The organism is Agaribacter marinus, from assembly GCF_030160655.1.
Lineage (GTDB): Bacteria > Pseudomonadota > Gammaproteobacteria > Enterobacterales > Alteromonadaceae > Glaciecola > Glaciecola marina.
In genome coordinates this window covers 57672-104112 of sequence record NZ_BSOT01000001.1, presented here as the reverse complement: position 1 = coordinate 104112, position 46441 = coordinate 57672, and the positions used below count along the sequence as shown (strand labels likewise).

At 41.3% G+C, this 46441-nt stretch carries 40 protein-coding genes and 2 pseudogenes (1 of these 42 running past the window's edge); 15 read left to right on the top strand and 27 right to left on the bottom strand.

Going from position 1 to position 46441, the window contains the following annotated elements:
• Positions 1 to 295, top strand: a 295-nt coding sequence (locus tag QQK00_RS00475; protein WP_284215507.1) for a hypothetical protein, incomplete at its 5' end; no start/stop codon positions are given.
• Between the two features lie 18 nt (positions 296 to 313).
• Here QQK00_RS00475 and QQK00_RS00470 read toward each other — a convergent pair.
• The 9 genes from QQK00_RS00470 to QQK00_RS00430 form a co-directional block, all read right to left on the bottom strand.
• On the bottom strand, positions 314 to 685 hold the full coding sequence (locus QQK00_RS00470) for a hypothetical protein (RefSeq protein WP_284215506.1): 372 nt from the start codon (positions 683 to 685) through the stop codon (positions 314 to 316).
• Positions 686 to 800: 115 nt separating this feature from the next.
• The gene (locus QQK00_RS00465) at positions 801 to 1190 is read right to left on the bottom strand and encodes a hypothetical protein (protein WP_284215505.1); all 390 of its coding nucleotides are present in this window, start codon (positions 1188 to 1190) and stop codon (positions 801 to 803) included.
• A gap of 126 nt (positions 1191 to 1316) precedes the next feature.
• On the bottom strand, positions 1317 to 2312 hold the full coding sequence (locus tag QQK00_RS00460; protein WP_284215504.1) for a tetratricopeptide repeat protein: 996 nt from the start codon (positions 2310 to 2312) through the stop codon (positions 1317 to 1319).
• A gap of 301 nt (positions 2313 to 2613) precedes the next feature.
• Positions 2614 to 3303, bottom strand: a complete 690-nt coding sequence (locus QQK00_RS00455; RefSeq protein ID WP_284215503.1) for a hypothetical protein — start codon at positions 3301 to 3303, stop codon at positions 2614 to 2616.
• A gap of 125 nt (positions 3304 to 3428) precedes the next feature.
• Positions 3429 to 3788, bottom strand: coding sequence for a hypothetical protein (locus QQK00_RS00450; protein ID WP_284215502.1), 360 nt, complete (start codon positions 3786 to 3788; stop codon positions 3429 to 3431).
• 482 nt (positions 3789 to 4270) lie between these two features.
• Positions 4271 to 4666 (bottom strand): toxin-antitoxin system YwqK family antitoxin, encoded by a 396-nt coding sequence (locus QQK00_RS00445; protein ID WP_284215501.1) that lies wholly within the window; start codon positions 4664 to 4666, stop codon positions 4271 to 4273.
• 127 nt (positions 4667 to 4793) lie between these two features.
• Positions 4794 to 5321 (bottom strand): hypothetical protein, encoded by a 528-nt coding sequence (locus tag QQK00_RS00440; RefSeq protein ID WP_284215500.1) that lies wholly within the window; start codon positions 5319 to 5321, stop codon positions 4794 to 4796.
• A 98-nt stretch (positions 5322 to 5419) separates the two neighbouring features.
• Positions 5420 to 5788 (bottom strand): VOC family protein, encoded by a 369-nt coding sequence (locus tag QQK00_RS00435; RefSeq protein ID WP_284215499.1) that lies wholly within the window; start codon positions 5786 to 5788, stop codon positions 5420 to 5422.
• Positions 5789 to 5897: 109 nt separating this feature from the next.
• A complete protein-coding gene (locus QQK00_RS00430) occupies positions 5898 to 6206 on the bottom strand; it encodes a hypothetical protein (protein ID WP_284215498.1) in 309 nt (102 codons plus the stop codon).
• 255 nt (positions 6207 to 6461) lie between these two features.
• Between QQK00_RS00430 and QQK00_RS00425 the strand changes: the two are divergent.
• Positions 6462 to 7177, top strand: a pseudogene (locus QQK00_RS00425) (tyrosine-type recombinase/integrase).
• Positions 7178 to 7211: 34 nt separating this feature from the next.
• On the opposite strand, the pseudogene QQK00_RS00420 reads toward QQK00_RS00425, so the two are convergent.
• From QQK00_RS00420 to QQK00_RS00405, 4 genes and pseudogenes are all read right to left on the bottom strand, one after another.
• Positions 7212 to 7463, bottom strand: a pseudogene (locus QQK00_RS00420) (transposase); the annotation flags it as partial.
• A 114-nt stretch (positions 7464 to 7577) separates the two neighbouring features.
• Positions 7578 to 8867, bottom strand: coding sequence for an NAD(P)/FAD-dependent oxidoreductase (locus QQK00_RS00415; RefSeq protein ID WP_284215497.1), 1290 nt, complete (start codon positions 8865 to 8867; stop codon positions 7578 to 7580).
• Positions 8868 to 9147: 280 nt separating this feature from the next.
• Positions 9148 to 10482 (bottom strand): sensor histidine kinase, encoded by a 1335-nt coding sequence (locus tag QQK00_RS00410; protein ID WP_284215496.1) that lies wholly within the window; start codon positions 10480 to 10482, stop codon positions 9148 to 9150.
• A gap of 87 nt (positions 10483 to 10569) precedes the next feature.
• Positions 10570 to 11976, bottom strand: coding sequence for a sigma-54-dependent transcriptional regulator (locus tag QQK00_RS00405; protein ID WP_284215495.1), 1407 nt, complete (start codon positions 11974 to 11976; stop codon positions 10570 to 10572).
• A gap of 316 nt (positions 11977 to 12292) precedes the next feature.
• Between QQK00_RS00405 and QQK00_RS00400 the strand changes: the two genes are divergently transcribed.
• The 5 genes from QQK00_RS00400 (at position 12293) to QQK00_RS00380 (ending at position 19436) form a co-directional block, all read left to right on the top strand.
• Positions 12293 to 13540 (top strand): efflux RND transporter periplasmic adaptor subunit, encoded by a 1248-nt coding sequence (locus QQK00_RS00400; RefSeq protein WP_284215494.1) that lies wholly within the window; start codon positions 12293 to 12295, stop codon positions 13538 to 13540.
• A 9-nt stretch (positions 13541 to 13549) separates the two neighbouring features.
• Entirely contained in the window at positions 13550 to 14245 is a 696-nt protein-coding gene (locus QQK00_RS00395) for an ABC transporter ATP-binding protein (protein ID WP_284215493.1), read from the top strand.
• The gene (locus QQK00_RS00390) at positions 14238 to 16676 is read left to right on the top strand and encodes an ABC transporter permease (RefSeq protein ID WP_284215492.1); all 2439 of its coding nucleotides are present in this window, start codon (positions 14238 to 14240) and stop codon (positions 16674 to 16676) included. Before QQK00_RS00395 ends, QQK00_RS00390 begins: the two co-directional genes overlap by 8 nt.
• Positions 16677 to 16910: 234 nt before the next feature.
• The gene (locus QQK00_RS00385) at positions 16911 to 17729 is read left to right on the top strand and encodes a spondin domain-containing protein (RefSeq protein WP_284215491.1); all 819 of its coding nucleotides are present in this window, start codon (positions 16911 to 16913) and stop codon (positions 17727 to 17729) included.
• 261 nt (positions 17730 to 17990) lie between these two features.
• Positions 17991 to 19436 (top strand): YfcC family protein, encoded by a 1446-nt coding sequence (locus QQK00_RS00380; protein WP_284215490.1) that lies wholly within the window; start codon positions 17991 to 17993, stop codon positions 19434 to 19436.
• 192 nt (positions 19437 to 19628) lie between these two features.
• Here the strand turns inward: QQK00_RS00380 and QQK00_RS00375 are convergent, their stop codons facing one another.
• A complete protein-coding gene (locus QQK00_RS00375) occupies positions 19629 to 20045 on the bottom strand; it encodes a hypothetical protein (RefSeq protein WP_284215489.1) in 417 nt (138 codons plus the stop codon).
• A 415-nt stretch (positions 20046 to 20460) separates the two neighbouring features.
• On the opposite strand from QQK00_RS00375, the gene QQK00_RS00370 reads away from it, so the two are divergent.
• Positions 20461 to 21012 (top strand): YkvA family protein, encoded by a 552-nt coding sequence (locus QQK00_RS00370; protein ID WP_284215488.1) that lies wholly within the window; start codon positions 20461 to 20463, stop codon positions 21010 to 21012.
• 226 nt (positions 21013 to 21238) lie between these two features.
• On the opposite strand, the gene QQK00_RS00365 is transcribed toward QQK00_RS00370, so the two are convergent.
• Both QQK00_RS00365 and QQK00_RS00360 read right to left on the bottom strand, forming a co-directional pair.
• Complete coding sequence (locus QQK00_RS00365) at positions 21239 to 22657, bottom strand: Fic family protein (RefSeq protein ID WP_284215487.1); 1419 nt, start codon at positions 22655 to 22657, stop codon at positions 21239 to 21241.
• Positions 22658 to 22825: 168 nt separating this feature from the next.
• On the bottom strand, positions 22826 to 25006 hold the full coding sequence (locus tag QQK00_RS00360; protein WP_431307710.1) for a prolyl oligopeptidase family serine peptidase: 2181 nt from the start codon (positions 25004 to 25006) through the stop codon (positions 22826 to 22828).
• Between the two features lie 263 nt (positions 25007 to 25269).
• Between QQK00_RS00360 and purT the strand changes: the two genes are divergently transcribed.
• Positions 25270 to 26457 carry a formate-dependent phosphoribosylglycinamide formyltransferase gene (gene purT / locus QQK00_RS00355; protein WP_284215486.1) on the top strand — a complete coding sequence of 396 codons (1188 nt, stop codon included), beginning with the start codon at positions 25270 to 25272 and terminating at the stop codon, positions 26455 to 26457.
• A 137-nt stretch (positions 26458 to 26594) separates the two neighbouring features.
• Here purT and xylA read toward each other — a convergent pair whose 3' ends face one another.
• Together xylA and xylB are read right to left on the bottom strand one after the other, a co-directional pair.
• Positions 26595 to 27914 carry a xylose isomerase gene (gene xylA, locus QQK00_RS00350; protein WP_284215485.1) on the bottom strand — a complete coding sequence of 440 codons (1320 nt, stop codon included), beginning with the start codon at positions 27912 to 27914 and terminating at the stop codon, positions 26595 to 26597.
• 59 nt (positions 27915 to 27973) lie between these two features.
• Positions 27974 to 29434 carry a xylulokinase gene (gene xylB / locus QQK00_RS00345; protein ID WP_284215484.1) on the bottom strand — a complete coding sequence of 487 codons (1461 nt, stop codon included), beginning with the start codon at positions 29432 to 29434 and terminating at the stop codon, positions 27974 to 27976.
• A 158-nt stretch (positions 29435 to 29592) separates the two neighbouring features.
• On the opposite strand from xylB, the gene QQK00_RS00340 reads away from it, so the two are divergent.
• Positions 29593 to 30771 carry a XylR family transcriptional regulator gene (locus QQK00_RS00340; protein WP_284215483.1) on the top strand — a complete coding sequence of 393 codons (1179 nt, stop codon included), beginning with the start codon at positions 29593 to 29595 and terminating at the stop codon, positions 30769 to 30771.
• On the opposite strand, the gene QQK00_RS00335 is transcribed toward QQK00_RS00340, so the two are convergent.
• The 6 genes from QQK00_RS00335 to QQK00_RS00310 all read right to left on the bottom strand — a co-directional run bounded on the left by QQK00_RS00335 (position 30772) and on the right by QQK00_RS00310 (position 38137).
• A complete protein-coding gene (locus QQK00_RS00335; protein WP_284215482.1) occupies positions 30772 to 32058 on the bottom strand; it encodes a sensor histidine kinase in 1287 nt (428 codons plus the stop codon).
• An 11-nt stretch (positions 32059 to 32069) separates the two neighbouring features.
• Positions 32070 to 33425 carry a sigma-54-dependent transcriptional regulator gene (locus QQK00_RS00330; protein WP_284215481.1) on the bottom strand — a complete coding sequence of 452 codons (1356 nt, stop codon included), beginning with the start codon at positions 33423 to 33425 and terminating at the stop codon, positions 32070 to 32072.
• Between the two features lie 80 nt (positions 33426 to 33505).
• Positions 33506 to 34723, bottom strand: a complete 1218-nt coding sequence (locus QQK00_RS00325; RefSeq protein WP_284215512.1) for an ABC transporter permease — start codon at positions 34721 to 34723, stop codon at positions 33506 to 33508.
• 24 nt (positions 34724 to 34747) lie between these two features.
• The gene (locus tag QQK00_RS00320) at positions 34748 to 36061 is read right to left on the bottom strand and encodes an ABC transporter permease (protein ID WP_284215480.1); all 1314 of its coding nucleotides are present in this window, start codon (positions 36059 to 36061) and stop codon (positions 34748 to 34750) included.
• A 1-nt stretch (position 36062) separates the two neighbouring features.
• Positions 36063 to 36809 carry an ABC transporter ATP-binding protein gene (locus QQK00_RS00315; protein WP_284215479.1) on the bottom strand — a complete coding sequence of 249 codons (747 nt, stop codon included), beginning with the start codon at positions 36807 to 36809 and terminating at the stop codon, positions 36063 to 36065.
• 68 nt (positions 36810 to 36877) lie between these two features.
• On the bottom strand, positions 36878 to 38137 hold the full coding sequence (locus QQK00_RS00310; RefSeq protein ID WP_284215478.1) for an efflux RND transporter periplasmic adaptor subunit: 1260 nt from the start codon (positions 38135 to 38137) through the stop codon (positions 36878 to 36880).
• A 420-nt stretch (positions 38138 to 38557) separates the two neighbouring features.
• Between QQK00_RS00310 and nrtS the strand changes: the two genes are divergently transcribed.
• A complete protein-coding gene (gene nrtS / locus QQK00_RS00305; RefSeq protein ID WP_284215477.1) occupies positions 38558 to 39649 on the top strand; it encodes a nitrate/nitrite transporter NrtS in 1092 nt (363 codons plus the stop codon).
• An 82-nt stretch (positions 39650 to 39731) separates the two neighbouring features.
• On the opposite strand, the gene QQK00_RS00300 is transcribed toward nrtS, so the two are convergent.
• From QQK00_RS00300 to QQK00_RS00290, 3 genes are all read right to left on the bottom strand, one after another.
• Entirely contained in the window at positions 39732 to 40661 is a 930-nt protein-coding gene (locus QQK00_RS00300) for a M14 family metallopeptidase (protein ID WP_284215476.1), read from the bottom strand.
• A gap of 254 nt (positions 40662 to 40915) precedes the next feature.
• Positions 40916 to 42058 (bottom strand): 2-hydroxyacid dehydrogenase, encoded by a 1143-nt coding sequence (locus tag QQK00_RS00295; RefSeq protein ID WP_284215475.1) that lies wholly within the window; start codon positions 42056 to 42058, stop codon positions 40916 to 40918.
• Between the two features lie 238 nt (positions 42059 to 42296).
• Positions 42297 to 43121, bottom strand: a complete 825-nt coding sequence (locus tag QQK00_RS00290; protein WP_284215474.1) for a mechanosensitive ion channel family protein — start codon at positions 43119 to 43121, stop codon at positions 42297 to 42299.
• 237 nt (positions 43122 to 43358) lie between these two features.
• On the opposite strand from QQK00_RS00290, the gene QQK00_RS00285 reads away from it, so the two are divergent.
• The 4 genes in view from QQK00_RS00285 to QQK00_RS00270 are tightly spaced (each overlapping or abutting the next) and all read left to right on the top strand, a layout consistent with a single transcriptional unit that may run on beyond the window.
• Positions 43359 to 43988 (top strand): paraquat-inducible protein A, encoded by a 630-nt coding sequence (locus QQK00_RS00285; protein ID WP_284215473.1) that lies wholly within the window; start codon positions 43359 to 43361, stop codon positions 43986 to 43988.
• Positions 43961 to 44641, top strand: a complete 681-nt coding sequence (locus QQK00_RS00280) for a paraquat-inducible protein A (RefSeq protein WP_284215472.1) — start codon at positions 43961 to 43963, stop codon at positions 44639 to 44641. The genes QQK00_RS00285 and QQK00_RS00280 overlap by 28 nt, the downstream gene beginning before the upstream one ends.
• Positions 44638 to 46326 carry an intermembrane transport protein PqiB gene (pqiB, locus tag QQK00_RS00275; RefSeq protein ID WP_284215471.1) on the top strand — a complete coding sequence of 563 codons (1689 nt, stop codon included), beginning with the start codon at positions 44638 to 44640 and terminating at the stop codon, positions 46324 to 46326. Before QQK00_RS00280 ends, pqiB begins: the two co-directional genes overlap by 4 nt.
• A protein-coding gene (locus QQK00_RS00270) for a PqiC family protein (protein WP_284215470.1) crosses the window boundary here: on the top strand, positions 46326 to 46441 show its beginning. Its footprint extends 475 nt past the window's final position; 116 of the gene's 591 nt are visible here — the first part of the coding sequence; the start codon lies at positions 46326 to 46328; its stop codon lies off the right edge, out of view. Before pqiB ends, QQK00_RS00270 begins: the two co-directional genes overlap by 1 nt.

The following is a 46441-nucleotide window of genomic DNA, read 5'->3' as shown; positions in this document are numbered from 1 at the left end:
TGAAGACAGGTGTCACGACGGAATAAGTAAGGTAGGCGCTGTTCATCGACAGATGAATAATCCCCGGATATCAGCAGGACAACCGACGAATTTACTTGCTTCACTCGATGCGTTAACTCAATTTACTTGGGACAAACTATTTAGGCTTACAGGATCAGGCAAGATTGTTGCGTTTTACTTGACGTGGGGAGTCATACCAACGCTTAACATAAGGGGCAACTATCTTGCTGCTTATACTTGGGCGAAGCCCCAAGCAGCGAGTAGTTGTCCCAGTGACCGAAGGGAACGTACTTAATGTTTTTGTTAGGTAACGTTACCAAAACTTCCACCATGATTTACCCTGATCATTCAAATCCTGTTCTTCTGGTAATAATTTATAAAAATCTTCTTTGCCACTTAGATTTTTCACTAAATCTAAACACACCGATAATTCAGTAGTTTTCCGCTTTGAACGGACATACTCATTGTCTTTCAGGATAGGAATGTCAATAGTTACTCTAGAATCGTCCTCTACAATAAATTGTAAAGTTTGACCGGCTCCATTTGTTAGTCCAATAAAGTTATTTGGCATATGCAAAACACAATCCATACTATGAATGAAATCATCTAGATCTACATCCCATGCTTCTTCACTTGGAATTGATTTACCTTCGCAATAATCGGTATAGAAAAATGTGTACGACATAGTTACCTAACGCTTCACATATGGGGCGCAGGCTTGCTGGCTATACTTGCGAAGAATGAGCCCAGCCAGCGAGTATGCGTCCCAATGAGCGGAGCGAATGAACATAATGTGTTTGTTATGTCTGCTCACTAAAAACAACCTCTTTGAAAACCTGCACTCCGCAATCAGCACCGTATTCCGCAATTATGTAACCTTTCGAGGTAACACTGTTTTTCATAGTAAAAAATACTGCCGGCATCTCCTCTTCTCTATAAATGCCGAGTTGCGATACAAATTCGGGATTGCTGTCATTTCCCAATTGTAAAAAGACACTAGATAAGCTGAGATCTTCAATTTTTTCAGGAAATAGAACCAACACATCACTTCGATCTTTAATTTTAGTTATTCTAAGATCGATAGAGGAAGCATAATTATCATTCCAAGAACTTTGCATTTCATCAGTGATTAAGCATGTTGTAGCAGATGCTTTAACGCTTAAAAAAAGCAAAAAATATATCAGCCTCATGGTTCCATTTTCCTGAAGACATAACGCTTGTGTATGCGGAAAATGTTGTGAAGTGTAGTATTGGGGTAAAGTGGCGTAGCCACCCCAAAACGAAACGTAGCAATATTTTTCCGTATGACACACTTGTTAACTTTGATTGGCAAATTCTCGAGCCTCACTTAACTCTCCTTCAGGGCCAGCCCAGCGCCAATGAATATCTTCAATTTTATCGTTTAGAATATTAAGATCATTTTTTAATCGCTCCTGATCTTTTACAACCCAAAACCAAGCACTAGTGTTGTACCGTGCAAAAATACTCACCGCAGTTTCTGTATGTTGTTCAGATCCTAATGAGCGCAAATAAGCCGTACCAGCCTTCGTTTGAATTTCCTCTGCCTTGATAAAAGCACTCGCCTCTACTGGCTTATCTTGAAACACATCAAGGTATTTCCAGTATTCTAGGTATGCCTTTATTAATATTGCAGGTAAGTCAGTACCCACGGGAGCGGTATCCGATGCTTGCTCTGCAAATAAAATCATTTCCTCGTTGTCGCCACCCCATTTTTCTGACAAAGCTATGACCATATGCATATGTGCTGCCCAGTTATAAGGGTCTCTTTCAACTGCCTCTTCAAAATAAGAGGCTCTAGCATCATGATCGTCTGAGTTCCAAGTGGAAACAATAATCATATAGGCCCAAGGAGTCGGGTCTGAAGGCATTGCCTCCGCACATTTCATTAACACCGTACGTGTTTTATCCAATCTCTCAAAGAATATTTCCCACTTCTTCTCACTGACTTGAGCTCCCCTACCATACCCTCTAGCATCCCAAGACCACTGAACCAACCTAGCACCATAACATAACAAAGCATCAGCTGAATTCGGTTCTTCATTTGACCAGCGCTCGAGTATCTCCAATGGAAATAAACGAGAAATACTGACTGAATAGAAGTACCTTTCTTCGAACGTTTTTGCCTCCGATAGTTGCTTCCTTAAAAGGTCGTAATCAGTGGTGTTTTTTAATATTTCATAAGCTTTTAGATTGCCATAGGAACACTGCCTTATTGAGCTTTCTTTTCTGGTTTTAGAAAAGTACCACCCGCCAATTATGATCACTAATATTACGATTAAAACAATATGCATAAATTCTGGCTTACTACATTGTGGATTGAGAAGTTAACGAGGCTGTAGAATTAATAGTTTTCTCAAAATTGGTCGGCTCCTATGTCGATGATACACTTCTATCAATGGTTAAACCTATCCAAAATTTACATAGCGTTAGATTTTTTGATTGAGTTTCACACAATTTTACAGCTTTTTTGCGAAATTGATAAATTCTACAGTCTCAACGCCCGCTTAAGCGGAAAAATATAGTTGGCTAAAATGTTGAACGGAGTGAAAACAGCCAACTGTATTTTTTCCGTTTGAAGCGCTTGTTATAGCTTTATGCACCAGTTGTTAGGTAATAAATTATAACTCCTGAAATGACAGCACCAATAATACCAAAAACCCAAGTTAAAATACCTGATTGAGCTTTATGATTAGTGATTTCATTGTTTTCCCCTGCTTGGATATTACCAACATTTGAGCCAGTAACATTTATATTATTAATTATTTTAGATTTTTCTTGTACCATATTTATTATATTCTCCTGTCTGTCTTTTGGGATAAGTGAGATGTAAGGTATAATTTCATTGTATGGCAAATAGTGTAAATATTGCTCTAACGCACCAATAATATTTTGTTGAAATATCGGAATTTGTTCTGTTTTTATTTGGTTGGCGACATTACCCGAATTGCCATCAGGAATTCTTTTGAGTGCAGCCTTACTTGCAAGTTGCTCAGTCACACATAAACTAGTTTCAGCGCATGCTAACAAACCTAAATTCATCAAAAGTTCACTTGCAGATATTTGTTGTGCAGTAAAATCAGGTAACGGTTCAAAGTAAAGCTTTTTACCAATTTTCACTGCACGTTGCCCCCATTCCATTTCAAAAGAAAGATGCTTCGCACCTTGAAAGCTATCATTAAAATGATTGGCTGTAGTTTCATTAGAAAAATAACCGCTAGGAATAAGCTGCCCTAAATCAGTTAGGACTTTCGCACGTAATTGTTTGAGTATCCATGCATCCATTTAATCACCAATACTAGAGAAAGCTATAACGCTAAGCTAAGCGGAAAATACAGTTTGGCTAAAATGCGCGAGGTACGAGCCGCAGCCAACTGTAATTTTTCCGTTTAAGCGCCTTGTTAGCATTTTTAGTACTCTTTACCTTCTAAGCAAGAGTTAGTTGATAAAGTAATTTCAAAGCGTTTGAACAAAGCAAGAAATGCCGTAATTTCCATATCTACGTTTACTTTACGAATTTCATATTCGCTAGAGTTTTGCCCTAGTGCTCTAAAACCTGTTTCATCGGTTATTAAAAATGTTACGCTCACTGGGTCTCGATGCTCTCCATGGTTTTCACCAGCAAACAAACTAATACCGACAAGAAATTCATATTCTTGTATATGATCATTATTCTTTAACCATTCAGTGGCATCAGAGTTATCTGCTCTATCGGCAGCACAAGATCCTTTCAAATCGTTATATTGAACAGATGCTTTAAATATTTCCATTTTACTCTCCATTGTTGATGAAAATGCTAACTTCTAAAATAAACGGCAACTGCACGTGCGCGACAATCGCGCAGCGGCGCACGTGTAGTTGTCCCTCGCGAGCGAAGCGAGGTTTGATTTTGTTGTTAGAATGCAAACCGCTGAACGGTCGCAACTTGTTGCCAACATCAAATTAAACACCCTTTTTGTCGCTGATTGCTGCCTAATCTAAAACAGCCTAGCCTTTTAAACCACTGTTTTTTGATGATGCCGCATTGTTTAAAAACTCAGCGAGCTCACCAGACTATAAAGCTCGGCATTACCTATAGAGCCTACTAATTATTTAAAAACAACACCGATATCACGGGTTTGAAAAAGAGGAAAACCGTGTAAATCGATAGTATTCTAACGCCCAAATATGGGGCCGTAGTGTAGGCGCGAAGCGCCGGAACGAAGGTCCCAACTGCGTAGCAGCGCCATGATTTGTTTGTTATAGTATTTTATCAATTTCTATTACTTCTTCTTAGGTGTAGGAGTTCATAACCTGGATCAGTTTCACGAAGTACATACTCTTTTATTAGATCACCAGTAGAATTCCAATCATTCTTTTTCACTACGATTCCATATTCATAACAGGCTTCGGACTTTTTCAAACCATTCTTGAACCATTCTATTTTCATTCCATGAAGCCCTCCATCTACATAGTACTCTTCAGTATATGGAGTGCCATCTGAGTACCAGGATTTAGAAGCTCCATGAAGAGATCCTTCTTTATAGGAAATCTCACTAATTAGTACATCATCATCTAGTTCGTAGCTAATGCCTGTAAATGGCTTACTCTCATATAGATAAACCATTTCATCAGTTACATCGATCTGATCTTCTGCAACTCTAATCATTGAACTAAACTCGATCTCCTAGAGGCTATAACTTTGAGCTAAACGGCGACTTTGTGCTGGCTATAATTGCGACGAAGGAGCCGAGCCAGCGGAAAGTTGTCCGAATTAAGCGCTCTTGTTAGCTGGTTTACTCAAATTTCTCACACATTGGACTGTTTGCCCATTGAGGAATGACGACTTTGTTAGGCATTAGAGAATCTATATCTGTCTCTTTGCCAGCAATAATCTCTTTAAAAGAATAGATACACTGATTTTTTTCAGTAATTAATCCAACAACCATTTCATAACGACCATTTTTTCTTGGGATAAACCTTTGTGATCCACCACCACATGACTCAATAACTGAGGTTAAACCTCCAGAACCAGAACCGACGGAACCTTTTGCGGAGCCAGATTGAAATGAAAATACTTCGTTTGGCTTTAGTTTTATTGTTATATCAGTTCCAGTATCCACTACTCCTGGACCTAACCAAGTTCGCCCAGTGCAACCATTGGGTTCAGCGAAGCTTATGGCTGTAACATACCATGTTCCCACATTTTTAATATTTAGGGTCGCTAATCCTTCACCTTCAGGATTAACATAATTGGCATATTTGACCACACATGAACACAGTGTAGATATGATTAAAAGCAATACAGCGAAACGTAATTTCATTTTATCCATTCCCATTTGAAGTATGCAGGCCAGCTAACGCCAACAGCAAGCGCGCGAGGTACGAGCGTCGCCTTGCCTGTTTTTGTTATGTGTTTTACTCACGTGTAACAGAATAAATTTAGCTTGTTACCATCTAGATCGCGAAAGTAACCACCGTAGAAACTTTTTCCTCTTGGTCCCGGATCTCCTTCATTAGTAGCTCCGAGTTCAAGTGCTTTTGCATGCAAAATATCAATAATTTCTGGACTTTCAGCCGATAATGCAACCATTACTCCATTGCCAACTGTAGCTTCGTTTTTATCATATGGTTTTGTAACCGTGAATAGTGTGCTGCGTTCTCCAAACTCCCAAGCCGCCAATTCATCCGTTTTATATGCTCTAGTTGCTCCGATACCACTCAGCAAACCATCGTAAAAAGCCGTAGCACGCTCTAAATCATTTGTTCCAATCGTTAAATAACCAATCATATCTATCCTTCTGTGAAATTTTTGACTAACACATAACGCTTAATATAACTGGAAAATACGGAGCGACAGCGAGTAGTTTTCCAGTTGATGTTTTTGTTATAGCGCATACCTACACGCTGAGAAAGGCTTGATGAATAATATCTAATTGTGGAGACCAACTCCCTTCTTCCTTTTGTCCGATCCAATATCTAGAGTTATCGCCATAGGGCTCATCAATTTGGAAGCAGATGCCCTTTAGTTCAAATTCACAAAAGACCTCTTCACGAAACCAAGAGAACAACTTCTTGGGCTGTCGAAGTATCACTACACCGGGCACGCCCGCAATGACCTTCGTTGCACCACGCCGACCGATTCTGAAATTATCAATCTCAAATGCGTGTAGCTTACCTTGCTCATTTTCAATTGGATACGTTTTCATCTCTTTGCGCTATAACAATTTATTGTATAGCGTCCTGTGGATAACTTTCCCGTACCAAGGTCGCGTATTTGTTTTTCAATTTTTCCAATATATTACGCAAACCTTTTACACGCAAGCGATTCAAGCCGCGCCGCATTTCAACGAGTGAGGATTACTTGGTGAATGCCGTAAACATGCTGTTAGGCGTCAGGGATAACTTTTACAGGAATTAATGCTACTTTGTCATCAAAATTTTTAGCTGAAATATCAGACTTTATGTATCGAAAGCGCTATTCGAAACGCACGATTCAAATCTATTTGTATTACATTAAAGCCTATATTCGCTTTCATCAGTACAAACACCCGAAAACGATGGGAGATAAGGAGGTAGAAGCGTTTTTAACGCATTTAGTATCTGTAAAAGATGTAGCAAGTAGTACGCAAGCCATTGCCCTAAATGCACTTGTATTCTTGTATAAACACATTCTCGATGCGCCGATTGATGCAGACCTGAGTTTTGTTCGCAGTAAAATTCCACCAAAGTTGCCTGTAGTCTTAACGCCGAGTGAAATTGTGGACTTTTTTAACGCAGCACCAGAACGAATGAAGTTACCCATGGCCTTGCTTTATGGCAGTGGTTTAAGGCTAATGGAGTGTACGCCGCATATGATCATAAGTGGCATTATTTATTTCCATCACATAACCTGTCCAAAGACCCCGAAAATGGCAAGACACGCAGGCATCATATCGATACCAGAACCCTACAAAGAGCAGTGAAAAATACGGCGTTTGAAGCCAAGATCAAAAAAGACGTAACCCCACACACTTTACGCCACTCGTTTGCTACCCATTTATTGCTAAACGGGGCAGACATTCGCACGGTACAAGACCAATTGGGGCATTCAGATTTGCGTACTACACAAATTTATACGCATATTTTACAGCGCGGGGGTAATGCAGTAATTAGTCCGCTCAAGAATATTTTTATCTGAAAAGCACTTACTCACTATCGACAAAATCGCTCATGTCGCTATAAAGCTTATCGGGCAAAGATGACGCTAACTCCTCGACAGGTTTGGTATCGTCAGTATTGGCTGTCGTGACTTTTGCAGCGACAATTTCACCTAAATGATTGACGATTAAGTGTAGTTTAAACCCATAAAACCAATCCATCGTCCCCTTTCCGCGCTGAGCGACACCACTGAACGTTTTGTGGCGAGGAATACGAATGTTATGACAAACCTTTAGTCTAGTAGAGTCAATAAACTCGATGCCTGTTCCTTATTTATTCCTAATTTTTCTTGGTCGAAAAATCGGAGCTTGGAACAGGCATTTAGTTCAATTCCTTAAACGGGATTCAAGTTACTTACTCAACCGAGCTCAAAACCCGCATTAGTGAAGTTTCATTCGTGGTCGAAGTCGTCTATTAATACGCCCAACCAACATCAACAGCAGCATTTTTATATAGCCATGTAAGGCGGCTTGGTGCAAGCGATATAAAGATACATAAAGGTTTCGAGCGACCCAACCTTCAACGAATACTTGCTTGTGTGCCATGCTCGATAAGAAACCAATAGACGTATAGTCCGCAAACGATACTAGTGAGCCTTTGTCTTTATATTTAAAGCTTTGCAAGGGTTTATCATTGATCAAATTGGCAATATTCACTGCGGCGGTATCTGCCATTTGATGTGCCGATTGCGCTCTGGGCGGCACAAACTGCCCATTGTCTTGTTTTAAACTCGCACAATCACCAATCGCAAAGATGTGGTCGTCTGTCACCGATTGTAAGCTTGGTTTAACGTCAAATTGATTTATTCGATTCGTTTGCAGGCCGCCAAGTGATGCAAAATTGTCAGATACTTTAACGCCTGCACACCACACATTTATATCAGATGAAATTTTGGCGCCATCTTTAATTGCAACACCATTGGCCAAGACTTCTTCCACTTGCGTATTGATATGCACATTAACGCCAAGCTTGGCAAGTACCTTCTCAGCGGAATCAGAAATACGTTCAGGTAAGGCCTGTAAAATGCGACCCGATGCCTCGATGAGATTCACTTCAATCGAATGACGACTTATTTTGGTAAAGCCATAGGTCTTTATTAAGTCCGTAAGTTTAAATAGTTCAGCCGACAATTCGACACCTGTCGCGCCTGCGCCGATAATGTTTATCCGCAAGGGTTTATTCTCTGATGATGCTTTAATCTTCAAAAACTCATTTAAGATCTTCTTATGAAAACTCTCAGCCTGACGGGTCGTGTCGATGGTTAGGCAATGCTCTTTTACGCCCGGTGTTGAAAAATCATTAGTGATTGAACCGATGCCCAAAACCAAAATATCGTAGGCAACCTCACGAGCAGGCACTAGTTCTTCGCCATTGTCGCTCTGGATAGGGTTCACTTTTATGGATTTACCTTCACGATCTAAGTCGCGAAGTTCACCAAGCTGAAATTCGAAGTGATGATTTGCTGCATGTGCGCGATAATCTACACCATCCATATCGACATCCAACGAACCAGTGGCAACCTCATGAAACAAAGGTTTCCATATGTGATAGGGGGATTTATCGATAAGCAACACATCAACTGATGCTGTATTCTTAAACTTATGCCCCAATGTTGTTGCTAATTCTAAGCCGCCTGCTCCGCCTCCGACAATAACTACTTGTTTACTCATGTTTAGACCTATTAGTAATTTAAATTCGGGATATCAAACATTGGCGATGTAGGCTCTACTGCACACGGTTATAAGCACGTCAATTTAATATCCGGAAGTCAAAAAACAAATGGTCACTACGACGATAGAGTTTACTATAAAACAGTGTATTCTTTGACGATTAACGGTGATTTTCCGATGGCGTAAACAATAAAAAGGGGAAGATGTAACATTACAATTACATCTATGGCAGTTTTACGATCATTGGCACAATCAAATCTGCCATACGGTATGAAGCGGCCTAAAACACTAAGCTAACTTTTGTCCCTTTGTTCATAGTAGATTCAAGTGCAACCTGTCCTCCATGCGCATGCATGATTTGTCTCACTAAGCTCATACCGATACCAGTACCTTCTCGCTTAGTCGTGTAAAACGGCGTAAATACTTGAGTGGCCACCTGAGTCGCCATACCACAACCGTTATCATCCACTTCAAGTAAAACGTTGCTCTTATGCAGTTTAGCGAGAATGCAGATCTTTCCCCCTTCATCACAAGCATCGATTGCATTATTGATGAGATTAATCAGTACCTGCTCGATAAGCTGTCGATCAGCATTGATTTTTAGATCTGATGGGTTCACGACTATTGTCAATTCGATTGACTTCTTTGCCAGCCTTAACTCATATAGTAGTTCGAAATCATCAAACAAGCGTTGCAATGATATCGCTTGTTTTTGAGGTAGAGGTACTTTACTCAATCGACGATAACCGTCCACAAAGTTCATAATGCCCTGGCTACGATTCGCTATCATCTCCGCGCCTTTTCGCACATCATTGAGCTCTTGCGCTAGTGCATCTTTCGAGCTTTCTAGTAAGGCCTCTTGAGACAAGATATCTTTACAACTATCTGCAAGCGACACTATTGGCGTAATCGAATTCATAATTTCATGGGTTAACACACCAATTAAATTTCGCCACGCCTCATATTCTGCTTGGTGAATTTCTCGACCAATATTCTCAATCGTGACCACTGTTTGTTCACTATCCAATAGAAGAATCTTGGTTGCAGAAAACTTAAGATTCAAAGCAATACCGTCTTGAGTAATTTTTACGGTGTTTTTTTTACTCGCGGTACTACTAAGAATATTATGTAAACCAGTGCCATCCACCACGATATCATTCACCCCACTCGGCGCTTTAATATCTAATAGTGCCGCCGCCGCATTATTAAAAATGTGAATACGGCCATCTGTATCAAATGTAATAATGGCAATAGGGGCTTGCCGAATAATTGTTGTCAATAAAGCGACTTCGGCTCGCTGACCGCTCATGTCTTGTTGAAATTTGTTTGCCAGCGTATTTAAAGCATCAGCGAGTTCGCGACCTAATGCGTTTTTGCTAAACCCTTGCGTAAAATCATTGTGTTTTGCTCCCAGAAAAAATACTTCCATCAAATGTAGTTGCCTTTCCCATAGATATACCAATGCAACGACTAAGAGCACTGCGATAGAGAGCAATACGACAAAAGTAAAAAAATACGCTGGCTTGTTGAATACATTAAAAATAGCAAATAGCACAACTGAAAACATACCCAAGAGCAGCAGTAAACTCGCTCTGTATCGCCAACGAAAATTCATATTGCGCCTTGTTCTCTTAAGTCCATGTCAACCTTCTTTAGATAATGTTTTACTTCCATGAAATTGTCTCGCCGTGCCTGATATTATTCATAAACCAAATTTTTTAATGCGTCGATACAAGGACGTTCTAGTAATGCCTAGCTCTTTAGCACTCTGGCTGATATTCCCTTCATGTTTTTCTAAAGCATATTTAACAGCTAAACCTTCAATGCGCTCTAGATTGCAATCATTAAAGGGGTTGGCCTGCCTATCGGTATACTCAATATTGTTCGTTTGAGGCAGGATAAAGTCTTGTGCGCTTAAAAAGCCGTGGTTACTTTGATGCTCAAAGCTGTCGTCACTCATAATCACCGCTCGCTCGACAGTATGAGCAAGTTCTCGAATGTTACCCGGCCAATCATAAGCTTCTAGCTTAGCAATTGCGCTAGCACTCACTCGCTTTTGATTTAATTGATACTTTTTACAATATCGTTGCGCAAAATACTCAACAAGCAGTGATATATCTTCTGCTCTTTCTCGCAAGGGCGGCACACTTAGCTCTATTGTATTGATACGGTAATATAAATCTGCGCGAAATTTACCGTCGTCCACCAATTTTTTTAACTTTGAATTCGTTGCACAGATCAACCGTACGTCAACCGGTATAATTTTGTCGGAACCAACGGGAGAGACACACTTTTGCTCTAGTACGCGAAGTAATTTCGCCTGAAGATGTATCGGCAAATTACCTATTTCATCTAAAAATAAGGTACCGCCAGATGCGGCCTGAAAACGACCCGCTCTATCTGAATGCGCATCGGTAAAAGCGCCTTTTACATGACCAAATAATTCACTTTCGAATAAAGATTCAGGAATTGCACCTAAATCTACGCTCAGCATAATACTATCTGCCCTGTGAGATTGGTGATATATTTGCTGTGCAATGACATCTTTTCCAACCCCATTTTCACCTAAAATCAATATGTTAGCTTCAGTTTTTGCAACTTTTTCTACTTGCTTAAGAATGTGCTGTAAGGCCGATGATTGGCCGATAACGTCAGGCACAGCTTTCTCTTTCTGAAGCGCTTGCTGAGAGATGGTTAAGGTACTTACCTGTTTACGAGAATCACTGAGTAAAAGTGCAGAGTTTAGCGTGGCTAGCAATTTTTCATTTTTCCAGGGTTTCAACACAAAATCCGTTGCACCTTGTTTTATTGCTTCAACAGATAGACCGACATCACCGTAAGCAGTCATTAGCACCACTACCATGTCTGGCACAATGGATAAGATTCGTTGTAACCAGTGCAAGCCTTCAGCACCGGTATTTAGACCCAAGGCAAAGTTCATATCTAATAAAACGAGGTCAATTGACGACGTCGATAATATTTTTTCAATATTATTAGGATCTTCAAGTGTATGAATTTGCGCAAAGTGGCGCTTTAAAAACATGTCTGCTGTAAACAGAATATCTTGGTCATCATCGACAATTAAAATGCTAGCGTTGTTTTTACCCATTGTTTCTCTTCTGCTAATTCACGTATATCGCACTATTTAATTAGGCCATCAAAAGGTAGTTATCAGATAATTGCTCAAAACCCGCTCGCTCAAACACGTGCTAGCGGCAACTTACAAAACTCTTATATGTTCACAATGTAAACCATTCCGTCATGAAAGTGTACGATATCGAACACTTGCTGTATTTAAAGCGTACACACCCATCTATTTAAAAAACATGTAAGTCGTTGTTTTTAATAAAATACATTTGATGGCACATTATTCGCTGATAACCATACATTCTTGTTACGCAGTAGATTCAATAAACACACCAAGTATGGATAAAAAAATAAAAAAACCGTCACGTTTTTCAAAACAGAATATTCTCATTCTGTTCATAGTGATTGCGTGTGTTTATGCTGCAACTAGGTTTCTACCTGAGCAGGCAAATGCTCAAAGGGTAAAACAGTCGAGCCTCATCACGTCCACCGCTCGAAAAGCAAACTTTGAAGACTATATACCTTTACGGGTTAGAATTGAGCCGCTTAAAACGGTCTTTTTAGATGCCATCGAAGGGGGGCGAGTTGAGGCACTTTATGTAGAAGAAGGCGAGTATGTAAAAAAGGGGCAGCCACTACTTAAATTGAGCAACACCACTTTACAACTAGATTTAATCTCGCGTGAAGCACAAGTCAGTGAACAGCTCAATAATTTAAGAAATACTAATCTTGCAATGGATCAGTATCGCTTAAACATAAAAAGAGAACTGGTTGAAATTGACTACCAAATTCAACTAGCGACGCTAAAACTTAAACGTAGACAAAAAGTAAAAGACTTTCTAGATGTTGAAGGCTTAGAAAACTTACAAGCAGAGATAGGCTATTTACAAAAAAGAAAAGCCTTAACTATCGAGAGCCAGAAGCAAGAAGAGGCGTCTAGAGAGGCACAAGTCGCCCAATTAAAAACAAGTATTGGTCAATTAGAGCAAAATTTGCTTATAGCACGAGCTAACTTAGAAAACTTATTGGTAAAAGCGCCGCGAACTGGACAACTAACCTCTTTTGAACTTGAACTGGGAGAAAGCAGATCACGAGGAGAACGTTTGGGCCAAATTGACGACATTGAGAATTATAAAGCAACCGGCTTTATCAGCGAATTCTATCTGAATCGACTCTCTCTAGGGCAGTTAGCGAAAACCGTCGTAAACGGTCAGAAGTATACGCTTCGCCTCCACAAAATTTATCCCAAAATTACCAATCGTGAATTTGAAGTCGACTTAGTTTTCGTAGATACACACCCCGACAATATTCGCAGAGGGCAGACACTCACACCCAAATTAGAGCTAAGTGCGCAGTACGAAACTTTGCTCATCGACAATGGTTCATTCATGCAACAAAGTGGCGGAAATTGGATATTTGTGCTTAACGAAGACGGCACAACGGCCAGCCGTCGCAATATTGAAATAGGTCGACAAACCCCTAGCCAAATCGAGATTATTAAAGGCTTATATCCGGGTGATGTTGTGATTGTATCTAACTACAAAAATTATCTTAGTGCTGAAAACTTAATGCTTAACAACGAATAGAGGCAAACAATGATCCGTTTACAAAATATCAATAAAATTTATCGAACGAGCGATATTGAAACTAAAGCGTTAAATGATATCAATATTCACATTGCTAAAGGTGAATTCATCTCAATAATGGGGCCTTCGGGATGTGGTAAATCAACCCTGCTCAACACTTTAGGTATGCTGGACTCCCCTAGTTCTGGCGAGTACTTTTTTGATGATATTCCCATTCATGGCTTGTCAGAAAGGCAATTGGCTCAACAACGCAAAGGTAAAGTTGGGTTTATTTTTCAAAGCTTTAATCTAATTGACGAATTGTCTGTTGCAGACAACGTAGAATTACCATTGCTTTATCAGAAAATTGGCGTCAAAGAACGTAAAATGCGAGTGACTGAAGTATTGGAACAACTCAACATTGGTCACCGTGCTAGCCACATGCCCCAACAACTTTCTGGAGGCCAACAGCAACGCGTCGCTATTGCTAGGGCATTGAGTACCTCTCCAGATGTGATCATGGCAGATGAGCCTACCGGTAACTTAGATTCCAAAAATGGCGATGAAGTAATGACGATGCTCAGCGAACTCAATAAAATTGGTACTACCATCATGATGGTCACTCACTCGCCCTATCATGCTGAATATGCCGATAGAATCATTCAATTATTCGATGGCCAAGTCGTCTCTCAAAACAAAGCAAAGGTGGACGTTAGCCATGCTTAAAAGTTACTTTCAAATTGCGATTCGTAACCTATTGGTGAACAAGTTATTTAGCGCAATTAACATTTTTGGGCTTGCTATAGGGCTTGCCATTTGCTTTTTGATTTTGCTATTTGTGCGCCATGAACAAACCTACGACAAATATTACGAAGATGCCGAAAATATCTATCGCGTGACACGCCACTATGATGACGAAGACTTGCATATTGCGCTAATTGCGCCGCCTTTCAAAGAAGCAATTGAAGCTGAATTTAATAGCCAAATTGAATCTATTTCACTCATGGGCTGGGGTTTCGATTTAAACCTGAGTGTAGGAGAAAATACCATTGAAGTGACCGACATGCTGATGGCAGACAGTGATATTTTTGATACCTTTAACCTAAAGATCATTGCTGGCGCTCGTGAAGGCATTTTAGATAGGGCCGGTACTATGGTGCTGACGGCTTCTTTAGCCAAAACCTTATTTGGTGATGAGGATCCTATCGGTAAATACGCTTTTTATAATGACCAACAGCCATACGAAGTCACCGCGGTAATAGAGGATCAACCTGAAAATACGCATTTTCAATTCGGTGTATTGATTGGCTATGAGACAATGCGGAATTGGGTACCAGACGAGTTTAACAATTGGGATGTCAATTATTCCTATCTGTATCTTCGTCTGAAAGACGGTACAGATCCTAACTTACTTCAATCAAAGTTTCCCGCGTTAATGGATTCCTTTGGTGAAAATGTAACCGATGACCAATCTATCCAATTGCAACGAATCACTGACATTCACTTGCATTCTAACTTGTCATATGAAATCGCGACAAATGGTAGCTATTTGATTGTGTACAGCTTTTCTCTCATCGCAATAGTCATTTTACTCATTGCCTGTATAAACTTCATGAACTTAAGCACAGCAAGAGCGACACAACGTGCCAAAGAAGTCGGCGTAAGAAAAGCGTTGGGTGCCTCTAAAACACAGCTCGCGATGCAATTCTTAATTGAGTCTATACTCATTACTGGCATCGCCATGTTATTCGCGTGTGCATTAGTAGAAGTATCACTCCCCTACTTCACACAATTTATTGAACGCGATATGTCTGGGATTACACTCTACAATACGCAAACGCTCATTGGTGTTTTCATTACAACGATATTGGTCGGCGCCTTTGCGGGCAGTTACCCGGCATTTTATCTCGCACATTTTCAGCCGCATAAAGTACTCAAAGGTCTTGCAGTACAAGGGAAAAGCACAACGAACGTAAGAAAACTGTTGGTGGTTTTCCAGTTTGCGATTTCAATCACATTGATTGTTGCGACTATTGTTGTAATAAAACAAATCGATTTTGCTAGAAATGTTGACCCCGGATATGACAGGGCGAACAATATTACTATTCCACTGTTTAGCAGCAAAGAATATCCTGATAGGCATGTGCTTTATAATACATTTCGTGAACAGCTTTTAAGGCACCCGGCGATTTCGTCTGTTGGGGCATCGCAGCAACTTTTGACATCGCCATTACAAGACATCTGGTCATATGTAAGAGAAGATGAAAATATAGTGGCGGAAAATATGATTAGTATTCCGACGCTCAACGTACCGTATCATTTTCATCCTCACTACAACATTGAATTGGTGACGGGTCGTTACTTTTCCGAAGAATTAGGGGATACATTTGTACAAATTCCTACGCATGAAAACCTGATTGGTAGCGGATTTGCCATAGTAAGTCGAAGCGCGGCCAGTGATTTAGGTTATACGCCAGAAGAAGCCATCAATAAGTACATTAAAATTCCGTTTTCCCCAGGGTATACTAATTACAAAATTGTGGGCGTTGTTGAAGACATACACTTTGGCTCTGTAAGAGAAGACAGTCAATCTCAAATTTATCATTTAGTTAAATACGAAGAGCGCCAACTAAGTATCCGTTATGCACCATATCAACGAAAAGCAGCACTAGAGCACATTGATAAGGTATTTAATGAAATCTTTCCAAACAGAGTAAACAATCGAAGTTCTTTAGATGACAACTTTGACGCGATGTATAGACAAGAAGAGAAACAGGCAAAGGTATTTGTATTCTTTAGTGGTCTAGCGATTGTCGTCGCGTCAATGGGTTTGTTTGGCCTCGCGTCATTTACGACTGAACGTCGACGCAAAGAGATTGGCATTCGAAAAGTTATGGGCGCATCGATCGCCGACATCGTATTGCTGCTAACAAAAGAGTTTTCGATATTGGTGATCATTGCGAACCTGTTTGCATGGCCAATCGCTTATATTGCGATGCAGAATTGGCTTTCTCAATTTACCCAACGCATCGATTTACATATTGGAATATTCATTTTAGCTGGTGTGTTGCCCCTGCTACTCGCGTGGGGGATTATTGCAATTCAGGCGACTTACAGCGCCATGTCGACGCCAGTGAATAATTTACGTTCTGAGTAACAACGCGCTAAGAAGTCGCCTGTGATAAAAATGTTATAAATTCTTTAATTGTCTCGCAATTAATTGATATATATAATTTTTACTTGTGACTTCTTTGTAAAACAGCCCAATTTACCTTGGGCTGTGATTTCCTTGTCATTAAATTCCACTACTATGAATCTGTTTAGAGGTATGAGTGCAGCTAAACGCCAAATTTAATATTAAATTTTGACTCTTTTTTACAAGGAAAAGGAAATGAACGTAATCACTTCGCGATTTAAATCACGATCGCTACTAGGCGGTTTATTTATGGCGGCATTACTGAGCGTTAGTGCTTTCGGTAACGCAACAATGCTAAGAATCACCGTAGAAAACAACGCTGAAGCAAATGGTTTAAGTTTTACCCCATTGTATACAGCATTTCATAGTGCATCATTTGACGCATTTGACGCCGGCGGAACAGCGTCTGCAGGTCTTGAAGCATTAGCCGAGCTTGGCCAAGCAATGCCGATTGCGGGTGAAAGACTCGCTGTAGATCCAGATTCAATGGGTGGTGTAATCTTCCCAGATGCAGGCATGCGTCCATTGTTTGGTGGTGAAAGTGGCTCACGCGTGTTTGATATTGCAGATCCTGCAAGCAACATGTTCTTTACTTTCTTATCAATGATTTTGCCTTCAAACGATACTTTTTTTGGACGTGACGATGCAATCCAATTGTTCGACGCGGCTGGCAACTACCTTGGCGATCGCGTGATTGCAGTAACCGGTGCAGATTTATGGGATGCAGGTACAGAAGCGTTAGACGTTTCAGCGTCGCCATTTATTCCTGGTAATACAGCAACAGATAGCCCTGCTGACAGTGATACAAGCATTCGTGCTGCTGAATCACTTGCAGCGTTTGCAGGTGTTACACTGGCAAATGGTAGAGTATTAGATGGCAGTCTAATTGATTTCCTAACTGATCCAGCGTCTTTTGATGTGGCTACTATCACGATTGAGCGTGTATCTGCTCCAAGCGCAATCGCATTTATTGCACTTGCCATGGCGGGTTTCTTAGTAAGACGTAAAGCGTAATCACTATTTGCGGCATACTTTTTATAGTAAGCCGCAAATAAGTATCTAGCCCGTTGGCGGCGCCGCAGACTTTGCTGTACTGTGAGCGCCGTTTTAAGCGTACTCTTTTTTCTGCAACAGCTTTGCATACCATTCGTTGATTTTATTCTGCTTAGATTGCGTATTTCGGCAAATCTTTAAAGATACCTATATTTCCTATATAGACATAGATTTAGTAGACTGAGAAATAGTCACTAAAAATAAAAAATATCAGAATAAAAAATGACAGAAAAATTCAAAGTACCTCATACACTCATATTGCTACTATCGATGATGTTAGTCGCTTACATTGCTACTTGGCTCGTACCCCAAGGTTTTTTCGAAACAGTAACGCTTGAAAATGGGCGACAAGCAGTTGTCCCAAACACATACGCGTTAGCCGAATCACAAATTAGACTAACGCCAATGGATTTCTTTGTTGCCATACCTCGCGCCTTAGCAGCCGCACAGGATGTGATTTTCTTTGTGTTTATTGTAGGTGGCGTATTATCCATTGCCCGCGCGACAGGCACCGTTGATGCGCTTATTGGTAACTTACTTGACCGTTTTGGCAAGCGCCCCTACATGCTAATTTTTATGGTTATTTTTTGTTTTGCATTGGCCTCTGGTGCCATTGGTACAGCAGGAGAATACATACCCTTTGTGCTAATTTTAGTGGGACTTTGCAAAGCAATGCGGTTAGATGCCATGACCGCGGTTGGTATTGTGGTCGTGGGCTATGGTATTGGTTATGGCGTGTCTGCATTTAATCCGTTTACCGTCATGATTGCACAACAAATTGCTGATGTACCATTATATTCAGGCATTGAACTTCGTTTGGCGCTATTTGTTCCCTTTGTACTTATTGGTTTTCATCATGTATGGCGCTACGCTAAGATGGTGCAAGACGACCCATCTCGCTCATACACGGCAGGCTTACCTTGCCCACTAAATCATTCTGGAAGCATTGACTACCCAGCATTAAATACACGACACAAACTCATTTTGTTTGGTTTAGTCGCCGCAATTGCTATAGCGATTTGGGGAATATCTCAACACGGCTGGTATCTATATGAGTTAGGCGCAGTGTTTATTGTTTGGGGCATTGCTACCGCTATATTAGGAAAATTATCACCTGACCTCGCCGCCAATAAATTTGTCGAAGGCGTACAAGATTTGGCGACTACCGCCATTCTCATCGGTATTGCTCGCGGCATTGCCTTAATTATGGAAGACGGACAAATTTTACATAGTTTAGTCCATGGGATGTCAATGCCACTATCTCATTTAGGCGCCGAAGCCGCGTCAGTCGGCATGTTTGTGATGCAGTCATTTTTAAACCTGTTTATTCCTTCGGGTAGCGGACAAGCATACGTCACCATGCCGCTAATGGCGCCAGTGGGGGATATTATTGGTGTAAACAGACAAATAGCCGTGTTGGCTTATCAATTTGGTGATGGGTTTTCAAACATGATCATTCCAACTAATGCTGTGTTAATGGGCATTATTGGCATGGCAGGCGTACCTTATCACTTATGGTTTAAGTTCTGTTTTCCACTCATTTTAAAATTGTCATTAGCAGCAGCTATCGTTTTAGTCGCTGCCGTTGTGTTTGACTATGGGGCCGATGTGCAGCCTCTAAAAGCAAGCGCCATTGAGTTATCAACTGATACGACGGACATTGCTTAATTGAATGTATAGAGATCTTTGTTTGCGATATATAGCGATATGATGGTAGTAGCTCAAATAGTTACTACCATCACCACTCTGGGTGACGGGAGGAAAGGGTTTTTCTGTTGCAGAAAAGATGCGTTATGCCGATGTGCTGAAATTTGTAGCAGGTGAATTGGAGGATGCGAGTTAAATCAATTAACATCCTCATTATACTTGTTTTGTGCGGGTGTCTTTTATTCGCTTGTACAACGTACTCAACGGCATTGATTTGGCTAGATATGCGCCGCAAGCATAAGCGACATAGGCTACACCCAACCATATCCATCCATTATTGATCAGTAACACTTTTGGCCAAAATTGAAACCATACAAATGCATCGATTAGGTTTCGAATAGAGTTAATAAAAAAGTTTACCAATAAATCTATACCAACAGAACTGAAAAACTGATCCCAGTTGAGAATAAATAATTTTGTCGCAAACGCAGACAGTTCTTTTAGTTCTATATAGCCATATGTAACAAAAGCCATTAAACCATAAAATCCGCCGCCAAACGACATCCATTTATTAAGTACCAAGTGTCCTTGATGGTCATTGTTACGTTCTTTTTTATGTTTTTTTGCCATTTCTTTCGATGCGTTTTCTAAGCTCTTTAGATCATGAAAGTCACCCAAACGCGAGGAGCGGAGAGCTCGGCCAATTAAGAGGTAGGAAATTACAAGCAAAGGCATCCCGCAATAGAAGATTGCCTTTAGGGTTTCGCTAATCATTTCATAGTTCAACATTGATTATTTATTCGCTATGGTTGGACGCAGGTAAAATGTATAGCAATGAGCATGGTATGGCAACTACGCGCTAAGGTGCCAGAAGTATGTCTTGTTCTTGGTTTTCTATTAAAAATAGCTTTCGGTTTGACAAAACAAAACAACTAAAACACATTCCATGTAATAGGTTTTTTGAGGGCTTTACTCACTTTAAAATAGTGTATATGCTCTGAAACTTATAAAATAATTTAACAAAAAAATTACAAAGGGAATCACTATGTCCATTGAAATCAGTCTTAAACTGAGCGAAAGTGATTTAACTCACTTTCGCGAATTAATGCATACCGCCATTGAAAAAGCGAGTAAATTACCACCGGCTCAGGTAGTTGCCAAAGCCCAAGAACTTTGTAAAGAAATGGAAGACGCCTCAATCCCCGATTTCGTTAAAGTACGCTTAAATTCGCTTTCCACCTTAATTCAAGCGTTGGAAGACGACGAGTGGCAAATCCCTGACGACGAAAAAGCTGAAATTTTAACCTCCTTAGCTTACTTTAGTGAACCACATGATTTGGTACCTGACAACATTCCTGGTTTGGGATACCTAGATGATGCCATTATGATTGAATTGGTGATTCAAGATATGTCGCTTGATCTCGAGGCTTATACGTCGTTTTGCAGCTTCCGTCGTGCTGAGGAAAATCGTCGTGGTGCCGACGCTAATGTAAACCGAGAAAGCTGGTTAGAGGCCGGACGTACTGAATATCGCTCGCGTTTGCGTCGCAACAAATCTAAGTCTAGTGGCCGTCGCTTGTTTTCCCGAGTAATGTAATACGGAAGAGCTAACCAAAATATATGGTGAAAAATTAGAAGTTGAAATTTGCCAGGGTTTGCAGAGTCCCTCAAATTGAGAAATTTCGAGGTAGTCTATTCAACTCCCTTTTCGGGAGTTGAGGTTTTGCCCCATACAACGAACCACGCTTAATTTTCTGCCGACAAACCCAAGATTTGTATGGCTTCGCTCGTTTGGTTTAGGGTAATATTGAGGTCGAGTGAATCTACGTATTCTTCCACTCGATAAACATTTTTTCTGTAATGCCTAGTCCAATTATCGAGCCTTCATGCAGCTGTGAAAGCGCAACAAATGTCATGCTGACAAATTTGTCCTCTAATGGAATATTGTTCTCTCGACAGTATTGCTCAAGGTATTTAGTAGCGGCGCTCTCGTCAAGCTTTTGGCGAATGATATTACCCATCACTATTTTTCTATCGGCACGATACTGTATGCGGTAAGTATCTATTTCACCAAGAGATTCAGTAATGACTTCATACTGCTGACATGAACGCAAATACGCCCACTCAAATAACTCAAGTGCGGGCTCAATTTGGTTTGTCTCATAGAAATATAACAAAGACATTAAGTAATCGTCTTGTGGCACATCAATAAAACTCAAAGGGCATAAGTTTTGCTGAATAAATGGGATATTACACGCCAACCGAGCAGTGCGTTTGTTTACGTCCTCAAACGCTTGTAAGTACGAAAGCTGTACAAATAAAAAGAAACTCTTTTCAAACGGATTTTCAACTTTACTCGCTTTACGTAGGATAAGTGATAAATATTCTTCTAGCTGATGAGGGTTACTTATAGGCGTATATGCTGACTTACTAATGCCTACTTGCACTTCTCTTATCTTTCCACATGCATGAGAGTTAGCTAATAAGTCTTGTGACAAGAGTGAATGTATACTTCTTATTGTAAGAGGGATAAGTACAATTTCTGACGCGCTTTCAATTAGAAACTCTATAGCTTCCTTATGATTCATAATCATTACGGTTTCTTTGTGAATCTTACCTTCAGCAGATAAACCTTGCTCTATCAGCTTTTGTGTATCGAGTTTTGAATAGGTATTACCTTCCAATCGACTTGAGTTATAAGACAGATCAATTAACAACCGTTGACTAATTTTTTTAGCGTATGTACCTGCAGCTAACTGCTCGTTAAACCGTTTACCTGCCGCATACAATCGCGTTCTCATTGCTTCAGGTACGTATTGAGTTTGATTTGGAATATACTCATCTATGACCGTAAATTGATAACTCGACTTTTCTCGTGCATAAGAAGGTGTATCTAAATAACTTAATAAGGACATAACTGAGTTTGAAAATATAGGATGTTTGTCCTTATTTTCAAATTTTGTCCTAACACCTTTTTTAAAAAGGTCCTCACTCAACACCTTAGAGACATTTTTCAGTACATTTTTGTCTTTATCAACATAGTACTTAGTATTATTTCTCTCACCATCCGAATGAATATAGCCGTCATCTATTAGAGACTTTATACGCCTTTGCAAGGTTTTTTTGTTGATAGAAAAGGTAAGTGACTTTTCAATATCACCAAGGCTCATAGACTCATCTATTGCCGCTAGGAGGGCTAAAATCGATGATTTTTCGTGCTCAATAAGTACTTTTTTACTCATAATATAAAGACAAAACTAGTAAAACTGTCTTTACTCTATGCTCAATAAGGACAAAAAACAAGTTGATAAGGACAAAATTGGCGAGGTAATTACTAACAATTTGCAACCTGCAAATTGTTAGTAAAACATAATGAACTCTCTTTGAACCCTAACGGCTTCTTACGAGTGTTACTGCGGTAACGCTGTAATCCCCATGTTATAAAGCGTAAATCCATAAATGTCAGCGTACTGTTCGATTGTTTTGCTAATAGGCGTGCCTGCGCCATGCCCTGCATCAGTCTCAATGCGAATCAAGGTAGGATTTACGCCCGTCTGCATGGCCTGAAGTGTCGCTGCAAATTTAAAGGAGTGTGCTGGCACAACGCGGTCATCATGGTCGGCAGTTGTAATCAGCGTTGCAGGATACTCAACCCCTGGTTTAACAGCATGTACCGGCGAATAATTTTTCAAGTAGTTAAACATCTCTTCGCTTTGTTCAGACGTACCGTAATCATAGGCCCAACCCGCACCCGCTGTGAAGGTATGATAACGCAGCATATCCAATACCCCAACCGCCGGTAATGCAACTTTTGCTAATGTCGGTCGTTGTGTCATTACGGCCCCCACCAACAAGCCCCCATTAGAGCCGCCCTGTAAGGCAAGATATTCACTGCTGGTGTACTTGTTTTCAATCAAGTATTCGGCAGCAGCAATAAAGTCATCAAACACGTTTTGCTTTTGCAGTTGTGTACCAGCTTTATGCCATGCTTTTCCGTACTCTCCACCACCACGAATATTTGGCACTGCATACACGCCCCCTAATTGAAGCCAAGCAGCCGTAACGGAACTAAAACGAGGCGTTAAGCTAATATTAAAACCACCGTAACCATATAGTATGGTCGGATTCTTACCGTCAAGCACTGTCGCTTTGTGGTAGGTAATGATTATAGGGACTTTTGTACCATCTTTTGAGGTATAAAATACCTGCTCAGATATGTAATCATCTCCATTAAACGCAATCGTCGGTTTGTTAAACAAGCGACTTTCACCAGAGGCAATATCTAGCTTATAAATTGTTGACGGTGTGACGTAATTAGCAAATGTGTAATACGTTGTAGATTCACGCGTTTTACCATTAAAAGAACCTGCCGCACCGATACCTGGTAAAACGATTTCTCGTAACTTTTCACCGGTAAGTGAGTACTGATAAACTTTTGACACTGCGTCAATCATGTATTCTGCGAAAACAAAGCCACCAGCGCTACTTGGACTTAATACGTTATCTGTTTCAGGAATTAAATCTTTCCATGCACTAACATCAGGGTTGCTTGCGTCAGCGACGATAATTTTAGAGTTAGGTGCATCTTGGTTTGTGAAGAGGTATAAATTATCTCCCTCTGATGTCAGTAAAGAGACGTCAGATGCAATATCTTCTTTTACGGTAACCCAAGGCGCATCAGCAACACTTAAATCTTTTAGGTACGCTCGATTACCCGATGTAGAGTTGGCGGCTGAAATAAACAAGTAGCGATTGTCTTCACTCACTTGTGCCCACACATAGCGGTGTTTTTCGGCATCACTATGACCAAATATGTGTTGGTCATCAGCTTGCGCAGTGCCTATTTTATGGTAATACACTTTGTGCTGATCGGTCTTTTCACTTAACTCAGAACCTTCAGGCTTATCGTAACTAGAATAATAAAACCCTTCATTTTTATACCAAGATAGACCACTAAATTTAATATTCGTTAAGGTAGCATCAATAAACTCAAAGCTTTTGGTATCCATCACATAAACTTCTCGCCAATCACTGCCGCCGGTCGAGGTCATATAAGCTACAATACTGCCATCTTCAGAAAAAGACATATTGGCGAGTGAAACTGTGCCATCGTCACTAAATTTATTTGGATCAATAAAAATTTGCGGCTCACTATCATCTTTTTGGCGATACACAACACTCTGATTTTGTAAACCATCATTTTTATAAAAGTAAGTATACTCACCTTCTTTAAAGGGTGCTGACACGCGCTCGTAATTGATGACATTTTCAAGCTTTTTAGCGATTTTATCTCTGTAAGGAATATTCTCTAAAAACCCCTGTGTAATGGAATTTTGTTCCATGACCCATGTGCCTGTTTCTGCGCTGCGATCATCTTCCAACCAACGGTAAGGATCCGCGACCTCCGTGCCAAAATAGGTATCTACCACCTCGCCTTTTGCTGTTATCGGGTAATTTATTGTTGGTTTTTTCATACTCTCTTCTGTTGTTACGTCTTGCTCATCATTTTTGGGCTGACAAGCAGCCAATGCCGTTAGCATGATAAGTGGAATAGTTAAGGATGGTATTGACATACCCTTGTTGATTTTCATGATTCTCCCTGCCGTTATTTCTTATTTTTAGTAATGTTTCATTCGACCCAACAAGACTGTATTAAATATCAATGTTTTAATCCATCCCTATCGCCAATAAATCGACTTAATCAAACATTTTTGATTTATATCGGCTTCATGCTAAAAAGTTCTGAGGTGGTTTAAAAGTGTTTTGATTTCAAGCATTCAATGGTCTATTTTGTGCGGCATATTTTTTGCGTCAAACTACGTAAACAAAGCGCAAACGCCTACAAGGAAATTACATGTCAACATTGGGTACTCCATTTTCAGCAAGCCCCACTAAAGTCGTTTTATTGGGTTCTGGCGAACTAGGTAAAGAAGTCGCAATTGAATTGAAACGCTTGGGCTGCGAAGTCGTTGCGTTAGATAGGTATGAAAATGCACCCGCAATGCAAATTGCAGACAGAAGCTATACCTTATCTATGTTGGACGCCGAGGCCTTACAAAAAATTATTGAAGCCGAAAAGCCAGATTTCATCGTACCTGAAATTGAAGCGATCGCGACAGCAAAACTACTTGAATTGGAAGCACAAGGGTTTAACGTGGTACCTAGTGCAAAAGCTGCACACTTAACAATGAATCGCGAAGGTATTCGACGCTTAGTGGCTGAAGAGCTTAAGTTACCCACTTCAAACTATGTCTTTGCAGAGACCTATGAAGACTTTACTGCTGGTATTAATACCATTGGCTTTCCCTGTATTGTTAAACCCATCATGAGTTCGTCTGGTAAGGGCCAATCAATGGTTAAATCTATCGAAGATATAGACCATGCGTGGCAATATGCGCAAGAAGGAGGGCGAGCTGGGGCGGGAAAAGTAATTATTGAGTCTTTTGTCCCTTTTGACTACGAAATCACCTTGCTCACAATTAAACATATCAACGGCACAAGTTTTTGCGAACCCATTGGGCACAGGCAAGAAGACGGTGATTACCGCGAATCTTGGCAGCCTCAGGCGATGAGTAAACTGGCATTAGAACGCGCGAAAGAAGTAGCGAGTAAGGTCACAGAGGCGCTAGGCGGTAATGGTTTATTTGGTGTCGAATTATTCATACAAGGCGACAATGTGTATTTTAGTGAAGTATCTCCAAGGCCGCATGATACGGGCATGGTGACACTAATTTCACAAGACTTATCTGAGTTCGCTCTGCACGCTCGCGCATTTTTAGGACTCCCGATTCCCAATATACATTTTCATGGCGCATCCGCGTCAGTCGCTTTGCTCGTCGAAGGCAATGCGACACAAGTGAATTTTGCAAACTTAGGTGAAGCACTCGCGGCGTCCTATACAGACTTACGATTGTTTGGAAAACCCGAAGTATCTGGCCGTCGTAGAATGGGTGTTTGTTTGGCACGTGCTGAAGACACAAGGCTAGCAGTAAATGCAGCGCAGAAGGTTTGCGACACTGTCAAAGTGACCGTTCACGAATAGATGTTTGTTTCACACCATAAATAAAAACCCACACATACAAATTTAAACCTTATGTGTGGGTTATCGCATTAAATGCTGAGGCCTACGCTATATCAAAAACCGGCATTCAGACGCCATTTGCCAAAATGGTGCTTCTCTTAATCGAATAATACGCCATTCACCTGATTTTCTAGGTATTCCTGCTGACCAGACGAAATGCTAGGTGAAAAACCTTTTGAGGTTGCATGATTGGCAAGGCTTTCTAAGGTAAACTGCCCATCACTTATTTGCTTCCCTAAATCTGTATTCCACCCACTGTAACGCTGTTTAATCTTCTCGGCTAAAAAATCATTTTCAATAAGCTTAGCCGCTTTTTTCAAGGCTAGCGCTAACGAATCCATACCGCCGATATGGGCCAATAAAAGGTCATCCGGCGAAGTACTTTGTCGACGTAATTTGGTGTCAAAATTAAAGCCACCTGTCGTAAAGCCGCCCGATTTTAGGATTTCATACATCACCAATGTCAACTCACTCACATCCATTGGAAATTGGTCAGTATCCCAACCATTTTGCGCATCACCCCGGTTGGCATCTACACTACCAAAAATACCGAGTGAAATAGCCGTCGCGATTTCATGATGAAAAGAGTGACCTGCTAAGGTCGCATGATTGGCTTCAATATTTACTTTAAACTCATTCTCAAGGCCAAATTGCTTTAAAAAGCCATAAACAGTCGCTGAATCATAATCGTACTGATGCTTTGTTGGTTCTTGAGGTTTAGGTTCGATTAGTAAGGTACCGGTAAACCCAATTTTGTATTTATGCTCAACCACCATTTGCATAAAGCGCCCAAACTGCTCGCGCTCTTGGCGAAGATCAGTATTGAGTAAAGATTCGTACCCTTCTCTTCCCCCCCAAAGGACATAGTTTTCACCACCTAAACGTTTAGTTGCATTCATCGCATGTACTACCTGCGTGGCACCAAAACTAAAGACTTCAGGATCAGGGCTGGTAGCGGCACCAGCAGCATAACGTGGATGACTAAATAAATTAGCAGTACCCCACAATAACTTTACGCCCGAAGATGCTTGTTTAGCTTCCAATACATCAACCATTTCAGAGAAGTTATTGATGTACTCATCAATTGAATTACCCTGTGGTGCTACGTCAGTATCGTGAAAACAGTAGTAAGGAATACTACTTTTCTCAAAAAATTCGAATGCAACATCGGCTTTAGCTTTAGCCGCCTGCATATCATTTTCGCCCGCCAACCATGGGCGATTAAACGTCGGTTGGCCAAAAATATCGGCACCGTCCCAACAAAAATTATGCCAATAGCAAGCTGCAAATCGAAGATGTTCTGCCATAGACTTACCCAGAATTTTTTGTTCGGGATCATAATGTCGAAACGCTAATGGATTGTTTGTAGACGTTCCTTCGTATTTCACCTTATCTACGTTTGGAAAATATGCGGTCACTGGTGTGCTCCTTTCAGTGTGAAACTCGTGTGTTTCAGTTTATGAGTAGTGTTGATAATTTATGCCTTAAAAAACGGAAGTAATGCGGTTTTCACTGCGGTAAATCGGGCATATCGTAAGTTCAACAACGCTTGATGCTCGTTATTGGGTTGATGTGTTGAAAGTAATTCTGCGGATGTACATACCGTGTCGATGGCTAACGATTCACTTGCCGCTAACTGGGCTAAACGAGCCGCACCTAAACCCGCGGCAACTTCTGCTCCTGCGCGATATAAAATATTGCAATCCAAAATTGAGGCCAATAAATCGCGCCAAAACGGACTTCTTGCGCCGCCTCCCAATACATCCAGCTCTTTGACCTCGGCACCCGCTTTTTGCATGGCAGCCAAACCGTCTTTGAATGCAAAGCCTACGCCTTCTAAAATGGCGTACAACATATCTATTTGACTGGTATTCGCCGTAAGGCCAAAGAAGTTTCCTACCGCAAATGCATTATTAAGTGGCGTACGCTCGCCGGTTAAATAGGGCAAAAACAACGGCGCCCGACTAACGTCCACGTTCAACAGGCCTTCTTCATCGAAAATTTGACTGACTGGACTATTCACAACCGCATCTGCAAACCATTGCACACAACTTGCTGCACTTAGATGCACAGACATTAGATGCCATTTATCCGGCACTGCATGGCAAAAGCTATGCAGTGCTTCATCACTGTTTTGTTGAAACTCCCGGCTCACAGAAAATATGACGCCCGACGTACCAAGCGATAGCATTGATTGCCCCGCATTTACAAGACCCATACCAATGGCAGCAGACGCGTTATCACCCGCACCACCAGCTAAAGGTACGGCATCCATATCCCACCGTGCTGCTAGCGCGCCTTTTAGATAACCGCCAATATCACTGCCTTCAACAAGGGTTGGCATATGACACAAATCTAAACCCGACGCATTCAACAAGCCTTCATGCCAGCATCGCTTTTTAGTATCTAGCCACATAGTACCTGCAGCATCAGACATTTCAGAATAAAATTCGCCCGTCAATTTGTAGCGCAAATAATCTTTAGGCAACAAGACTTTATCTATTGCCTCAAAGATCTCAGGTTCATGTTCTTGCACCCACAATAGCTTGGGAGCAGTAAACCCTGGCATCATCAAATTACCTGTAATTTCGCGGCAACCATCCACCTTACTCTCAAGTGTTTTGCAAGCTTCCCAGCTTCTACCATCATTCCACAAAATGGCGGGACGCAATACCTCTCCCTCACTATCGATAAGCACTGCACCATGCATTTGACCACCAATACCAATGCCTTTTACGTTTTTTAATAATTTCTGACTAAGAAAATCATCAAACGCAAGCTGACAAGCAATCCACCAATCGTCTGGCGACTGCTCAGACCACAGTGGTTTTGGCTGTTTTACAGGATAAGAGTAGTCTTTAGAGGAAATAATTTCTCCAGCCTCATTCATCAATACGGCCTTTAAACCCGAGGTTCCTAAGTCTAATCCTATGTACATTGTAGTTGCTCTGAAAACGATTCTTTTTGTATCTTTGAATAATTGCTTGTAAACAACAATTATGAAATCTTGTAACATAATTTTAAAATTTGGTGATGACATTTTTACTTTTTTTTGTTATCCTCCATAAATGATAGTAAATTTTGTAAAGGTGACTTGTGTTCAAAGATAGGCATTCAATCACACTCTTGTTCAATGCAAACAAAGTGTACGACCGTCAAATTATCGAAGGTGTTGGTCATTATTTACAGTCTACTCAAGTTAATTGGGACTTATATTTAGAAGAAGACTTTTTAACGCGACTTCCCTCAATAGCGCAGTGGCGAGGCAATGGCATTATTGCAGACTTCGACGATCCTAAGATTCAATCTGCGCTATCAAGTATCGATGTACCTGTCATTGGCGTGGGGGGCTCTTATGCAAATGAGCAAGACTACCCTGACGTCTGCTATGTCGCGACAAATAATGCCGCCCTAGTCAATCAAGCCTATGAGCATTTAAAAGGCAAAGGTATCGAAAACTTTGCTTTTTATGGCTTACCCGACGATCCCAAATTCAGATGGGCAAAAGAGCGGGAAAAAGCGTTCGTTGAGTTATGCAAGCGTGATGGCTACCCCTATTCAATCTATCAGGGGCATTTAACCCGCGCTGACACATGGCAGTACACTATGAATCGCTTAACAGATTGGCTCTCTAGTTTATCAAACCCCGTCGGGATTATTTCGGTTTCAGATTCGCGCGCAAGGCACATTTTTCAAGCTTGCGAGCAACTCAATAAACTTGTGCCTCACCAAGTAGCTATAGTGGGTATTGACGATGATGAAGTCACACGACACTTGTGTAGAACAGGCTTAAGTTCGGTAAAACAAGGGAGTTTTAATATGGGGGTTGAAGCCGCTAAGCTGCTTCACCGCCGCTTAGAAAATCCACAACTCGCACCAAAGCGTATATTGGTATCGCCAATGGGTATTGAAGAACGCGAATCCTCAAATTTTCAGAGCTTAAAAGATCCAAGCGTCATGCTAGCAATGCATTTTATTAAACAAAATGTATTCCGTGGTATTAAGGTTGAGCAAGTTGTCGACTTTGTAGGTATCTCTAGATCGAATTTAGAGAATCGATTCAAATCCTCTGTTGGGCATAGTATCCATCACGAACTACACACCTTAAAGTTAGAGAAGGCTGTTAATCTACTCAAAAACACCGACATTGGCGCCAATGTAATTGCCGAAACAGCCGGGTATCCGTCGGTGCAATATATGTATGCTGTATTTAAAAAACACTTTGGCAAAACGCCGGTTGAGTATAGAGCACAGTCTTTGTTGGCGGATGCTTAGCTATACTAAGTTAGGTAATACGACTCGAACGGTCACGCCACCACCCTCTCGATTTTGCAGTGCTATGTGCCCATGATGAGCGTCGGTAATTTCGCGGCATAATGCTAAGCCGAGTCCACTGCCTGAAGACTTTGTTGAGTAAAAGGGGATCAGTGCACTACTTAACACACCATCAGCCATTCCCTGCCCGCGGTCAGACACTTCGATGATGCTTTGACGATTAATTTGCTTGAAAAGAATACTGATTTTTTCTCTGTCACTGCCTGATTCATGCGCATTCTTAAGTAAATTGATAAGCAATTGCTCTATTTGTACTGGATCGACATGTACGGTCGCACTAACGGACGTATCAAAAGTAAACTGCCAATGTGCGGACAGCTGCGTCAGCATGGGCTGCCAGTCAATGGCTTGTATTTTCGGTTCTGGCAATTTAGCAAATTTACCATACCCTTGAACAAATTCACTTAAGTGCTTAATGCGTTCGTCAATTGTCGAAAACACTCGTGATAAACGTTCATCTTCCGAGCCTTTAGTCAGTATCTTGCCGCTATGGATCATCGATGAAATTGGACCTAGTGAATTATTCAATTCATGGCTGATCACACGGATCACTTTCTTCCAAACCGCCACTTCTTGACGACTCAGTTCGCGCGTCATTTGTTTTAGGATAAACAAAATATGCGGGTGATTGTTCAATGAAAAACTGCCTTTAGAAATGTGCCATGTTTGTTGTTCTTGTTCATTAGGTGTGAGTGTAAATAGGCCTTCTTTCATACTATCAATCACATCATCGAATCCATTAGGCGCGTTTTTCGCTAGGTCGTAAATCGATGCCCCTTCTATTCCGGCGCTACTTCCAAAAAAATCGCGAGCCGCAATATTGCTGAAAACAAGAATGCCTTCGTTATCTGTTAAGAATAATACGTCTGGCGAACTTTGGGTCACTTTATCAAGGAGTAGTTCGCGTTGATAAAGCCAATGTTTTTCTTTTCGTAACTGTTCAACCGTTTCATTGTATAAGCTACATAACCTGCCAAACTCGTCTTCCTTTTGGTAAGACAAGCTGGTAGAAAACTCACCATCTTTTATGTTTAACATGCCCAGCTCTAAAGCTTCAATACCGGAGCGGAAATCGGAAAGGAAAAAACGCGCAAGGATAAAACTGCCAATAAGAATACTTAAGGTGACTAAAATAGTCATATTGAGTGTTAGCGAAGAAAACCAGAATAATGTTGCGCAAGCACATAAGGCAATTAACAGCACGACCAAATAGAGGCGAGACAGCATACTCAATCGCATCAGTATTCGATATCCAACTTATTTAAGCGGCGGTAAAGCGCTTGTCTACTCATACCAAATTGCCGAGCGACTCTAGCAATCACACCGCTGTGTTCTCTCATCGCCAATTCTAAGCTCTCCTTGTCAGGCTCGGCAGCGACGCTATTCGTTGGTATATTGGCTGCTGAGGAGCTTAATCTGACACTCGCATCGACAAATACAAAATCACTCGCCTCGATTGCGCCTTCTGGCTTGAACACAGCAACGCGTTTACACGCATTTTCTAATTCACGCACGTTGCCCGGCCATTTATGTTCACACAGCAGTCTTTCCGCATCCAAACTGATATTTCGATGAGGTAAAAAATAGTGTACCAATGGCATGATGTCGTCACGTCGAGCGGCTAATGCAGGAATAGCTAACTCAATAACGTTCAAGCGATAAAATAGGTCCTCTCGAAAGCGAGCATTCGCGATGTCTGCAACCAAATTGGCATTGGTCGCACTAATAATTCGCACCTGCGTCTTTTGAGTATTAACAGAGCCCAGTCGTTCAAATTCACCCGTTTGCAATACGCGTAATAGTTTGGTTTGCCCTTCATATGACAAATTGCCAATTTCGTCTAAAAACAATGTGCCGCCGTTGGCAGCTTCAAAGCGCCCTATCCTCGTTTTATTTGCGCCTGTATAAGCGCCTGCTTCCGCCCCAAACAGCTCCGCCTCAATAAGGTCAGCAGGTAAGGCGCCGCAATTAACTTTTACAAAGGGTTTATGCGCGAGTGGCGATTTGGCATGGATAAGCTCGGCAATTTTTTCTTTACCTGCACCATTTGGCCCAGTAATTAGCACCGACACATCAGACTTTGCAACTTGAATAGACATGTCCACCATGCGTTGCATTGCGGCACTGGCGTATATTAGCCCGACATCCGCCGCTGCAGTTTTACTCTGCATAGTGTCATTCTGATGTCGGGTAAGTTGTGCACTCTGCGCTTTCGTTTTACCTAGTTCTACCAAATTCGCTACGGTATTTACCAATTTTTGGTCGTCCCAAGGTTTAGCTATGTAATCCGCGGCACCGGCTCTAACTAGTTCAACAGCTTGCTCTAGGTCGGTCCATGCGGTAATCAGAATAATAGGGAGGTGTATATTTAATTCACGCAGTTTGTAAAACAGGCTGCTTCCTTCTTCACCAGACGTTGTGTCTTTCGTAAAATTCATATCTTGAATGACTAAAGACACACGCAACTGATTTACTAACGAGATTGCCTGTTCAGGCGATGTCGTTGTAATCACATCATACCCGTGTATTTCCAGTATCAGCGACAGTGCCTGCAGCACTGCCGGTGTATCATCGACTATAAGTATTTTGTCCATTTACTACTCAAACGTTTTACGCTTTGTTGATTTTTGTTCGCGCTAATGGCTGCGCGTCAATCTTCTTACTTCACGCGCCGTTATATTGTTCTTGTGGCGATACTCGGTGATATATTCGACGCACGATTTGCGGGCAACAAGACTGACAACAAACTCACCACTAAGACAGAAAGCGCCGTCACTACGATATAGAGATTATTTAGGGCTGGCAATGAATACTCTCTCAACAGCATCCCTCCGAGGTAATAAGCACCAATACATCCGAAAAACAAACCAACCAAGCAAATAAGCCCATTCTCAACAAGAAAGTACTGCACAATAGCCGATTTACGAGCACCTAAAGCGCGTCGAGTGCCAATTTGGCGCGTGCGTTTATTGATATTAAATACTGTCATGCCAAAAATACCAAGGGCAGTAATCATAACAAGTACCACAATCAAGACGACCAGCATGCGTAACATCAACAAATCCGCAGCGTTGTATCCGGCCTTGGCTTCGTCCATTCCTCGCATGTTTATCACTACGCGCTTATCATATTGCGCAAGTATTTTATCTTCAATGGATTTTCTCACTGACGCTCTGTCTTCTGCCGTCGCTCTGACAGCAACATTTTGATACATGCGTGCTTCGACCCGCGGAAATATAATGACATTATTTGGTCTTGAATCTTTTAGCCAAGGCCCTTTCATTGTGTCAACAATCCCAATAATTTCAACACCGGTATTGCCAGAATAAAACGTTTTCCCGATGGCATTTTCGTCCGGAAATATCTCTTCAGCAAATGCACGACTCACTATTGCGACTTTAGCTAACATTGATGGATCATTTGTGACGACGATGTCTTCTGGCCGGAAGTCGCGCCCCTCAGCTATCTTCACGCCTAATGTATTTAATACGTGATCGTCCCCTGTCGTATATGCAGCCCGAACATTACGATTGTCTCCATTCTGATGCTGATCATGGGGCAAGGTATCAAAGCCACTTGCAGAACCACTGCCAGAAAGTGGCAACGCGGCGATTACCGCAGCATCGATGACACCGGGAATTTCCCTTAAGGTCGTTTCGGTTTCTTCGAATAACTGCGATAAATCGATATCTTCGCCAAAAGTAGTTATGGCGAAATACAAGATTTCGTCTTCCGGGTAGCCAGTTTCTTGCTGAAGATAAGTAGAACGGTCGTAAATAATAAACGCAGCATTACTTACAATCGCCGTAGTTATCATGATTTGGATCATCAATAAGATAGCACCGACTTTTGACCGTTTAAGCGCATTTACAATTGGTTTTATTTCTGACATTGCCTTATACATTTGTCTGTTCTCCTATTGAGTCTTTAAGCAAATAGCCGGATTAGTTCGACACACAAGCCACGCAGGATAAATGCCGGCGATGACACAAGCACCAATGGCAATGGCAGGCGCTGCTAATAACATACTTATATCCATTGTTGCGATTGCACTGTAATAACTGTAAGTAGCTCTTACTCCCCATAGACCAAGTTGCGCAATGCCAATCCCAATAATGCCGCCAATAAAGCCCAACAGGCCGACTTCAACTAAGTGTTGCAAAAATACTTGGCGTTTATTTGCCCCAAGAGCTCTGCGCACACCAACTTCAGGTACACGACGCAGAAACTTACCCAACAACAAACCTAATATATTCGCTAGACATACCGTCAAAAACATAAAACTAGCACTGACAAGAATGCGGTTGTCTTCAGTAACAACCCTATTGTATGTCATCCATTGTGTTAAGTTTCTCAGGGCAAAATGCACTTCTTCACGCTCAAACCTACCCAGAGATTCCTGCTCAATGAGGTAATTTGTGAGGAATTCTCGATATTCTTTTTCTTCTTCCGTGGTATCCAGTTGTACCCAAAACTGCAACCACGCCTGCTCTGAATTCAGCATATCCTGATAACTATTAATTTCTTCAAATTTCCAGCCATTGGTATTGCCCCATGTTTGAGCTTTCAAGGGTGGAATCAACGTAATAGGGATCATGGCATTTTCGGCGCGATTAAAAGCACCGTTCGTTAAGTCATAAAACTTCACATGATAATCAAAGTCTTCGTAAACGCCGACGATTTGGAATACGTTATCATCGAAATATACGTTTTCGCCGACTGAATCACTCTGACCAAACAACGTTTCACTCATTGAGCGGCTAATCACCGTCACCATTGCCGCACTTTCTTCTTGACCTTGACTCCAAGGCGCACCGTGAATAAATGAGAATTCGAACATGCTGAAGAATGAACGACTGGTCATTCTGACACTTTCTATAAAGGGTTTAACATCAGGAGAATTCAAGTTAACTGAAAAGCCCGTGCGCATCGATGGCGCTTTCAACCTTGGAATGTCTGCGCGGTATAAATTCATTGCATCTTTGTAGGTCATCTGATGAGGTAAGTTGTCCTCAGTCCACCAGTCGTCACCGTCATCTCTTGCATTCAGTTGCGGATGAAAGAGCTGACTGCTCTTATGAGGCATTGGGTCCATAGCCATCATATGATAGACCGACAAACTCGTCATCGTAATACCAATGCCAGCGGCAATAGCCAAGACCATCAACACTGTTACCATTGGCGTGCGCTTAAAGCTCCGCCAGCTCAAATCAATGTAGTGCCAAAACATGCTAAACCTCCACGCTCATTGGATTTACGGCAGCAACGGTATTTGATTTTCTTGGAACCGAAGCACCGCCATGCTGATACAACGTAAAGTCGGCTATTTGACCATCAACCACCTGAATATTTCGCGGAGCGCGACGAGCTAACTCAGGATCATGTGTCACCATGACAATAGTAGAACCATTGCGGTTAATTTCTTCTAACAGCTCCATCACTTGTCTCGCCATTAAGCTATCTAAGTTTCCTGTGGGTTCGTCTGCCAACAAAAAGCGCGGTTCACCAGCCAAGGCACGAGCAATCGCCACACGTTGCTGCTGACCGCCAGATAATTGCTGCGGTAGATGTTTTGCGCGACTGGCTAAACCGACTTGTTCGAGGCACTCCATTATACGACGCTTACGTTCGGCAGACTTAATGCCGCGATATCGTAAAGGCACTTCAACATTTTCAAAAAGGTTCAAATCTGGAATTAAATTAAACCCTTGAAAAATAAAACCAATTTTTTGATTCCTAAGGTCTGCTCGTTGATTATCATTCAATTGGCCGACATTTACGCCGTCCAATATAAAGTCACCGCTGGTGAATGACTCCAACATGCCTGCAATATTTAAAAAGGTGGTTTTGCCCGAACCAGAAGGACCAGTGACGGCAATGAATTCACCTTCACTTACTTCTAGGGTAAAGTCTCGCAAGGCATGCGTTTGTACTTTTTCAGTTTGATATACTTTGCTGATATTCTTCATTGATAACATGTCGTTAATTCCTATATTTATTCGCTAATATCTAATTTTATTAATCATAAAAATTCGTTGGTGAATGCTTAATTTCGTAAAAGCACTGTGTCGGCGTTTTCAAATTGGTCATAGTTAGAAATAATGATTTGGTCATTGGCTTGTAAGCCATTAAGCACTTCAACTTCACGCATACTAGAAGCGCCAAGTTCTATATTTACGCGGGTCGCAATTTCGTTTTCGATTTTGTAAGCGATAAAGCCACCCGCTTGAATAAAGCTGCCACGGCGCACCTTCAGTACATTCGACTTGTTTTCAAGTAATACTCGAGCAGTAACTTGTTGGTTTTGGCGAATATTTGAAATGTTGTCTTGCTCAAAACGGACACGTGTAGTGACTTCGCGATTGCTGATCTCTGGAGAAATAGACGCTAGCTTACCCATCAAGCGCTCATTACCTATACGAATTTCCACTGGCATGCCCAAACTCAATTCATTGGCATAACTTTCTGCAACATTGACTTCTGCTTCATATGCACTTAAATCGACTAATGTCATTAACGCAAGGTTTTTGCTCACAAGTGCTCTTGGCTGCACTAAGAGATTCCCTACCACCCCGTTAACACTCGCTAAAATCTGCAAATCATTGATTTTTCTTTCTAGCTCTTCTACAACTAAGCCTTGGGTAGACACTGTACTTCGCGCACTATCAAGCTCAAACGCTAGGGTGTCTTTCGCTAATTCAACTTCTTGCTTAGCATGTTTGAAATTCAACTTAGCACGCGCCAAGTCATCAACCGCTTTTTCTAAATCTATCTGGCTAATCAGATTATTTACAATACTGGCTTGAGCTCGGCGGTTTTCGCGTTCTGCAGCATCTAGATCTACAGACGCTAAATCCAGTTGTTTTGTCAGTTGTAATGTTTGCCGACGAGCATCTAGCTCCTGACGGGCTAATTCGCCCTCAAGTCGCTTGAATTCAGACCGTTGTTGCTTTAATTGATTTTCAAGCTCAGGGCTTTCCACTACCGCGACGGTCTGGCCTTTGTTAACTTCATCTCCCGCTTTTACTAACAAGTTCACAAAACCTTGTTCTGGTGCATATAACTGCGGGGCATTTGCGGCAACTATTCGTCCGTTTGCAGTAACGTCACGTATCAGATCACCGTTTTCTAGCGTCGCAATTTGCAAGGCGTTGCGGTCTACCGACATACTTGCTTTAGGCTGCGTAATGATCGCATTAGCAGCAAATGCAATTAACAACAATACTGCGCCGCCAACCGCTAACTTCCGTTTAGACATACCTTTGCCATCAATCACGATATCTTGTGCGCTGGTATCTTTAATCATTATGCAATGTCCTCATTTAGGCGGTAGTCAGTTCGCAATACAAAACACAGACGACTCACATCGCCAAACGTAATGACTACCACACGTAGTGTGTTTTCATATTGACTCAAGCAACTGGCACTTGCTGACGCTACTTGCCAATAGTAATTTCAAATACTGCTAGCCAATTGCATGCCACATATAACTATATGATATTTATAAACATTTAAAATTTCAGAGGGATAAAAAGTGTCCGCGGACAGTAAAAGTGTCCGAGTCGGACACTTTTGTAGGCGGTCACTTTACGTATCTAAAAGAGCATTTAGATGAAGGATAATAACGACTTAATACAAAGTTTAGGTAAAATAATACTGTTAATCAGATATTTGCTTAGATATCATTTTGTCACGACGATTTTCATTACTTCTTTTAGGTAGTAACTTGCAAAAAATTGATTGGTTTGGCGGCTTTAAGACCGCATTAATTATTGGTTCTATTTTGACATTGATAAATCAATGGCAAGCAATATTGGGTGACACGCCAATAAATCTCGTTTCTCTATTCTTAACATATCTTGTGCCCTTTTGTGTATATCAATACGGTCGAATGAAGAATGCTGCCAAACAAGAAAAAGAAGCACAAGCCAACCTAGAGCAACAAGAAACGCTTCATCAAAATTTGTCAAACAACTTGGCTAAACACCTAGAATCATTGAGAGATTTAGGCAATACGGTATCCAACGTCGCGCGTAAAGTGAATAAAGCATCCAAAGAAAGAGCGGGTGTTGTATCTGAATCGAAATTAAAAGCACAGAACATTAAAGACAGCGCCATTGAAATAGATGCAATGAACCTAACGAGTAGTCAACAATTGGAAACTCTCGACACCTCATACCAATCATTGAACGAACGTGTAAGTATGCTGATTGACATTGTCTATCGAGCAGAAGCATGGACGCGCTCAATGTCTGAAACTACACAGAAATTTAATAGTGAATTCAACAAGATATCAGAAATGACAGTAACTATTTCTGAGATATCAGCAAGTACCAATTTACTGGCACTAAATGCAGCAATCGAATCAGCGCGTGCAGGTGAAATGGGAAGAGGGTTTTCGGTAGTCGCAGATGAAGTGAAAAAGTTAGCGGTCGAATCAGGTGAGAACGCAAATGCAATCGGCCAACAAGTAAAGAACTTGTCCAAAATGGAAACACATATAAGAACGGAGGCTGAAAACTTCTCATCCATTTTGCAAACGACATTAGAAGAAACAGGTGAGAGTGAAAAGGGCTTAGCCAACTTAACAGAAACACTTAAACAAACGATCAAGGACTTTGACGAGCATATTGGCGAAATTCAATCTAAAGCCAATGCACAAATCGCAGAAGTCGAAGAAATAGTGAACCGTCTAAGTGTTATTGAAGAAGGCGCGTTGGCAGCTATAGACGGCTCCGCAAAAAATATCGGCGTTGGCGAATCCATACTTAATGAGGCCAAAAATGCCTTAGACACCATAAATCCCCATTCGAAGTAATTGGTGTATCTACATAATGGCAGAGACATTACGCAGAATTTGTTGCAGGCTCAGTTAACTACCGTCGCGTTGCCTCTTTCCATCACAATTGCTTGAGGTACCGCAAGCCACCTTCTAACGCAGCCACTTGCGCTTCAATGCATATATCCCGTGTTGCTTTTGGACTATCAGGATACACTTCTGTTGTTGTCACGTATGGCGCGTGAGTAATCCCCCCACACAGAAATAAAGCTTTTTTGTCGTAGCAAATCACACCATGCTGATAAACATCAGCACCAATCATCTGATTGTTTCCATCAGGCGGGGCAATATGCGTTACTTTCATCACCTCATCAATGATCGCTTTTTGAAAACTTGCTTGTGGTGATTGTGAATCTGCAACTAGGTAAAACCCATCCGGTATACCCCAATCAGAAAAAACCGTCCCCTCTTTTGCCGCTAAGGCGGGCCTAAACTCTGTGTCGTCTGTGTCTGTCGTTTCATGTAAATCGATATGCGCTAAAAATTCAACGCCAAGACTTGCAATAAAAGCCATTAAGTTAGCAGATTCCTGAGCAGGACTATTTTTGTAGAACGAACGATTGGGGTCTAAGGTAAGTGGATTCCAGCGATTAATGGTCTCATACGCCCATGGACTTACACATGGCGCAATCACTAAATTAAACGCCGTCAAATAACCACTTGCATGCACCAATAAAAATTCACATGCGCCCTGAACGCCACTAGTTTCGTATCCGTGCACACCGCCAGTAATTAAAATGGTCGGTAATTGGCTTTGCCAATTGCTTGGTACAAACGCGAGCAGCGGATAATTTTTATCAGCAAGTTGATTATCTTTATACTTCAATTCGCCATATTGTATTTTTTTAAAAGTAGACGGGTAGTCATTAAAGCGACATAAAACGTCGTCATGATACGAACGCTTAATCTGTTGACTTACTAACCATGCATCTTTTTCAGCTTGTTGCCAAGGTTTACCGAGTTCGCCAATTGGATAAGGAGTACCTAACATATACAGAATCCTGTGTGGAGTTGTCATTGCAGGATAGATTAGGACATAAAAATGCCCCTAACTCAAACGAGCTAGAGGCGAAATAGACACAAAAACTGGCCTATAGTAGGGAGAAATGAGTTTAAACAAACAAATAATTTGATCTAATCCACTTCGAAAATAAATATACTCCCTTTTAACTATAATTAATAGTTATTAATATGCATAAGATATAATGATGAAACATTTATTTAACATCACTCTTTGTCGTTTTTTTAGCCGCTGACAATGCTATTTAGTAAATCGCCGTTAAGCTTGCCCTTTGCGTATTGCCTGAGATTAAACAGTGTTGTTTCAGCGATATTCGACAATGCTTCTTGAGTTAAAAATGCTTGATGAGAAGTGATTACCACATTATTGAAACTCATTAGGCGAGCAAGCACATCATCATCTAACACCTGATTAGAGATATCATTAAAAAATATACCCTCTTCTTCTTCGTATACATCTAAACCTGCCGCACCAATGTGTTGCGTTTTCAGCCCTCGAATCAGGGCCTTACTATCAATAAGCCCGCCGCGACTGGTATTAATTATCATCGCGCCCTTTTTCATTTTCGAGATACTGGCGTCATTAATTAAGTGCTGGCTTTCTTTTGTTAAGGGTGCATGAAGTGTCACTATGTCAGCTTGCGACAGCAGTGCTTCCATTGGCAGGTAATGCACACGTTCATGCAGTTGCAGTGACGCACTGGGGAACGTGTCATACGCTAAAATATTGCAGCCAAAACCGAGCAATATGTCGATGACACATTGACCTATTTTACCCGTACCAATAACCCCAATTTTTTTGTTAAACATGTCAAAACCAACCAAGCCATCTAGCACAAATTGACCTGAACGGTTACGCAGATATGCACGATGCAACTGTCGATTAAGCATTAACATTAGTGCAACGGCATGCTCTGCAACAGCATGAGGTGAATAGGCAGGTACACGAACAACTTGCATGTTGTATGATTTGCAGGCAATGAGATCAACATTGTTAAACCCTGCACATCGAAGCGCAATACACTTAACACCTAGCTGAACGAGTTGCTTTACCACATCCTCATCACAACAGTCGTTCACAAAAATACAGACAACCGAGCACCCTTTGGCAAGGCCGGCCGTTTCTTTACTCAACGGTGCCTGGATATAGCGGAAAGAAAACTCATTAGCCTCAAGTGATTCAAATGATTGTTTGTCATAAGGTTTCGCGTCAAAAAAGGCGACATTAGTCACTGACGATGCATATTCAGCACCTTGTCTATTTTCTGCGGCATCTAAGATCTCAGAAATCGCATCAAGTGCGGATGTATCAAGTTCGTTACATTGTTTAAATCGCGCCAGTAAAGCCGCTAATCGAGAAGATGTCATTTGTTGTCACCCAAATTTGCGTATCATTTATATTAAGTAAGCGTAAATGTATACAAACCTGAATGACGTTTTTATGATCTAGACGTGGTTTTCTTGCATTATGTGATAAATTTTCCACAAAGTTCTACCCACACCTTACACGGTGTAAGGCGTATGGTATATGGTGGTGAGCGCGAAAAACCTGAAAAAACCTTAAACTGACGCCTCCAAACGGAGACGTCATTTGCGTTTATAAAAATTATGCTTGTTCTGAATACAAATGAACATCGCGTTGAGGGAAAGGAATTGTGCAGCCAGCTTTCTCTAATGCCAACTTACCCTGCTCGTGAATGTCAAAGTAATATGCCCAATAATCATCTGTTTTCACAAACGCTCGATAGAATATATTGACTGAGCTATCACCTAACTCAGATACAGCAACCACATTCCCTTCTTCTTTCAATACACGCTCATCACTATTTAATAAAGCCAATAATGCATCTCTAGCCGCTTTCATATCGTCGTCATAGCTGATACCAAAGGTTACCTCAACCGCTCTGGTTGGGCTTTTCGTATAGTTAGTTAAATTACCGTTAGACAATGGGCCATTTGGAATGATGATAATACGTTTATCAAAGGTTTCTAATACGGTAACAAAAATACCCATCTCGATAACCGTACCACTTTCACCTTGTGCCTCTACATAGTCGCCAACCCGGATTGGACGGAAAATAAGTAACATTACGCCCCCCGCAAAATTAGACAAACTGCCTTGCAAGGCCATACCTACCGCTAGACCTGCGGCACCAAGCACAGCGATAAAGGAGGTCGTTTCAATCCCCACCATTGACGCAACACTGATCACCAATAAGACTTTGAGGAGTATTTCAATCGCCCCAGTCAAAAAGGTTGTTAATGTGTCGTCCTTCAGACCTTTGGCAAATGCGGCTCCAGCGACTTTACTGATGCGTGCAATAACCCACAAACCTACGATAAGCACCAATAGCGCCATTAACGCTTGTCCACCGTATTCCACGGCGTATTGGAGTATTTGTTCTGAGTATTTTTCGACATCTTCAAACATGGTGATTTCCTTAGTTTTTTGAAATATTTTTATGGGATGCAGAGTCTACTTATAAAACAGCTTACAGGCATGTCTGTTTGTGTCGCGCAGACCCATAGGTATATGGTATACCTGCCTAGCTATATATGACATCTGTTTTTACACTGATTTAACAATATAACCGACTAATAAGGATAATTTGCAAATTAATCCCGTGAACCTTATTGTAAAGGGCTTCTGCAAATAGCAATGATAACTATGGCTCACTCAGACGACTGTCAATACAACTACGCATGCGCTGAATGTGATTTACTTATAGATATGCCTGCGCATATTCCACATCGTACTGCCTTGGTTTGCCCGCGCTGCAATCACACCTTGGCAGTTGGCCACAGAAACCCTAAGCACCACGTCGTAGCGGTTTCTATTACCGCGATTATCGTAATGGTCATTGCGCTAAGTTTTTCTTTTATCTCGTTCTCGGCAAATGGCCAACAACGAGACATTAACTTATTCCAAGCCTCTTCCGAATTATTCGCGCAGGGGTATTATTTTGTTGCGTTATTGGTCTTGTCATTCATCATCATCTTGCCAATCTTATATTTGCTATGCTTGTCACTGATTATTGTAAACACGCAATACAAACTGCACTTTATTTCGACCCACCTGCTTGGTCGCATAGCGAGCAGTATTCTCCCTTGGGCAATGACCGAAGTATTCTTAATTAGCGTACTTGTCGCATTAATAAAAATTGTCTCTATGGCCGACGTTACCCTCGAAATTTCGTTTTGGGCATATGTGATTTTTGCGACCTTATTTACTTACGTTGCGTCCATCGTAGACAGTCATAGGCTTTGGCAATGGATAGCGCAAGGAGACAAATGGTGAGCCCTACACCAATTGACAGCAGTAAGGAAAATACTACCGACAAATATGCGCAAGGCAGCGCAGCTGAAGCGGGTTTAACAAACTGCCGACTATGCCATCATCTAACAGATAGTCGTGAGCAACATTGTCAGTACTGCAATGCCCAAATAAGTCCAAGGGTGCAGCGCAGCGTGCAAATAACATTGAGTTTACTGATCACAAGTTTTCTATTGTATATTCCAGCCAATATTTACCCTATCATGACGACAGAAGTCTTAGGTGATCGCTCACCTAGTACGATTATTGGGGGGGTTGTCCTCTTTTTATCACATGGCTCTTACTTTATTGCTGCGGTCATTTTTATTGCCAGCATAATAGTACCTTTGGCAAAAATGTTTGCGCTAGCTTGGTTGTGTTATGCAGCGACATGTCGTCAAAATATAGATAAATATGAATTGACGCGACTCTATAGAATTACCGAATTCATTGGCAAATGGTCGATGGTTGACGTATATGTTGTTGCAATATTGGTTGCTTTAATTCAATTGACAGGACTTATGTCAATTCAGGTAGGTATTGCGGCCTCTGCCTTTGCTGGTGTAGTGTTACTCACTATGCTAAGCGCATTAATGTTTGATACGCGTATATTATGGGATAAAGCTATAAAAAAATGACAGAACCGCAAAGCAGCCAAAACACCACGTCAAATAACGGTGTGCCACCACAAAAACGCGAAAAAACCAAGATTTCCAAGATATGGTTATTGCCAATGATTGCCGTGCTCATTGGTATCGGTATGGTATATAACGATTGGCAAAATCGCGGCATACTCATTCAAGTCATGTTTGAGACCGCAGAAGGCTTAGAAGCAGGTAAAACGGTGCTAAAAAGCCGCAATGTAGATATTGGCATGGTAAAACGTGTTGGCTTTAATGAGGAAAAAACGCATATATTAGTCGATATTGAAGTCCAAAAAGACATGGAGGCCTTTATTGTTGAAGACAGTCAATTTTGGGTCGTTCGACCACGTATTGGTGCCCGCGGAATTACAGGTATCAGTACGCTATTGTCTGGTGCATATATCGAATTATCGCCGGGCAAGTCTTTTATCGAAAAGTATAATTTTGTCGGCCTAGAAAACCCGCCTGTCACGCCAAGCAATGCCGATGGACTGCATTTACGACTAGTTTCTAGAGGCAGTGAAACACTCAACATTGGTAATCCGGTGCTTTATCAAGGCTTTGAAGTAGGGGCAGTAGAGTCTAAGTCTTATGACGATTTGGAAGAAGAAGCGCATTACGATATCTTTATTAACGCGCCTTATCACAACTTAATTACAGCAAATACGGCCTTTTGGAACGTCAGTGGATTTCGCTTATCGATGACAGCGGAAGGCGTGAGTTTTGACGTAGCATCGCTTGACGCACTCTTTAATGGTGGCGTTGAATTTGGACTACCCGATGGCGAAGTACCCGGTAAAGGCGTACCACAAAACCATTTATTTACCGTGTACGATAGCCTTGAGAGTATTGAAGAAGAAAAAGATTACGCCTTTATTGAGTATGTCATTCTAGTAGAAGACTCAGTCAGTGGTTTATATAAAGGCGCCCCCGTTGAATACCGAGGCATTAGAGTTGGTACCGTTAGTGAGCCATATATGCAATTTTTACAAATCGCAGAAATAGCAGGATACGGCAACGAAGAACGCATTCCCGTCGTCGTGCGTATTGAGCCAGAACGACTTCTAGGGAATCAGCTTGGCTCCCTCGCAGATTTCAAACAGGTATTTGACAACTGGATTAAAGAAGGCTTAACGGCGTTTGTTGAGAGTGCTAATTTGGTCACTGGCAGCCTTAAAATTGCCTTGTCTCCTGGTGACGAACCTAAAACAGACGTAGAATATTTTGGTAAGTTTCCTATTATTCCTGCGACCATTGGTGGTTTCGAAAGTATTACTCAACAATTGGATAGCATATTAGCCACACTAAATACTTTACCGTTAAACGATACCGTAGATAAGGTAAACACGCTGATTGATAGTGCAGATAAAACGATTCAATCAGCGGGTAGCGCAATCAATACTGCTGAAAATACTATCAAGCGCGCGGATACAACTTTACTTGCCTTAGAAAACACGCTGCAAGAATTACAAACCACACTAAAAGGTGTGCAGCCCAACTCAGATATCTACCTATCATTGCAAGACGCTATCGTTCAGCTCGAAGCAACGTTAAATGATGTCAGACCCTTGGTAAAAGAAATAACGAATAAGCCAAGTTCATTGATATTTGGCGAAAGCGCCGGCCCCGACAGGGAGCCAAAGCCTAAAAGTATGGCATCTCAAGAAGGAGAAAAATAATGCGTAGGCAACTCACCTTAAGGTGCCTTAAAATATGCATGTTTTCAATGCTGTCATTGTGGCTTTTTGGGTGCACATCATCCCCCCATATAGAAGAAAACGTTACTTACTATAT

What these genes read in the sequence shown, in the direction of transcription:
- QQK00_RS00385 (WP_284215491.1), top strand. Translation starts at nt 16,911, where the DNA reads ATGAACGTAATCACTTCGCGATTTAAATCACGATCGCTACTAGGCGGT.
- QQK00_RS00460 (WP_284215504.1), bottom strand. Translation starts at nt 2,312, where the DNA reads ATGCATATTGTTTTAATCGTAATATTAGTGATCATAATTGGCGGGTGG.
- QQK00_RS00280 (WP_284215472.1), top strand. Translation starts at nt 43,961, where the DNA reads ATGGATAGCGCAAGGAGACAAATGGTGAGCCCTACACCAATTGACAGC.
- QQK00_RS00440 (WP_284215500.1), bottom strand. Translation starts at nt 5,321, where the DNA reads ATGAAATTACGTTTCGCTGTATTGCTTTTAATCATATCTACACTGTGT.
- xylB (WP_284215484.1), bottom strand. Translation starts at nt 29,434, where the DNA reads ATGTACATAGGATTAGACTTAGGAACCTCGGGTTTAAAGGCCGTATTG.
- purT (WP_284215486.1), top strand. Translation starts at nt 25,270, where the DNA reads ATGTCAACATTGGGTACTCCATTTTCAGCAAGCCCCACTAAAGTCGTT.
- QQK00_RS00300 (WP_284215476.1), bottom strand. Translation starts at nt 40,661, where the DNA reads ATGTTAGGTACTCCTTATCCAATTGGCGAACTCGGTAAACCTTGGCAA.
- QQK00_RS00290 (WP_284215474.1), bottom strand. Translation starts at nt 43,121, where the DNA reads ATGTTTGAAGATGTCGAAAAATACTCAGAACAAATACTCCAATACGCC.
- QQK00_RS00295 (WP_284215475.1), bottom strand. Translation starts at nt 42,058, where the DNA reads ATGACATCTTCTCGATTAGCGGCTTTACTGGCGCGATTTAAACAATGT.
- QQK00_RS00330 (WP_284215481.1), bottom strand. Translation starts at nt 33,425, where the DNA reads ATGGACAAAATACTTATAGTCGATGATACACCGGCAGTGCTGCAGGCA.
- QQK00_RS00465 (WP_284215505.1), bottom strand. Translation starts at nt 1,190, where the DNA reads ATGAGGCTGATATATTTTTTGCTTTTTTTAAGCGTTAAAGCATCTGCT.
- QQK00_RS00315 (WP_284215479.1), bottom strand. Translation starts at nt 36,809, where the DNA reads ATGTTATCAATGAAGAATATCAGCAAAGTATATCAAACTGAAAAAGTA.
- QQK00_RS00310 (WP_284215478.1), bottom strand. Translation starts at nt 38,137, where the DNA reads ATGATTAAAGATACCAGCGCACAAGATATCGTGATTGATGGCAAAGGT.
- QQK00_RS00405 (WP_284215495.1), bottom strand. Translation starts at nt 11,976, where the DNA reads ATGGGTAAAAACAACGCTAGCATTTTAATTGTCGATGATGACCAAGAT.
- QQK00_RS00400 (WP_284215494.1), top strand. Translation starts at nt 12,293, where the DNA reads ATGGATAAAAAAATAAAAAAACCGTCACGTTTTTCAAAACAGAATATT.
- QQK00_RS00450 (WP_284215502.1), bottom strand. Translation starts at nt 3,788, where the DNA reads ATGGAAATATTTAAAGCATCTGTTCAATATAACGATTTGAAAGGATCT.
- QQK00_RS00430 (WP_284215498.1), bottom strand. Translation starts at nt 6,206, where the DNA reads ATGAAAACGTATCCAATTGAAAATGAGCAAGGTAAGCTACACGCATTT.
- QQK00_RS00335 (WP_284215482.1), bottom strand. Translation starts at nt 32,058, where the DNA reads ATGCTGTCTCGCCTCTATTTGGTCGTGCTGTTAATTGCCTTATGTGCT.
- QQK00_RS00435 (WP_284215499.1), bottom strand. Translation starts at nt 5,788, where the DNA reads ATGATTGGTTATTTAACGATTGGAACAAATGATTTAGAGCGTGCTACG.
- QQK00_RS00365 (WP_284215487.1), bottom strand. Translation starts at nt 22,657, where the DNA reads ATGAGTAAAAAAGTACTTATTGAGCACGAAAAATCATCGATTTTAGCC.
- QQK00_RS00360 (WP_431307710.1), bottom strand. Translation starts at nt 25,006, where the DNA reads ATGAAAATCAACAAGGGTATGTCAATACCATCCTTAACTATTCCACTT.
- QQK00_RS00320 (WP_284215480.1), bottom strand. Translation starts at nt 36,061, where the DNA reads ATGTTTTGGCACTACATTGATTTGAGCTGGCGGAGCTTTAAGCGCACG.
- QQK00_RS00415 (WP_284215497.1), bottom strand. Translation starts at nt 8,867, where the DNA reads ATGAGTAAACAAGTAGTTATTGTCGGAGGCGGAGCAGGCGGCTTAGAA.
- QQK00_RS00380 (WP_284215490.1), top strand. Translation starts at nt 17,991, where the DNA reads ATGACAGAAAAATTCAAAGTACCTCATACACTCATATTGCTACTATCG.
- QQK00_RS00390 (WP_284215492.1), top strand. Translation starts at nt 14,238, where the DNA reads ATGCTTAAAAGTTACTTTCAAATTGCGATTCGTAACCTATTGGTGAAC.
- QQK00_RS00470 (WP_284215506.1), bottom strand. Translation starts at nt 685, where the DNA reads ATGTCGTACACATTTTTCTATACCGATTATTGCGAAGGTAAATCAATT.
- QQK00_RS00325 (WP_284215512.1), bottom strand. Translation starts at nt 34,723, where the DNA reads ATGTCAGAAATAAAACCAATTGTAAATGCGCTTAAACGGTCAAAAGTC.
- QQK00_RS00410 (WP_284215496.1), bottom strand. Translation starts at nt 10,482, where the DNA reads ATGAATTTTCGTTGGCGATACAGAGCGAGTTTACTGCTGCTCTTGGGT.
- QQK00_RS00445 (WP_284215501.1), bottom strand. Translation starts at nt 4,666, where the DNA reads ATGATTAGAGTTGCAGAAGATCAGATCGATGTAACTGATGAAATGGTT.
- QQK00_RS00395 (WP_284215493.1), top strand. Translation starts at nt 13,550, where the DNA reads ATGATCCGTTTACAAAATATCAATAAAATTTATCGAACGAGCGATATT.
- pqiB (WP_284215471.1), top strand. Translation starts at nt 44,638, where the DNA reads ATGACAGAACCGCAAAGCAGCCAAAACACCACGTCAAATAACGGTGTG.
- QQK00_RS00455 (WP_284215503.1), bottom strand. Translation starts at nt 3,303, where the DNA reads ATGGATGCATGGATACTCAAACAATTACGTGCGAAAGTCCTAACTGAT.
- QQK00_RS00370 (WP_284215488.1), top strand. Translation starts at nt 20,461, where the DNA reads ATGTCCATTGAAATCAGTCTTAAACTGAGCGAAAGTGATTTAACTCAC.
- QQK00_RS00285 (WP_284215473.1), top strand. Translation starts at nt 43,359, where the DNA reads ATGGCTCACTCAGACGACTGTCAATACAACTACGCATGCGCTGAATGT.
- QQK00_RS00375 (WP_284215489.1), bottom strand. Translation starts at nt 20,045, where the DNA reads ATGGCAAAAAAACATAAAAAAGAACGTAACAATGACCATCAAGGACAC.